General features: G+C 33.9%; 50 protein-coding genes, 5 pseudogenes and 1 riboswitch (2 of these 56 cut by a window edge). Of the genes and pseudogenes, 20 read left to right on the top strand and 35 right to left on the bottom strand.

Annotated elements, in window-relative coordinates:
* Positions 1 to 509: the 5' portion of an SDR family NAD(P)-dependent oxidoreductase gene (locus tag ACIQ4I_RS13765; protein WP_403096753.1), read on the bottom strand. It extends 256 nt beyond the left edge of the window; 509 of the gene's 765 nt are visible here — the first part of the coding sequence; the start codon lies at positions 507 to 509; its stop codon lies off the left edge, out of view.
* A gap of 116 nt (positions 510 to 625) precedes the next feature.
* On the opposite strand from ACIQ4I_RS13765, the gene ACIQ4I_RS13760 reads away from it, so the two are divergent.
* Positions 626 to 988: a MerR family transcriptional regulator gene (locus ACIQ4I_RS13760; RefSeq protein WP_403096751.1), complete on the top strand. Its 363-nt coding sequence runs from the start codon at positions 626 to 628 to the stop codon at positions 986 to 988.
* Positions 989 to 1,254: 266 nt separating this feature from the next.
* Here the strand turns inward: ACIQ4I_RS13760 and ACIQ4I_RS13755 are convergent, their stop codons facing one another.
* The 6 genes from ACIQ4I_RS13755 to ACIQ4I_RS13730 form a co-directional block, all read right to left on the bottom strand.
* On the bottom strand, positions 1,255 to 2,442 hold the full coding sequence (locus tag ACIQ4I_RS13755; protein WP_403096749.1) for an epoxide hydrolase family protein: 1,188 nt from the start codon (positions 2,440 to 2,442) through the stop codon (positions 1,255 to 1,257).
* Between the two features lie 695 nt (positions 2,443 to 3,137).
* Complete coding sequence (locus ACIQ4I_RS13750) at positions 3,138 to 4,628, bottom strand: Lsa family ABC-F type ribosomal protection protein (RefSeq protein WP_403096746.1); 1,491 nt, start codon at positions 4,626 to 4,628, stop codon at positions 3,138 to 3,140.
* Between the two features lie 957 nt (positions 4,629 to 5,585).
* Positions 5,586 to 8,198, bottom strand: coding sequence for a phosphoenolpyruvate synthase (ppsA, locus tag ACIQ4I_RS13745; RefSeq protein ID WP_403096744.1), 2,613 nt, complete (start codon positions 8,196 to 8,198; stop codon positions 5,586 to 5,588).
* 592 nt (positions 8,199 to 8,790) lie between these two features.
* The gene (locus ACIQ4I_RS13740) at positions 8,791 to 9,402 is read right to left on the bottom strand and encodes an FMN-binding negative transcriptional regulator (protein WP_403096741.1); all 612 of its coding nucleotides are present in this window, start codon (positions 9,400 to 9,402) and stop codon (positions 8,791 to 8,793) included.
* Positions 9,403 to 9,488: 86 nt separating this feature from the next.
* Positions 9,489 to 9,878 carry a VOC family protein gene (locus tag ACIQ4I_RS13735; protein ID WP_403096738.1) on the bottom strand — a complete coding sequence of 130 codons (390 nt, stop codon included), beginning with the start codon at positions 9,876 to 9,878 and terminating at the stop codon, positions 9,489 to 9,491.
* Between the two features lie 151 nt (positions 9,879 to 10,029).
* Complete coding sequence (locus ACIQ4I_RS13730; protein ID WP_403096735.1) at positions 10,030 to 10,323, bottom strand: 3-isopropylmalate dehydrogenase; 294 nt, start codon at positions 10,321 to 10,323, stop codon at positions 10,030 to 10,032.
* Between the two features lie 222 nt (positions 10,324 to 10,545).
* Here ACIQ4I_RS13730 and ACIQ4I_RS13725 point away from each other — a divergent pair, with 222 nt between their 5' ends.
* Positions 10,546 to 11,190, top strand: coding sequence for a hypothetical protein (locus ACIQ4I_RS13725; RefSeq protein ID WP_403096732.1), 645 nt, complete (start codon positions 10,546 to 10,548; stop codon positions 11,188 to 11,190).
* Between the two features lie 303 nt (positions 11,191 to 11,493).
* Here the strand turns inward: ACIQ4I_RS13725 and ACIQ4I_RS13720 are convergent, their stop codons facing one another.
* Positions 11,494 to 11,577: a putative holin-like toxin gene (locus tag ACIQ4I_RS13720; protein ID WP_369973814.1), complete on the bottom strand. Its 84-nt coding sequence runs from the start codon at positions 11,575 to 11,577 to the stop codon at positions 11,494 to 11,496.
* Between the two features lie 268 nt (positions 11,578 to 11,845).
* Between ACIQ4I_RS13720 and ACIQ4I_RS13715 the strand changes: the two are divergent.
* Positions 11,846 to 11,992 (top strand): annotated as a pseudogene (locus tag ACIQ4I_RS13715) (transposase domain-containing protein); the annotation flags it as partial.
* Between the two features lie 88 nt (positions 11,993 to 12,080).
* Here the strand turns inward: ACIQ4I_RS13715 and ACIQ4I_RS13710 are convergent.
* The 3 genes from ACIQ4I_RS13710 to ACIQ4I_RS13700 all read right to left on the bottom strand — a co-directional run bounded on the left by ACIQ4I_RS13710 (position 12,081) and on the right by ACIQ4I_RS13700 (position 15,911).
* Positions 12,081 to 12,860 (bottom strand): alpha/beta fold hydrolase, encoded by a 780-nt coding sequence (locus ACIQ4I_RS13710; protein WP_403096729.1) that lies wholly within the window; start codon positions 12,858 to 12,860, stop codon positions 12,081 to 12,083.
* 652 nt (positions 12,861 to 13,512) lie between these two features.
* Complete coding sequence (locus ACIQ4I_RS13705) at positions 13,513 to 14,151, bottom strand: transmembrane-type terpene cyclase (protein WP_403096726.1); 639 nt, start codon at positions 14,149 to 14,151, stop codon at positions 13,513 to 13,515.
* A gap of 584 nt (positions 14,152 to 14,735) precedes the next feature.
* On the bottom strand, positions 14,736 to 15,911 hold the full coding sequence (locus ACIQ4I_RS13700) for a YhgE/Pip domain-containing protein (protein WP_403096724.1): 1,176 nt from the start codon (positions 15,909 to 15,911) through the stop codon (positions 14,736 to 14,738).
* A 164-nt stretch (positions 15,912 to 16,075) separates the two neighbouring features.
* Between ACIQ4I_RS13700 and ACIQ4I_RS13695 the strand changes: the two genes are divergently transcribed.
* The gene (locus ACIQ4I_RS13695; RefSeq protein WP_403096721.1) at positions 16,076 to 16,687 is read left to right on the top strand and encodes a TetR/AcrR family transcriptional regulator; all 612 of its coding nucleotides are present in this window, start codon (positions 16,076 to 16,078) and stop codon (positions 16,685 to 16,687) included.
* Positions 16,688 to 16,920: 233 nt separating this feature from the next.
* On the opposite strand, the gene ACIQ4I_RS13690 is transcribed toward ACIQ4I_RS13695, so the two are convergent.
* Positions 16,921 to 17,562: a transmembrane-type terpene cyclase gene (locus ACIQ4I_RS13690; RefSeq protein ID WP_403096718.1), complete on the bottom strand. Its 642-nt coding sequence runs from the start codon at positions 17,560 to 17,562 to the stop codon at positions 16,921 to 16,923.
* A gap of 123 nt (positions 17,563 to 17,685) precedes the next feature.
* Between ACIQ4I_RS13690 and ACIQ4I_RS13685 the strand changes: the two are divergent.
* Positions 17,686 to 17,982 (top strand): annotated as a pseudogene (locus tag ACIQ4I_RS13685) (transposase); the annotation flags it as partial.
* 107 nt (positions 17,983 to 18,089) lie between these two features.
* Here the strand turns inward: ACIQ4I_RS13685 and ACIQ4I_RS13680 are convergent.
* The 6 genes from ACIQ4I_RS13680 to ACIQ4I_RS13655 all read right to left on the bottom strand — a co-directional run bounded on the left by ACIQ4I_RS13680 (position 18,090) and on the right by ACIQ4I_RS13655 (position 24,863).
* A complete protein-coding gene (locus ACIQ4I_RS13680; RefSeq protein ID WP_403096715.1) occupies positions 18,090 to 18,641 on the bottom strand; it encodes a GNAT family N-acetyltransferase in 552 nt (183 codons plus the stop codon).
* Between the two features lie 300 nt (positions 18,642 to 18,941).
* Positions 18,942 to 19,463 (bottom strand): GNAT family N-acetyltransferase, encoded by a 522-nt coding sequence (locus ACIQ4I_RS13675; RefSeq protein WP_403096712.1) that lies wholly within the window; start codon positions 19,461 to 19,463, stop codon positions 18,942 to 18,944.
* 295 nt (positions 19,464 to 19,758) lie between these two features.
* Entirely contained in the window at positions 19,759 to 20,676 is a 918-nt protein-coding gene (locus ACIQ4I_RS13670) for a serine hydrolase domain-containing protein (protein ID WP_403096709.1), read from the bottom strand.
* Positions 20,677 to 20,915: 239 nt separating this feature from the next.
* Complete coding sequence (locus ACIQ4I_RS13665) at positions 20,916 to 22,076, bottom strand: acyltransferase family protein (protein ID WP_403096706.1); 1,161 nt, start codon at positions 22,074 to 22,076, stop codon at positions 20,916 to 20,918.
* Positions 22,077 to 22,538: 462 nt separating this feature from the next.
* A complete protein-coding gene (locus tag ACIQ4I_RS13660) occupies positions 22,539 to 23,516 on the bottom strand; it encodes a DUF2268 domain-containing putative Zn-dependent protease (protein WP_403096703.1) in 978 nt (325 codons plus the stop codon).
* Positions 23,517 to 23,936: 420 nt separating this feature from the next.
* Positions 23,937 to 24,863 (bottom strand): DMT family transporter, encoded by a 927-nt coding sequence (locus tag ACIQ4I_RS13655; protein ID WP_403096700.1) that lies wholly within the window; start codon positions 24,861 to 24,863, stop codon positions 23,937 to 23,939.
* Between the two features lie 116 nt (positions 24,864 to 24,979).
* Here ACIQ4I_RS13655 and ACIQ4I_RS13650 point away from each other — a divergent pair, with 116 nt between their 5' ends.
* Positions 24,980 to 26,320 (top strand): aminotransferase-like domain-containing protein, encoded by a 1,341-nt coding sequence (locus tag ACIQ4I_RS13650; RefSeq protein WP_403096697.1) that lies wholly within the window; start codon positions 24,980 to 24,982, stop codon positions 26,318 to 26,320.
* A 456-nt stretch (positions 26,321 to 26,776) separates the two neighbouring features.
* On the opposite strand, the gene ACIQ4I_RS13645 is transcribed toward ACIQ4I_RS13650, so the two are convergent.
* Both ACIQ4I_RS13645 and ACIQ4I_RS13640 read right to left on the bottom strand, forming a co-directional pair.
* On the bottom strand, positions 26,777 to 26,980 hold the full coding sequence (locus ACIQ4I_RS13645; protein WP_403096694.1) for a hypothetical protein: 204 nt from the start codon (positions 26,978 to 26,980) through the stop codon (positions 26,777 to 26,779).
* A gap of 242 nt (positions 26,981 to 27,222) precedes the next feature.
* On the bottom strand, positions 27,223 to 27,837 hold the full coding sequence (locus tag ACIQ4I_RS13640) for a flavin reductase family protein (protein ID WP_403096691.1): 615 nt from the start codon (positions 27,835 to 27,837) through the stop codon (positions 27,223 to 27,225).
* A gap of 234 nt (positions 27,838 to 28,071) precedes the next feature.
* On the opposite strand from ACIQ4I_RS13640, the gene ACIQ4I_RS13635 reads away from it, so the two are divergent.
* Positions 28,072 to 28,485, top strand: a complete 414-nt coding sequence (locus tag ACIQ4I_RS13635) for a MerR family transcriptional regulator (RefSeq protein ID WP_403096688.1) — start codon at positions 28,072 to 28,074, stop codon at positions 28,483 to 28,485.
* Between the two features lie 636 nt (positions 28,486 to 29,121).
* On the opposite strand, the gene ACIQ4I_RS13630 is transcribed toward ACIQ4I_RS13635, so the two are convergent.
* Together ACIQ4I_RS13630 and ACIQ4I_RS13625 are read right to left on the bottom strand one after the other, a co-directional pair.
* Positions 29,122 to 29,955: a DUF4037 domain-containing protein gene (locus ACIQ4I_RS13630; protein ID WP_403096686.1), complete on the bottom strand. Its 834-nt coding sequence runs from the start codon at positions 29,953 to 29,955 to the stop codon at positions 29,122 to 29,124.
* Between the two features lie 447 nt (positions 29,956 to 30,402).
* Positions 30,403 to 30,966 carry a helix-turn-helix domain-containing protein gene (locus tag ACIQ4I_RS13625; protein WP_403096683.1) on the bottom strand — a complete coding sequence of 188 codons (564 nt, stop codon included), beginning with the start codon at positions 30,964 to 30,966 and terminating at the stop codon, positions 30,403 to 30,405.
* Positions 30,967 to 31,083: 117 nt separating this feature from the next.
* Between ACIQ4I_RS13625 and ACIQ4I_RS13620 the strand changes: the two genes are divergently transcribed.
* The 7 genes and pseudogenes from ACIQ4I_RS13620 to ACIQ4I_RS13590 all read left to right on the top strand — a co-directional run bounded on the left by ACIQ4I_RS13620 (position 31,084) and on the right by ACIQ4I_RS13590 (position 37,643).
* On the top strand, positions 31,084 to 32,259 hold the full coding sequence (locus ACIQ4I_RS13620; protein WP_403096681.1) for a CynX/NimT family MFS transporter: 1,176 nt from the start codon (positions 31,084 to 31,086) through the stop codon (positions 32,257 to 32,259).
* A 309-nt stretch (positions 32,260 to 32,568) separates the two neighbouring features.
* On the top strand, positions 32,569 to 33,165 hold the full coding sequence (locus tag ACIQ4I_RS13615) for a TetR/AcrR family transcriptional regulator (protein WP_403096678.1): 597 nt from the start codon (positions 32,569 to 32,571) through the stop codon (positions 33,163 to 33,165).
* Positions 33,166 to 33,227: 62 nt separating this feature from the next.
* Positions 33,228 to 34,370 (top strand): MFS transporter, encoded by a 1,143-nt coding sequence (locus ACIQ4I_RS13610; protein WP_403096676.1) that lies wholly within the window; start codon positions 33,228 to 33,230, stop codon positions 34,368 to 34,370.
* A 734-nt stretch (positions 34,371 to 35,104) separates the two neighbouring features.
* Complete coding sequence (locus ACIQ4I_RS13605; RefSeq protein ID WP_403096674.1) at positions 35,105 to 35,524, top strand: MarR family winged helix-turn-helix transcriptional regulator; 420 nt, start codon at positions 35,105 to 35,107, stop codon at positions 35,522 to 35,524.
* A gap of 91 nt (positions 35,525 to 35,615) precedes the next feature.
* Positions 35,616 to 35,711, top strand: a pseudogene (locus ACIQ4I_RS13600) (acyl carrier protein); the annotation flags it as partial.
* Between the two features lie 25 nt (positions 35,712 to 35,736).
* Complete coding sequence (locus ACIQ4I_RS13595) at positions 35,737 to 36,342, top strand: DedA family protein (protein ID WP_403096672.1); 606 nt, start codon at positions 35,737 to 35,739, stop codon at positions 36,340 to 36,342.
* Positions 36,343 to 36,440: 98 nt separating this feature from the next.
* Positions 36,441 to 37,643, top strand: coding sequence for an MFS transporter (locus tag ACIQ4I_RS13590; RefSeq protein ID WP_403096669.1), 1,203 nt, complete (start codon positions 36,441 to 36,443; stop codon positions 37,641 to 37,643).
* 241 nt (positions 37,644 to 37,884) lie between these two features.
* Here the strand turns inward: ACIQ4I_RS13590 and ACIQ4I_RS13585 are convergent, their stop codons facing one another.
* The 6 genes and pseudogenes from ACIQ4I_RS13585 to ACIQ4I_RS13560 all read right to left on the bottom strand — a co-directional run bounded on the left by ACIQ4I_RS13585 (position 37,885) and on the right by ACIQ4I_RS13560 (position 42,746).
* Positions 37,885 to 38,508 (bottom strand): cysteine hydrolase family protein, encoded by a 624-nt coding sequence (locus ACIQ4I_RS13585; RefSeq protein ID WP_403096666.1) that lies wholly within the window; start codon positions 38,506 to 38,508, stop codon positions 37,885 to 37,887.
* Positions 38,509 to 38,954: 446 nt separating this feature from the next.
* Complete coding sequence (locus ACIQ4I_RS13580) at positions 38,955 to 39,569, bottom strand: hypothetical protein (RefSeq protein WP_403096663.1); 615 nt, start codon at positions 39,567 to 39,569, stop codon at positions 38,955 to 38,957.
* Between the two features lie 657 nt (positions 39,570 to 40,226).
* Entirely contained in the window at positions 40,227 to 40,793 is a 567-nt protein-coding gene (locus tag ACIQ4I_RS13575) for a hypothetical protein (RefSeq protein ID WP_403096660.1), read from the bottom strand.
* 139 nt (positions 40,794 to 40,932) lie between these two features.
* The gene (locus ACIQ4I_RS13570) at positions 40,933 to 41,346 is read right to left on the bottom strand and encodes a PH domain-containing protein (RefSeq protein WP_403096658.1); all 414 of its coding nucleotides are present in this window, start codon (positions 41,344 to 41,346) and stop codon (positions 40,933 to 40,935) included.
* Between the two features lie 642 nt (positions 41,347 to 41,988).
* Positions 41,989 to 42,165, bottom strand: a pseudogene (locus tag ACIQ4I_RS13565) (response regulator); the annotation flags it as partial.
* 35 nt (positions 42,166 to 42,200) lie between these two features.
* On the bottom strand, positions 42,201 to 42,746 hold the full coding sequence (locus tag ACIQ4I_RS13560) for a hypothetical protein (protein WP_403096655.1): 546 nt from the start codon (positions 42,744 to 42,746) through the stop codon (positions 42,201 to 42,203).
* 818 nt (positions 42,747 to 43,564) lie between these two features.
* Here ACIQ4I_RS13560 and ACIQ4I_RS13555 point away from each other — a divergent pair.
* Entirely contained in the window at positions 43,565 to 44,974 is a 1,410-nt protein-coding gene (locus tag ACIQ4I_RS13555) for a C69 family dipeptidase (protein WP_403096652.1), read from the top strand.
* A gap of 478 nt (positions 44,975 to 45,452) precedes the next feature.
* On the opposite strand, the gene ACIQ4I_RS13550 is transcribed toward ACIQ4I_RS13555, so the two are convergent.
* Positions 45,453 to 49,643 carry an SEL1-like repeat protein gene (locus ACIQ4I_RS13550; RefSeq protein ID WP_403096650.1) on the bottom strand — a complete coding sequence of 1,397 codons (4,191 nt, stop codon included), beginning with the start codon at positions 49,641 to 49,643 and terminating at the stop codon, positions 45,453 to 45,455.
* Positions 49,644 to 50,052: 409 nt separating this feature from the next.
* On the opposite strand from ACIQ4I_RS13550, the pseudogene ACIQ4I_RS13545 reads away from it, so the two are divergent.
* Both ACIQ4I_RS13545 and ACIQ4I_RS13540 read left to right on the top strand, forming a co-directional pair.
* Positions 50,053 to 50,142: pseudogene (locus tag ACIQ4I_RS13545) on the top strand (IS3 family transposase); the annotation flags it as partial.
* 195 nt (positions 50,143 to 50,337) lie between these two features.
* On the top strand, positions 50,338 to 50,595 hold the full coding sequence (locus ACIQ4I_RS13540) for a hypothetical protein (protein WP_403096648.1): 258 nt from the start codon (positions 50,338 to 50,340) through the stop codon (positions 50,593 to 50,595).
* A 100-nt stretch (positions 50,596 to 50,695) separates the two neighbouring features.
* On the opposite strand, the gene ACIQ4I_RS13535 is transcribed toward ACIQ4I_RS13540, so the two are convergent.
* From ACIQ4I_RS13535 to ACIQ4I_RS13510, 6 genes are all read right to left on the bottom strand, one after another.
* Positions 50,696 to 51,637, bottom strand: a complete 942-nt coding sequence (locus ACIQ4I_RS13535; RefSeq protein ID WP_403096645.1) for a phosphotransferase enzyme family protein — start codon at positions 51,635 to 51,637, stop codon at positions 50,696 to 50,698.
* Between the two features lie 125 nt (positions 51,638 to 51,762).
* Positions 51,763 to 52,074, bottom strand: coding sequence for a hypothetical protein (locus tag ACIQ4I_RS13530; RefSeq protein WP_403096642.1), 312 nt, complete (start codon positions 52,072 to 52,074; stop codon positions 51,763 to 51,765).
* Between the two features lie 504 nt (positions 52,075 to 52,578).
* Positions 52,579 to 53,061, bottom strand: a complete 483-nt coding sequence (locus ACIQ4I_RS13525; RefSeq protein WP_403096639.1) for a hypothetical protein — start codon at positions 53,059 to 53,061, stop codon at positions 52,579 to 52,581.
* A gap of 332 nt (positions 53,062 to 53,393) precedes the next feature.
* Positions 53,394 to 53,888, bottom strand: coding sequence for a hypothetical protein (locus ACIQ4I_RS13520; RefSeq protein ID WP_403096637.1), 495 nt, complete (start codon positions 53,886 to 53,888; stop codon positions 53,394 to 53,396).
* Positions 53,889 to 54,294: 406 nt separating this feature from the next.
* On the bottom strand, positions 54,295 to 54,495 hold the full coding sequence (locus ACIQ4I_RS13515) for a hypothetical protein (RefSeq protein ID WP_403096635.1): 201 nt from the start codon (positions 54,493 to 54,495) through the stop codon (positions 54,295 to 54,297).
* Positions 54,496 to 54,907: 412 nt separating this feature from the next.
* On the bottom strand, positions 54,908 to 55,060 hold the full coding sequence (locus tag ACIQ4I_RS13510; protein WP_403096633.1) for a hypothetical protein: 153 nt from the start codon (positions 55,058 to 55,060) through the stop codon (positions 54,908 to 54,910).
* 236 nt (positions 55,061 to 55,296) lie between these two features.
* On the opposite strand from ACIQ4I_RS13510, the gene ACIQ4I_RS13505 reads away from it, so the two are divergent.
* From ACIQ4I_RS13505 to ACIQ4I_RS13495, 3 genes are all read left to right on the top strand, one after another.
* A complete protein-coding gene (locus tag ACIQ4I_RS13505) occupies positions 55,297 to 55,470 on the top strand; it encodes a hypothetical protein (RefSeq protein WP_403096630.1) in 174 nt (57 codons plus the stop codon).
* A gap of 273 nt (positions 55,471 to 55,743) precedes the next feature.
* The gene (locus tag ACIQ4I_RS13500) at positions 55,744 to 56,226 is read left to right on the top strand and encodes a hypothetical protein (RefSeq protein WP_403096628.1); all 483 of its coding nucleotides are present in this window, start codon (positions 55,744 to 55,746) and stop codon (positions 56,224 to 56,226) included.
* Positions 56,227 to 57,180: 954 nt separating this feature from the next.
* Positions 57,181 to 57,264, top strand: a riboswitch (cyclic di-GMP riboswitch).
* Positions 57,265 to 57,508: 244 nt separating this feature from the next.
* On the top strand, positions 57,509 to 57,671 hold the start of the coding sequence (locus tag ACIQ4I_RS13495; protein WP_403096625.1) for an NPCBM/NEW2 domain-containing protein. The gene runs 2,870 nt beyond the window's last position; only the first 163 of its 3,033 coding nucleotides appear in the window; it begins with the start codon at positions 57,509 to 57,511; its stop codon lies off the right edge, out of view.

Raw genomic sequence — 57,671 nt, 5'->3', positions numbered from 1 at the left:
GCTTTTAGTTCATGTGAAAGCCCTTCTGTAAACGCACTTACATAAAACTTAGTTGAGCAATAGGTAACAGCATCTGCAACAATTCTATATCCTCCTCCTGATGAAACATTGATTAATTGAGTTCCTTCAATAGTCGAGTAATCTCGTACGAAAAGTGATGACAATATTGTTAGAGCTTCGATATTTAAGTGTAACATTGTCTCGATTTTATTTAAATTTTGTTCTCCGACAGATGCGAAATTTCCAAATCCTGCATTGTTTATCCAAGTCTCAATTTGATAATTTTTAAGCCCTTCATAAAGCTTATATACATTTTTACTAACTGATAAATCAGTTGTTCGAATAATAACGTCTAAATCTGAATTAATCTTCGCTATTTCTGATTTTAATTTCTCAAGCTCATCAGTTCTGCGAGCAACTAGGACTAAGTTTTTTCCACGTAATGCAAAAGCTAAAGCAGTTTCATAACCAATACCTGAACTTGCACCTGTAATAACTGTATATTTCACTTATATTCCTCCTAAATGATATTCTTAATTTGTACAGTAGTTATTATATTACTTAGAGTTAACTCTAAGTCAAATCCTTTTTGACCCTTAGTATTTCTATAAAAGAGGAGGCAAATATGTACACGATCGGTGAAATAGCTCAAATATTAAGTGTTAGTACACACACATTACGATATTACGAAAAAGAGAGTATCATTCTCCCAGATCGAAATGAAAATGGAGAAAGACGATATACTGATTCTCATCTAAAATGGTTAACCTTTGTTCTTAAATTAAAAGAAACTCAAATGCCCATAACACAAATTAAAGAATATACTCGTTTATTTAAAAAAGGGGAACAAACTACTGTAGCAAGGTTAAAACTTTTAGAAGATCATAAAAGTTCTATTGAAGTCCAATTAAAAACATTACAAGAAACAAATAAGATGCTAGAGAAAAAAATATCAGCATATAGAGAATTTATTCAAAATGGAAAATAGTTTCCACGACAACAAAAGTATAATTAAGGCAGTGATGGAAAACGCAAAACTCTTCATTGATGCTGGGTAGCACGGCGAGCTCCGGCATATCTGAGCATGAAGTCGGCCGGAAGAGGAAACGCGAGAACGTCGAGAAAAAAGAAAGCAATCAGTAGCTCGTAGCCGTACCGATTGCCCGTTATCCCCCTCATATCCGCAAGCCTGCTCTAAGAAAACTAAGAAAAGCAAAAAGCCCGAACCGGGTTCGGGTTTCTTCTAAATCCTCTTTAACGAAATGGTCGGAACGCCATGCGGAGCTCCTCGGAGAACAGCATCGGCACTTGCCACGCGGCGAAGTGTCCCCCCCTATCAGCCCGGTTGAAATAGAACAACTTCGGATACGCTTCCTTTGCCCAACTAAGAGGAGCCTGATAGAGTTCGTCGGGAAAAACGCTGATGGCGACCGGGATATTATTGACGCCTTTGACCGAGAAGAACGGGAGCTTGTTTTCCCAATAGAGGCGTGCCGCAGAGACAGGCGTGTTCGTCAGCCAATAGAGCGTGATATTATCGAGAAAATCGTCTCGCGAAATACCCCCAGGGTGCCCGAAGAAAGCTCCCGAAATGAGATCCAGGCTTTTCGCGTCATGGTCGAGATTGAATGCCGCGAGACCCGTCGGCGAATCCGCCAGCCCGGTCAGCGTTTGCGGGCGCCTCCCCATGATCTGGGAGTAACCGACATGCTGATAGAAGGAATCCAGCTGCATCCAGGCGTTCTTCTGCTCTTGCGTTAAATCGGGGGGCATCGGATCCCCGTTAATGATCGCCGTTTCGTAGGCGGGAGGAACCGTGCCCGGCATGTTGCTGTGAATTGCGAACAACCCCGGAACCTGTTGCACCCCCATCATGTCCGAGACGAGCGCGCCCCAATCGCCCCCTTGGGCCACGTATTTCGTATAGCCTAACCGGTTCATCAGCACTGCCCAGGCCCGGGCGATTCGAGGAATATCCCAACCGGGCTTGGTCGGTTTGCCGGAGAATCCGTAACTCGGTAGCGAAGGGATTACGACGTGGAATGCGTCCGTGGCCGACGCTCCGTACGCAGTCGGCCGGGTCAGCGGATCGATGATTTTCAGCAGTTCGACGATCGAGCCCGACCATCCGTGCGTCAGAATCATTGGGATTGCTCCCTCGTGACTCGACCGAACGTGAATGAATTGAATGTCCAAGCCGTCTATTTCCGTCACGAATTGCGGGATGGCGTTCAACCATGCTTCGAATTTGCGCCAATCGTATTCGGTTGCCCAATAGCGCGCGATGGTTTGAATTGTCTCAAGGGGCACGCCTTGCGACTGACCCGGGGCGGTTTCCTTGTCGGGCCATCTCGTCGTGGCGACTCGCCAGCGCAGGTCCATAAGCGCCGACTCCGGAGCGACTCCGGGTCGAAACGGTCGAACGGCGGTATTGTCTCTCATCAGCAATCTCCTTTTTTCCAATGGTAGCCTTTCCCCTATTGATATGATGGTAAAACCCGTATTATTCTCGATATCCGGTTATAAGTCGATTAAGAAGTCTACGAGTTCGCCATTGTCGTTTATGATGATGTTTTAAAATCGGGTATAGGTTTGCCGGGATAAACACTCTACGAGCTCTGAGTACGGTCCTGGGAGCATCATTTACTGTTGACCACCTTCCAGTGGAGAATAAATAAACTCACCAGCACTCTCACTCACATAGTGTATTCACCTCAACTGGAAATAGCGAAAACTATGCAGTTTATTGAAATGGTCTTTTATAATTAAAAATCTGTGTGAAAAATTGATTCTAATTGATTTTCTTGAATTTTTGACGGCAACATTCTCATGTTAAATTTCACTCTTCTCTGTAACCTCAAATAACCTCACCTTCATTATAACTATCGAAAGTTAAATGAAAGTGAGGTCATCTTTAAGTTCTGTTTAAATTTATCGAGATACACATTTCTAGAAAAATTTGGCCACAATTATTAGTAGGAAAACATTGGTCTTATATCACATTCCCATTTATGAATGCATTCGGTTAATATGTATCCTACTTTTTATATTAAAAAGCCTAATTTCTCAATTGATTGTAGAGAAATAAGGCTTTTTTCATAGCTCCATTAAAGTGCCTTACTGTTTAATGACTTCATTTACTGATTAGATCTTATAGATATACTTTTCGTTGCAACTGTTTGTTGAAATGCCTTATCATGCTCAACAATAACCATTGTAGGATTAAATTGTTGAATAAGCTCTTCAATCTGCATACGCGAATAAATATCAATAAAATTTAATGGTTCATCCCATATATATAAATGAGCTTTTTCACATAAACTTTTAGCGATAAGCAGCTTTTTCTTTTGTCCACCAGAATAGTTAGATATATCTTTCTCAAATTGAATTCGTTCAAAATCCATCTTACGTAGAATGGATTTAAATAACGTCTCATCAATCTCATGCTCTTCAATAAAATCCGATAACGATCCCTTCAAATGAGAAGTATCTTGTTGGACATAGGAAATGATGAGCCCTGAACCTAAATTAACGGTGCCTGTATGCTGTATTTGATTTCCTAGAATTAGTTTTAGGATACTACTTTTCCCGCTTCCATTCTTTCCATCAAGTATAATTCGGTCCCCTTGTTTAACTATGAAGCTAATTGGTTCATTTACTATTTGGTCATCATACTTAACAGACGCATCAGTCAAAACAACCAATTCATTTGACTGAAATTTTAATGGTTCTAATTTTAACGACTCCGTTTTCTCCACATTTTTTAGTAATTTTGACTTTTCTTCAATTGCTTTTTGTTGCCTTGCTTCAAGGTTTTTCGCTCTCTTCATCATCTTGGAAGCTTTATGTCCTACAAAACCCTTATCTAACTTAGATCCTGAATTTGTTGTTCCATTTTTGGAAGCTTCCACTTGATGAGACCAACCTGCTGACGACTTTGCAGACTGTTGTAATCTCCCTATGTCTTTTTGTAGACGCTCGTTTGTAGCCTCTTCGTGTTCCTGCTGTCTATCAAAATTTAACTTCCAAGAAGAAAAGTTACCACTTTGAACTTCAATATTTGCCCTATTTATAGATAAGATATGGTCAACGCATCCATCTAAAAAGATTCTGTCATGTGAAATCAAAATAAACCCTTTTTTCTTCCTTAGATAATCAGAGACCAGCTTTCGTGTATCAGTATCTAGATGATTTGTTGGCTCATCAATTAATAGAAATTGACCCTCATTCAAAAACAGTGCAGCAAGCAACACCTTTGTTTGTTCTCCATTTGATAATGTTTTAAATGGTCGATACATAGCCTCGGCATCAACATTTAAATAGGATATTTCACGCAGAAATTCCCAATCTTCTGCTTGAGGACAAATTTCTTCAAGGATTTCATGAGTGAACTTGTTCTTATCCGAAACTAGGTAAGGGAAATAATTAAATTCTACCGAAGAAGTGATTTTCCCATTATACTCATAGTTACTTAATAATAAATTAAAGAATGTCGTTTTACCTCGTCCGTTTCTACCTATAAACCCTAGTTTCCAATCCGTATCTATTTGAAAGTTTACACCTTCAAAAATATTATCAAAGCTACTTGGGTATGAAAAAGTTAAGTCTTGAACATTTATCATTGACATAATAATTCCTCCTTTATATATCAAAACATTTCATATAAAGTCGGAATATCCATCATTTTTTAATTCCTCTATATAAGTTTGATGGATATTAACGACTTATATAGAGCATTACATGTGTAACAATAGTGTCTGAATCGCTCATTTTTCCCTCTCCTTTATCTGTTAGTTACGGTTACGGTTACGGTTACGGTTTGATCAATAAGTATTAACTTACCTATAGGAGAATAAAAAAATCCTCCCAATTTGTAATCGGAAGGATTAGTATTTCACACTTAATAAGTTCTTATTAATCATTGGAATCATGACAAATAAAGTATGAACTGATTTATAAAAATGGATAGACTAACCCTATATTTTGTATTTTGAAGTTATTAATTTCAAATTTTTAAATACAGATTAGTTAATCATTATTCATCCATCAGTCCTCTCATTATTCTATTTTTAGAGTAACATTCTTTTTTATGGAATGCAATTTCCACAATCATCTTTACTTCAAATTACTGCTAACAACTTCTTTAGAATCAACAAACTACTCAATAATTCAGATAACATTTCATTTCCAGTTTTCACTTGCACATCGCTCCAGATGGCGCTTTCCGCGGGCGAGCGATGAGCCTCCTCGGAAGCCCGTACCGTGCTTCACTGCGGGGTCTCACCTGTCTCGCTTTCCCGCAGGAGGCGCCATCTTCCGCTTGATAGACAATGCTCTAATATATGGCATATAACAATTAATAATCCTATCCAATTTTTCTGTGACAGGGGGCATTGTTGTAGAAGAAATGGGTTATTTTCACATTTTATTTCAGATTTTAACTGGACTTTAGAATTTTCGATCGGTTTCTGTCTTTTTTAGGATATGCACCACCGATAAAGTTGGCTTCAACTTTTTGCCTCAATGGAAAGATTGTAAGACACCGCTCTAGTATCAACTGGAGCGGTACTGGACATATTCAGCAATTACAATATTTCGATATATCCTTCTGTTCCATGCACGCGAATTCGTTGCCCATCTTTTATCAGTTTGGTAGCATTCTCCACTCCGACAACTGCTGGTAATCCATATTCACGTGCGATAACTGCTCCATGGGTCATCAGTCCACCAACTTCGGTGACTAGGCCTTTTATGGATACAAACAATGGTGTCCAGCTAGGGTCAGTAAAGGAGGTGACTAATATATCTCCATCTTCTAAATTAGCATCTTCTATGTTTAAGATGACACGTGCTCTACCCTCTATAACTCCGGCAGAAACAGGTAGACCTACAATCGCTTCGGCTGGGAGATTTTCTCGTTTGTACTCCCCTACAGTGATTTCACCATCAGATGTGATAACACGTGGTGGAGTTAGTTTTTCATATAATTTATACTCGTCTTTTCGTTTGCTGATCATCTGGAAATCTAGTTTATTTGTGCGTACGACTTCGTGAAGTTCTTCAAAAGTGAGATAGTATATATCTTCTTTATCTTGAATAACACCCGCTTGTACGAGTTGTTCGGCTTCTTTCAGTAAAGCCTGCTTATAAACGAAGTAGCGATTTATCATGCCGTATTTTGGATATTCACGATACCCGATGAAATTCCGGATTAGATCGATCATTCGTTTTGTTTCTTTGGCTTTTCGTTCACCATCCGGTAATTGCTTCAATCGATTTAATAACTCTTGTTCTTTTTTCAAAGCAACACGTAGACCTTGCTCAAATTTCCGATTGCTAGCATTCGGCTCAAAGTTTTTGATATTACCCAGAATCATGGGGACAAGTGTAGTTGGTTTTTCGCTCCAACGAGTTCTGGTAATATCGATTTCTCCGGCACATCGCATTCCGTATTTGTTGAGATAAGCTATTATTGCGTCTCGGGTAACGTGCCCGCCATCAAACTTAATCAGTTCATCCAAAAAGTTATCATCTTTTACTTGTTGTAAATAATCAATTACTTCTGGATAAGGACGAATCACATCTGCGACATCCAATAGCTGCAGACCCATTTCCGAAGTAATATTGTTTGGAACAGACTGAGAAAGCGTATCTGCTACGTTTTTCTCACCTAACCAATTATTCATTTTTTCATTGATCCATGATGAAGCATCCATAGCAGACATAAATACAGCTGTACTTTGTGGGTCAAATAAAATCTTCTTTAATTCCTGAATATCTTCTAGAATAAATTCAAATAAATCTGATCCTGATTTCGTTTGGATGTTTTGTTTTAACTCTTCAATGGATGTTTGATTACACTTAATCAATTCAGAAACGATTGATGGATTTTTTTCGATTTGTGCCCCCGAATCCGCATGTAACACACCTTTATTGCTTTTACGGGGACTCTGTTCTTGCTTATCAGTTGGTAACAATTTAATAAAATCTCGCTCTATTATGGTCATGAGTGCGTCTTTCATGAGCGGATCGTGTTGTCCCATGTTATTTAATAACCCTTTTCTGCTATCAGAAGAAGCCAACATATGTGTGACATCAACAAACAACCTTCCACCAGCTTTACGCATAGGTGCAGGAGTCGTTAACAGGAAAAAAGACAATCCTAGTGGTTTCATGGGATCTGTCATCATTTGTTGGTGACCAACAGATACATAGACGTGATTTTCTTGATCATTCGCTTCAGGGATGGGGTATAAAGTAGTGATTGGCCGACTTTGAACAATATAAAATGTATCATCAACCAAACACCATTCGATGTCTTGTGGGCTACCAAAATAAGCTTCGATCTGTCTTCCGATGCGTGCTAGTTGTAAAATCTGTTGTTCAGTAAGTGTTTGAGTTTTTTGCTGATCAGGATCGATCGACACGGTCTCTGTTCCGCCTTCTTTTAGTGCATAGATAGCCAATTTTTTGATCGCTATCATCTTATCGATGATTTTATCTTCCTGTACTTTATAACAATCGGCAGAGACCAATCCAGAAACCAGTGCTTCTCCGAGTCCAAAACTGGCATTGATTGATAGCAGCTTTCGGTTAGAAGTAATCGGATCAGCGGTAAATAAAATCCCTGATGCCTTTGGGAAGACCATCCGTTGTATGATAACGGATAAATACACTTGACTGTGGCCAAATCCATTTTGCATACGGTAGATTACCGCGCGATCCGTAAATAGTGAAGCCCAACATTTGCGAATATGCTGCAAGATGGCTTCTTTTCCGATGATATTTAAATAGGTGTCTTGTTGACCAGCAAAAGAGGCATGTGGCAAATCTTCAGCGGTCGCACTAGAACGCACTGCATAAGCATGTTCATCGCCAAATCGGGAGAGATAGTCAGCAACTGCGCACGCTACATCGGAAGGAATTTCTACTTCCATAATGATTTCTCGAATCTTCTTGCTGATTTCACCAATTTGATCTCGATCTTCTACTTTTAGCGTTGATAGTTGATCCAACAATATTTGAAACGTTTCGTTTTGTTCGATGGCTTTTTGATAACCCACTGTTGTAACACAAAATCCTTCTGGTACTTGTATTCCTTCAATTTTTGATAATTCCCCTAAATTTAATCCTTTTCCCCCAACGAGCAAAAGCTGTGTTTTTTCTATCTCCTGAAAATCGATAACCAAAGAACTCATCTACATCTCTCCTAACCATAAGTGTGTTATTGATTTTAGCAGTAGTAAATGGGAATAAACAGTCTATATTAACTTTTTTTAAAATGATATAATTAAATTAGGGAGGGTACAAAAAACTAAGCCTTACCCTACAGTAGTAAACTGATGCCTCGGTTCATCCACTCAAAAGTGGGAAAGAAGCAAGAGCGTGTAAATCATTCGCACGTGTCAACTCCTTAATGCTCCTTCGCTTAACATATTTGTAAACAAAATATTGCACAAAAAATAAGTATTATTATTTTTTCTTTAAGAAGTAAATAAGCATTTTATTTTCCAAGTATGTTCCCTCCATTATGGTACATATACACTTAGGTATGTCATATCGAATGATAGGAAAGTATAATCAGTTATTATGTATTATTTTCAAATTAAAAAGAAGTGCCCTAGAGGCACCAATAAATTACCAAATCATTCATCTAGTATTTGAATATACTTGTTGTATTTGTTGCTTTAAAATAAAGTTAATAATTTATAACAAAGTCTAATCGTTTATAAAAAAGTTTGATAAAAAAGCCTATTAGCTGTTAGCTCAAAAAGACAAATTTGAAAATCTTTAATTTTGAAGATTTTTCCTCATAAGGGATGCTACTTGTATATTTTCTTGATTAGAAGTCTTTTCTAATTGTTCGATAATTAACTTCTGTCTTTCCAGAGGATGATTCTGGCTTAATTTAGCTTTTGCTTCAATTTTTGTAATAATAATTTTGAATGCTACAATCCCCTTATTCATTCCCTCAATAAAACTAGGTTCAATTGCGCCCAAATTGTATGGACTACCAGGATTTTCATATTTATTTACTAAGTCGTTTAAAGAATCAAATATCGCTTTGTCATCTTCGAGTATCTCCATCTTTCCATATAAATGTACAGCTACATAATTCCAAGTAGGTACGGCTTTAGCTGTTTCGTACCAAGAAGGTGAAATATAACAGTGTGGACCTTGAAAAACCACAAGAACTTGTTGGTCTTCTGCATCCTTCCATTGTCCGTTCGTTCTTGCAAAATGACCATATAAAGCACTTTCATCTTTATTTAATATCATTGGAAGATGAGTAGCGTAGGGTTCTCCTTTATGCTGAGAAAATAAAGTCGCGAAGCTGAACCTTTCAATAAAGTCATAAATAATATCTTTATTTTTGATTTCAAAATGTTTAGGTATAAACATAGTTACGCTACCTCGTTTCAATTTAATTTGAAGAGGGGTTCATCCTAAATATAAATGAACCTGTTAGTACAGCAAGCAAAAAATAATTAAACTCCCAAAATTGTTTTTATACGGTCATTTTCTTCTTTCTTATCCAAATACTCAAATAGTCCAAGTCGATTCCCCCAAGGGTCAGTGAAAGTTCCCCATTTTGCAGAAACTTCTTCACGGGAGTATATCTCAAATTCGTGAATTCCCAACTCTTTAACTAGTCTATCTCTTTCAGCTATTATATCAGTTACCCCTAAACGTAAAGGGCCACTTTCTTCTGATTGTGTTCCTTCAGCAACTTGCAACCAGCAACCAGGAATTATTTCCCATTCAGCGAATCCGTCATGTGGTATGAAATCAGCTTTTTTGCTTAGTAGTGCTTCATACCACTTAAGTCCTTCTTTAAAATCAGTTACACGAACTTGATTGGTTATTTCAAAAATCATTTATTTACCTCCTAAGATAGTACATATTATATGTATTCTATAAAGTATGAAGCTATCCTTCTTATTAAACTAACCTGGCCATTTAATAAAAAAATGAGCGCATATCATTGTTTTTCAATGATAGCGCCCGTTAGTTGAATATAATCATAAATTAAACATTTCCGTTGTTATATTTTTTTATTACAGTTACCAAAATTGCAATAATAAAAACGATTACACTATTTGCTATTAAATACTGTCCCAGTTGCATGCCATAAAACATTGCAAAAGGATCACGAATAATAAAAATTGCTAGTGTACCACCAATTCCACCAAATAAAACTGCCAATAGTAATATTGTAAATGCAGCGAAATATAGATTTTTCTTTTTTTTGTAGGATATAAATCCAATAATATTTGCAATAACGATAAAGAAGCCCATGAGTATTAAGAAAAAATTAGTCATTTAACACCCTCTTTTCAAATCCATCTTTAACCATTATATAATAAATATAATCTAGTTGTTAATTTATGTATATATACCGGTAAACCTTACAATATCCACTTTGCTTTTAAATTGTTATTAAACTGGTTTAAAAGGTAAATGGAAATTTTATGTTAAAATAACTATATAGATAAAGTATGCGAATACTTGTAATTTCACTACATAACACGAAGGAGAGTTTGAATGACGGTAGGAGCACATAACAAAGAAATCCAAATTCATTTTAAATCTTACCTACTATATGTTGGATTTGGATTGGTTGCGGGCATTATAACTAGATTATCGGATTTTTTCCCAAATGATGACTTATGGAGTTTTAGTTCAATAGCCACTTTATTTGGCTTTTGGATGTTAACAGTGACATTAATTATATATTATAGTTCTTCAAATAAAAATGCTGCTATTAACGTTCTATTATACCTATTCGTTATGAGTTTTAGTTTTTACTTTTTGAAATATGTACTCGGCTTTTTTATTCCTAGGTTTTACACTGAGGGATTTCAATGGTATCTATTTATACTGTATAGTATTTTTGCCTTAGTATGTAGTGCTATTAGTTATGTACTTTACTTTTGGAACAAAGAGAACAAACTGAGCAACTTTTTGTATGCATTGCCAGTAAGCGGATTAGCTGCGGAAACAATTGGTGTAAGTATCTATTTATATAACAACCATACTTTTTTGTTTCAATTCATTTTTGATTCCCTAAGTTTAATATTATTAGGCTGTTGGTTCTATCAAAAAGTAAATAATAAGCTGATTTATATAGCGACCATAGTCACTACCACTTTAATAGGTTATTTTCTGATTTACCGTCCTTTTCTCTAACTGTAGGTGCCTATCCCTAAAACAAATGCAGTCTTTTTCAACTATTTTCATCAAGCAATTTTTTATTTGATAAATTTCTATAATATTATAATTGAAAGACATTAATTGAATGAGGGACTAGCAACCTCTCTATGATTACCTTGAAAAAATAACAATCTCCACGTATACTAAAGTTATTAAAAGCATAAATTAAAAAGACCGCCGATGTTGTCGCATCGAACGGTCAATTAGATAGTTGATTCCCTTAAGGGGATTGGCTAAAATGTGCAGATAACCCATTCGAGCCTTTAACTCAAGGATGGGTTATTTTTTATGGTTAAATGACAGGATTGTGATCACTAACGTTGCAAACGCTATAGCAAACATTAATGCCTCGAATACTGACATGGCATCACCTCCGGGCCCACACGATGTGGGTCATGCAGACGTTACCACAGGATGTGGTGCTTTTAGTCTGCGTTCCTTGATCAGAGAGTGCCAACCACCCTTGAGTACAAACTATCTTAAATACATTATAACAAACGTACGTTCTGTTTTACCATAAAAATTAGGTAAGCTCATTAGTTTAACAAAGTATTGATAGAAATCGATGCCATTCGCTTTTGCGGTTTCAGCCAGACTAAAGCAGATTGCATTCGCTTTAGCACCACGAGGCGTGATTGAAACAGCGAAAGAAAACGGATTGAATCCATTCAAATATCTCCAATATCTTTTCGAAAAGATGTCAAAGCCATCCGATCCGAAAGATCCGGAAAAACTGGATCGGTTACTGCCGTTGACCTGCCGCGTATTTTATTCATAAATCAGCATAAATTAGCCCTCACCTATTTAAGGTGGGGGGCTATTTGAACTTAGGAATTAATTGGCGACGGTGTTGCTATTCCGAGTCGTTATGCAAAAGAAGATAATAATTGGTTGAATCTATCGCGCTCCTCTAAAAAAGCGCAATGGCCGCTGTAATGGAACGGAACTAGCTTCGAATTTTTGATCAGCTTATTTGTTTCCTCAGCTTGGGTAAATGGAACGACTTTATCATGAATTCCGTGAATAATTAATGTGGGTACATCGATCTGACCGAGATCGTTGTAAACATTTTCATCTCTAAGCGTGACCATAATGGCGGAAGTCGCCCAATTCGCCGCTTGTAATCCCATTAATACGAACCAATCGGATTTCGGTTCGGAAATATACTGAAAGAAAAAAATCCTCGTTTGGTCTTGCAGCATTTGCGGTCGGTCATGATTTGTATCTTCGATGATTTTATTTGTAAATTCTTTTGGAACGCTAGATGGAGAGGCAGCGTCGATCAGGACGAGTTTAGATACCCCATACCCTTTGTAACGAGCCATATAACGAATCGCGATCGCGCCTCCTGTAGAGTGTCCTGCCAGTGTGATGTTACTTAACTGTAATGCCTCGATGACCATGCGGACATCATCTGCTAATCTATCGAAACTGTACCCGCTAAAAGGTTTATCCGAATTACCATATCCCCTCCAGTCCATTCCGATACAACGATATCCAAGCGTTGGAAGGTAGTTGAACTGATATTCGAACTGGTTATGGTTTAGCGGCCATCCATGAATAAAAAGTATCGTTTTATTTCCCTTTGGATTGATGTCCTCTATAAATACGTTGACGCCTGTTTCGACAGTTACAAAGTATCCCAAGTGTATCACCCCAATTATTTAAAAGTAATTTCCCATTAAGATATTCAACCAAGGCATTGTGTATGCCTAATTTCGGCGTTAAACTTTGTTGAAATAGTGCTGCCCCTCCAGTGGTTTGATTTTGACTGCCTGCCTTTCAATTACTTCGGACGGAGTAATTTCCTGTTTCAATGGTCTGCCCGAACCCGTTTTCCTTGAATCTGTCAGACCGATTAACCCATTCTTTTCATAAGCTTTCTTCCACCTATAAGCGGATTGTTCAATTCGCTTTATTCCTATAACATCCTCGTCGAAGCCGTTTTCTATAAAAATTTGTCAAGGGAGTTTACCCACTAAATATTCAACCATAAATCTATTTTTATAGGAGTCCGTATATGTAATAGCTCGCTCACTAACCCGTTGTACATTTGGATTCTTTTGAAGTGTCGATCTCTTTGATTGAAAATGTTATCTCCTAAACCTCATATCTTGAAATTCAAGTATATAAAAAATACCTGTAGATAAAACACTCTTTTTCAAGTGTCCTAACTACAGGTACCATATTATTTACAGTCCTTTTCATTATTCATTAACCTTTACACGAATTTTCCCTGTAAAGAGTAGTTGCATTCAACCTTTTTAAGTACAAACTATCCAAATATCAAACTTTCGCTTATAAATTAATCTTAAATCTATTTCTTATATAAAACTTTCGCAAAAGAATGATATAAATCAAGTCATATATGAAAGTAGCGATTGAAAGTATCGTAATCAGATCTGTTCGGAAATAAATAAAGAATGCAATACCAGCAAATAAGCTTCCTAGCATTTTAAAAATCGCGATGTTGCTAGATTGGCCGCTTGTGTTACCTCTACTTAATAATAGAGAAATAAATAGCCCGGACATCATTAAATTTTGTGAAAAAGCAGCATATTTCCCTTCAACATCATTAAACTCATATGTCATAGCTACTATGATGAGAAAACTGAGTGCGAGAGTTATGAAAAATGACAAGTAAAAATACTCTACAGAAGTACCCTTCTTGATTTCTTTTAGTCCATAAATTAGATATTGAAATAGAATTATAATATCCAGTAAAAACCATATGAATGTAATGATTATTTGTGGCCCTTGGTTAGGGAAAATGAAAGTAAAAATAAATTCCCATGATATATTTGCACAAATGGCTACCATCGGCATTCCATAATTTTTATCTTGAAATCCACGTTTTATTATTAGAATATAAGCAAAAATCCAAAATAGACCAGTGCCTAATTGTAAAATAGAAAGAAGGTCTCCCTGATTGAGCAAACACATCCCCCTCTATAAACAATCTTGATAATAAAAAATTTATTCATTATCTAGATACTTTATGAGTAGAAATCTGTTTTATGTTCAAACACATTATCGATACTTCTCCTATCTGATACTTACGAGGGACTGGCACCAATTCATTAGCTTGATGAATTCTTTAAATCCTTCTATGTTCAGATAAAACTGTAGTACGTTGTAGAAGGAAAATGCGAAGTAGTTGTTATGAAAAAAAGCCCCTTTTATTGACGGAGCTCATTTTTCTTTATGATTTCTATAATTCTAATTAACAAAGTAATTACTATTGACAACATTAAAAGTAGAACGAAACTTAGTGTCAGGATAAAAGTTTCATCTTGAATGCTATATAGAGTTAAGAATAAAAGAATAATACTACCAAAAAATATTAATAAAGTCATTGAAAAGTATCTCATAAAAGCCTCCCTCTTTACACAATCTTATTATAGATGGGAGTGTAATGGTAGTATGTTTAATATTTCATACGTCACAGTTCGTAGAAAATGTGACTCTTAACCCTCTTGTTCAGATAAATGTCCAGCTTCTTTCCAATTTTTTAATCTTTCTCAATCCACAATCACCGATGATTCTTCAACCACAACTTCCTGTTTCTTCGGTTTCCACACAGATAATACACTCAAGATTAAACTCACACCTGCAATCCACGCCAATACTATAGTAGATGTATTCCAACGTATTGCATCATCAAAGAAGAACAGTTCACGTAATCCTTCTGTCATAAAGCGCATTGGCAGCCAAGGATAGATCAAATCCTTATAAAAGGCTGGCATTACTTCTGGTGTCATTTGTAATAAAGGGATACCGAAGAACAAAAGCAATACAAAAATCGGAATACCCGCAAATCCAATCCAGCTTAAAACAGCGAAAATCATTAATGTGAAGCTCCAGCTTGTTAAAGTTAAGAATAGTGCTGTATCTATAAAACTTGGAAAATCGTAATCAAGTATAGATGTGGCAAACCAACTTAGTCCGAAGCCTGCTACAACCCCAATGATGAGGCTAACGAAGAGCTGAAGTAAACGTGTCATCAGTTCTTCCCTTTGATTGTTGAAGATTCGTTTTCTTACAGAAAGGAAGATCAAGACAGCGCCTATTAGGCTACCAAACCATAATGGTTGGAATAAAGATAATGGTGCATTACCTAATGTACCCGTTGGATGAATCATTACGGTATTTTTCGTAATCGGTGCTGTTAAAATTTTAGCCTGTTCTACCGATAGCTTCACATTCTTGGCTTGTAAAGCACCTAATATTTCTCCGCTCATTTTCCCGTTGAGTTGGTCAACGATACCGTTTAGAGCTTGATTTACTATATTTGCAATATTAGCGTTTTTCCCTTGATTGACTACTAGTTTCATTTCTGGAGAAACAGGTGATGGTGATTGTAAAGACATGTACTTTTTACTAAAATCAGCTGGAATGACAATGGCTCCATAATAGCTTTGATCATCCATTCCCTTTTGCATTTCATCTTGATTTTTTAGGTTCACCCATTTAATCATTGGTTCATCATTCGTTTTTTGCTTTTCAGAAGCCTGTTGAATCCCCTTCGAAATGGTTTCGCCCATATTATTCTTTCCTACTCCTTGATCTTCGTTGACAAGAGCTATTTTCAAGTTTTTAGGTGCCTGATGAGCAGTTGGAATTTGCGTGCAACTAAAGATAAATATCAAAACCAAAGCAACAATCGGCGCAAGTATTAAAAATTTATAGTTCTTCATAAAATCTCTCCTTTTCAGATAATGAACACGTTGTTCATTTTTAATCACATTGTTTATTATATTCAATATAGTGTAAGATACAATAAACAATAAAAATCACCTTGTTGATTTTTAAACACTTATTTAATATATGTTCATTATCTTTTGATTTAGGAGATGTATTTATGACTCAATCCAAACAAGATCGTCGAATACTGAAAACAAAAAGTGAAATTAAACAAGCATTAACTGAGCTAATGGAGGAGAAGCGTTTTGAAGCAATAACCGTTCGAGATTTAACGGAAAGAGCTAACATTAACCGAGGTACGTTTTACTTACACTATCTAGACAAATATGACTTATTAGAAAAATGTGAAGACGAAGTCATAAAAAACATTTTGGCGAATGTACGTGATGTGCAGGTATACGATTTAGAAGTATTAATCGCAAACGAAAAACCTTTTCCTTTTATCGTTACAATTTTAGAATATATGCGAGAAAATGCTGACTTTTTACGAGCTATTCTTGGGCCAAATGGGGACCCCTCATTTCAGGAAAAATTAAAAGAAGTCATGATTCAAAACTTCTTCTTTAAAAAATTAAATAATCCTTCAACAACTGTACCTATTGAAATCTTAACAACTTATATTTCATCCGCTCATTTAGGAGTGATCCAACAATGGCTAAATACCGGGATGAAGCAATCACCAGAAGAAATGGCCTCGATTCTTTATAGAATTATTACGAAAGGACCCATTGAAGTAATCGGTCTTGGTAATCATGTACATGAAAAGTAAATGTTATATTTCTTATATAGTGGATATTAGGAAATATGTATGGTTTCAAATGGCTTGGGATTGAAATAAGTTTCCAACTTAAATTGACTTTATCAATGCAATTACAAATCCTTTATCTAAAGACCCTGTTTCATAACCCAAAAGGCTATCCTTGTAGGATGCCTTTTTTCTCATCCTTCGTGAGTGCACCTGCCACCCTGGAATACAAATTCATCTATATAGCATACTTTCACTCATAAATTGACCTTAAATCTATTTTTTCTATAAAACTTTTGTAATAGGAAGATATAAATCCAGTCATAGATGAAAGTCGCAATTGAAAGAATCGTAATCAGATGAGTTCTGAAATAGATAAAAAATGCAAGAGCAGCAAATAAGGTTCCTAGCATTTTAAAAATCGCGATAGGTATAGATTGACCACTTAAATTGCCTCTACTTAATAATAGAGAAATAAATAGCCCAGACATCATTAAATTTTGTGAAAAAGCAGCATATTTCCCTAAGATATCATTAAACTCAATTGTCATCGCCATTATAATGAGAAAACTGAATGCAAGAGTTATGAAAAATGATAAGTAAAAATAATCTACTGAAGTACCCTTCTTGATTTCCTTTCGACCATACTTTAAATATTGCACCAAAATTATTATATCAAGTAAAAACCAAATGAATGTAATGATTTTTTGTATTTCAAAGTTAGGGAAAATGAATGTAAAAATAAATTCCCACGATATATTTGCACAAATCGCTACCATGGGCATTCCATAATTTTTATCTAGATACCCTCGTATAATTATTAAAATATAAGTAACAATCCAAAATAGACCAGAACCTAAAAGTAAAATATAAAGAAGTAAGTTTTCCTGATTAAACAAATACATCCCCCTATTTAAACAATCTTGATAATAAAAAGTTATTCATTATCTAGATACTATATGAGAAGAAATCTTGTTTAAGTTGGAACAATTGTAATAGCGTTAGTAATCGCTGCTTCAAACATTCATTCGGATCAAGGTTGGCATTACCAAATGAAACAATACTCTCATGCATTAAAACAAAATGGTATTACCCAAAGTATATCTCGTAAAGGTAACTGTTTAGATAATGCAGTAATTGAAAATTTTTTTGGTCTATTAAAATCTGAATTATTATTTATACAAGAATTTGAGAATATGGTTCACTTTAAGCGTGAGCTTGAACTGTATATCGATTACTACAACCACAAACGTATTAAAGGGAAATTAAAAGGATTGAGTCCGGTACAATACCGAATTCAATCCTCTATAGCTGCTTAACTTAATATAATGTCTAACTTTTTGGGGTCACTTCATGTTACAGAATAGCGCCCCTTTTTTGAATAATCATTTAACTTATATTAACTGGTATTAGTTGAATAAATTCCTTAGATAAGGTTGAGGTCTCCTTTTAAGATTGAGAACATATATAAATCATCAAATTTACCACAAGTATATTCATAATGTCTTAGCAACCCCTCTCTTGTAAACCCTTGCTTTTCTACTAATTTTTGTGACGGTAGATTCGCAGGCTCTATTAAAGCCTCAATTCTTTCTAACAGATAGTGATGGTACCCAAATTTAATAACGGCTCCTAATGCTTCGCTAGCAATTCCTTTCCCCCAGTAATCTTTGCTTAATTCAAATCCAACTTCAGCTCGATGATGTTTGGTAACCATATTAAGAAAGCCACAACTGCCAATAATATTTCCAAAATCTTTTAATGTAATTCCCCATCTAATGCCAGTGCCTTCTTCGATAATAGAGTTATACCAATTAATTTCATCCCCGATATCTTTAACTGTTTGGAAAGGTGCTAAACCCATATGCTTCACAACATCTTTATCAGATAAATATTTAAACATATCATTAGCATCCTCTGTTGTAACTTCTCTTAAAATTAATCTTTCAGTTTCAATTATCGGAAATTCTTTTTTCATTTATTTTCCTACTCTCTATTAAGATTAGATTATTTTATATACTCTGTTTATTCCATTAAACTGAACCCCTTAACTTAATAACAATTATTTCAATATTCCATGATCTAAGCAATCACTTTATTCTAGAATATGGCCCTTAAATAGAAATAAGCGCAATCCTTATTCAAGAATTGCGCCCGATTGCAGTATAAATATTATATTTTTGCTAAGACAGAGTTAACAAAATCGGTTTTTTCTTCTTTATATTTGTGTTTATTATGGGTCGAGACGTTGATAGCTTACATTTCTTTACGAGAGATCCTATTCTACTAAGGATTCTGTTATTTTCCCATCTAGATTTTTAATCGCCAACATCGAATTATCCTGAATGATTCCTGTATCTACGAAACCAAATGAAGCGTATAATGTTTTAGCTATGACATTACTTGTTCGATAAAAGAGGGTTACATATTCTGCTTCCCCATATGGCATATTTTCAATATCCATCAACATTTTTTCAAAGGCAAGTTTGCCATATCCTTTCCCCTGATAACTCTTTTCAATCATAATATGCCATATAAAATAGCTCTTCTTCCCGTAAAAAACTTCATTTTCAAATGATTCATGATCCAACGTATCATAAATATACATCAAAAATCCAACAGCAACTCCATCGGCATAAATGGCAATGGGAGTCGCTGGTATCCCGTCTGCGTTCAACATATGAGCGTCTGCAAAGCTTCTGAGGTTAGTAGTTTGTATAAAGTCTTTCTGGTTTTCTCCAACTTCAAGTGCTATTACTTCATCTATGTTATCCCCGGTTATCTTTCGTAATTCAATCATTTTTTTATCTCCTCTCCTAAAACAAGCCACTTCCACACATGGCCTAAAACATTCCAAATATCATTTCCATAATTCTCAAAATAGGGTACACAAAATATTCATCAATGCTAACTCTTTTTCCCCTGTGATTTCTAATCCTTGTTCCGCAAAATGGCCCTTTAACTAAAGAAGGAACAATTCTTTTTCAAGAAAAACGCCCGATTGTTGAATATCAAGATAGTGATTTCTCCTTTTTACAATATACTTTTATGATTTCGGAAGAGGAGAAAAACCCCTTTTCATTTGTTTAAATGTCTCATTCATCCTTCCAACTACGTAAAAGTTCTTCGAAAAAGAGTTTCGGCGCAGAGGACTGGTCATCTTGTAGATAGCTTTTTGCCACAGCCATAATATTTAGCTTCGGAACAATAAATATATATTGCCCGTATAAGCCATTCGCATAGTAATATTCAATTTTCTTGTTACTATTAGCAATTTCACAAGTCCATAGCTGATAACCATAACCAAATGTCCTGTCCTCTTCTGGTTCAAATTGTTTATATGGTTTTCTTGCCTCGTGGATCCAGTTAGATGAAACGACTTGTTTTGATTTAAATTGCCCTTCGTTTAATAATAAAAACCCAAACTTCACCATGTCCTCTAAATTTAATGAAAGACTAAAGCCACCCTCGTAAACACCTTGAGGGTCTTTTACCCAGATGTATTTTTTTATCCCTAATGGATGGAATAAAAATTCTTCTGCAAATGAGGCGGTAGAACGTCCAGAAATTTTTTGAATGATCGCGCTTAGTAAATGAGAGTTTCCGCTATTATATTCTAAGGTTGAACCTGGTTTATGTATAACTGGTTGTTCTAGTATGAATTTAACCCAGTTTTTTGAACTTTGGTATCTACCTACCTGTAACCCCGAAGTCATCGTTAGCAAATGAAATAGTGTAATTTCCTCCTTCATTGGGTCATTGAACTCTAATATTTCTGGGAAGTAGCGATGAAGAGGTTCATGAATATTTTTTATTAGCCCTTTATCGACCATAATTCCAATTAATATAGAAATAATACTCTTTGTAATCGAATAAACCTTAGTCGGATTTTGTACGACTTTTTTATTCTTTAAATATTCAAAGATCTGTGTATTTCCTTTATAAATGACAAAACCTTCAATTTTAATCTTCTTCACTTTCTTCTCTAACTTATTAAAAGATATTTCACTCATACATATAATCCCTCCTCCACTATATTGAGTCATTAGTTTATGTACATCAGTTTATAATTTAACCTAAATTTTAACCTAAATTCATTAATTTAACCAAAGGCGTTATTCAATTAAAGCACCCGTTAGTTGAACAAGTATCATAAATTTTATGACACATCATTATCCTACTAAGACAAAAGGCAGCAATAATGCTGGCATTTTCATTTTTCACATTTCATTTATTTAAATATTATTTCCTTTCACATCATTTTTTTGAGGTATGGAATCTTTCGCCATACAAAATGACTTAGCAAAAAGCTTAGAATGATTCCTAAAAATGCCGTTATAAGGAATTTAATCCAGACTGATATTGGTAGGTCATTTAATGTATATTGAAGGAAGACAACTACTGGGACATGGATGAAATAAACAACAAATACATTGTTCGATAACATTTTAGACCAACGATTAGTGCCGTTAAATTTTTCTCTAAATAATATTAGAAGACCGATTACAAGCGAAATACACAGTAACGTCTCAATTAATGATCGAGTCAACGAACCAAAGTTTTGTCCACCCTTTAAAAGAAAAGAATCTACCGTATTCCCTCCAAAATACAAAATAGTTACTATTAATACGCCAATAATAAGCCAGATGTATCCTACTCTCGCACTCAAATTTAAAAACCATTTCCGATGATAAGTCATAATGCCTAAACAAAAGAAACTCACATACTGTGGTACATGTGCAAATTCTGTTTGAATAAATCCTACGAAAGCTGTCCAATGATCAATAGGAAACCATATCCTTGTAATGAAAGTCACTAAGCTAACGATCAACCACAGGGAGAGAATCTGATAAACCTTAATGTTTCCATCTAATTTTTTTGTGGATTTCTTGGATGTAAAGAAGGTCCAGATTGAAAACAGAACCGCATACACAAGTAAATGCTCTAAAAACCATAAATGGCCAAATTGCATATCAGGCCATGATGGTCCAGACCAATTCGTGGGTTCACTACCAAGTCCAAAAAATATATTAACATAGTAAGAAAAAAATGAGATAGGTTCATAATCTCTGAAATTAATGTAATATAAATACATCAGAATAGGAATTATCACGAGAAATCCCAGTAGTAATGGAATACCAATTCTAATAAGCCGATCTTTTAAAAACCGTTTCGGCCCTTTTCTCGCGATTGATTGAGGGAGAAAATAGGCTGATAAAAAGAAAAACAGACTCATAAAAAATGCTGCATTTACAGAGAAAAACCGGCCTAACCAGTTGATAGATTCATCATCTAAAAAATACCACCAACCACCTGGCCCATAGGCTTGTCCAGCATGGTGAGCTACTACAAGCATAATTAATGCTATTTTTATATTATCGATGAAATATAAATGATCACTCTCTTTTTTCACCTTTAAAACTCCTTTCCCATTAAAAGTTATACTTTAAATAATAGTAACGTATTTTCACTGTTACTTAAAAAATACATTTATGGTAAATAATACACTATTCTTGATCAATCATTTTTTTGCATTATCGACCTTCTGTGATATTGATAATAAGTTAATTCCTACTTCTACTAACCTGCCCCATTAGTTTAAGTACATTTCTTCACAATCTCACCTAAATATTAACATAAATATCCAGTTATTAAAAAAGGTGTTGTTCAATTATATGGCCCTTTAATGAAAACAGACGCATTTCTTAGAGAAACGCGCCCGATTGTTGAAGATCGTTATTTAACTAAAGCCCTCGTTAGTTAAATATGACAAATACTAAATGTTAATTAATAGCTTTGAGCATATTTATCCCCGCTATTTCAAATCCTAGTCCCTCTTTTCACATCATTGTTCCTTTAACACTCTGGTTTGTTTCTATTTATAGTTCTCAAAGTATTTTCCTTTTTCGATGATTTCTTGTGTACTTAGACCAGTCCACTCTTCTGGTGTTTTGCCGGGATTTAAATCAAGATAGGATTTAATCATCTTATATCCTTCACTGTAACCATAGGACCTCGGCAAATCTTTTCCGCCAACTAAAATTTCTAACGCACGATTCAAGTCCTTTTTGTTTAAATCAGGTTCAATTTTAGACCATAATTCTTTGTCGTAAGTTAAATACACTGGGGTGCTTTCAAGATTATTAGGATAAACGGTTTTCTCGAACATGACCGCTTTTCCTTCAAATATAAGATTATCTAAAACAGTTCCAGAAAAATTACTTAAATACTTTTCTTCCCAAACACTGTGAAGATATTCATGGGCAACACTGACCTTGATAAAATCATCCTTATAATATCCAGTATATGGGATAAAAATTTTCCCAGCCCCAACCGTAAGCATCGGCATATTTACACGGCTAATAGGAAATACACACACCGCTGTATCCTTTTGAGAGGGTAGTAGTGCTGCAGATTTCAAAAGTGATTCTTGAATGAGTTCATTCATTTCTAGATTACGAGTTTCTAGTTCTTCGTTTATTAATTCTAATTCTGCTATATTATCAGGGGCCGAGTGGAGAAGCTCTTCTACCATATAAAGGGATTCTCCATTTTCGAAACAATCCTTGTAAACAGGCTGAATGACTTCCTCTTTATACATTTCCAAGGCTGATTTGCTTGGATTCCTCTTAACTTCTTCAAAATACCGGTCAAATAGTTGACTGACTTGAATAATTTTAAACTTTTGTTTGGTTTGAGGGTCTTCGAATTTATACATAATTTCTGTGTAATCAGTATTTTGCTCTTTTTTATGAGGTAGTTCCTCACTTGTTTCAGTTCGCGTACAGGAAGTGAGCATTAAAAGTATTAGAAATAGAATTAAAGTTGCGCTTGTTTTTAGAGTGTATTTCAATTTTATCCCCCTAAATAAAGAAACTTTTTTAATTTTAATTACTTATATAAAAATACTACATTCAATTCTTTTTCTTACATTTTCTTTAACGAAATATTCCTAATATTTTCATAATTATAACTATATTTTACCATTAATATTAATTCATTTGTGTAGTATTACTCCACAATCTAGCCCTAAAACGGAAATGGGCGCAATCCTTATTCAAGAATTGCGCCAGATTGTTGAAGATTATTTCGAAGACCATATTAAGGTAAGTCATCCCTCAGTCAAAATCAGAAGGATATTTTTATCGGGCCAGACCCCAATAATTCATTCAAAAAACTGCTGTTTTTTCTTTAATTCCCCTCTGCGCCCAATTATTTTTATAATAGGAAATGCTATAAGCAATGCAGTATGCGGCTTATGATTAACAAGAGACTATATTTTTTCATTTGATTTGCCCCTTGCACCAAAATAGTTTGTACCAACAACACCGATAATAATGATAATAGATCCTACTATGTGATATAAATGAACTTCCTCTTTTAAAAAAATGACCCCTGCTAAAATGGTAATGAGCGTAGCAAAATTACTGAAAACACTCATTTTCGATGCATCTATTTTTGATAAAGCATAGTTGGAAAGATAGGACGTTCCTAAAGACGATAGGATACCTAAATATAATATGGCAAGAACAAATTTCCAGTGACCAAAAGGTTGCATAAATTGATGGACTGTTCCATTCATTACATGGTTTGTCAGTGCCAGTCCATTAAAAGCTATAAACCCAAACAAGGTCATGATATATGTGATAGTGAATAACGAATAACGTTGTGTTAACCTTCTAGCAAATACGTTATATAGTGAGGCAGTAAGTGCTGAAAGTAAAATTAAACCAGTCCCGATGAGACTTGTATTTGTGCCCCCTGCCCCGTTCATGTACATAATATACATCACACCGAGTACAGATAAACCAATCGCTATTTTTTGACTACGTGTAGATGTTTCCTTTAAGATGATACTTGCAAAAATTAACGTGAAAATTGGTATTGTTGCTTGAATAATACCAGCTTCCGATGAAGATGTATGCATTAACCCAAATACTTGAAAAGCAAAAAAGAGTGTCGGATATAAGATGGCTAACAAGGCAATCCGCAGTACATCTTTTTTTGTTACTTTGACTTTGATCGATTCCTTTTTCAACACGAACAACACTGTGGCAGCGATCCCTGCAATGGTAAACCGATGAGCCAATGTATCTAACGGTGTTGCAACCGTTAATGTAACTTTAACAAACATAAATGACAATCCGATAATGATTGCATAAATGGTTGCTGCGATATATGCATTTCTATTTTCAATCATTTCGATTTCCCCCTTATCTTGATCCGGCCGGTACCATTATCGTAAGAGATAATAATAACCTTTACGATATAAAAAATACACATCTGTACCGATACAGATGTGCAAGGAGGTTTATGATGCTTAAATATGAATCAATCTATCAATCACTTCTGATGCAAATTCAGTCCAGTAAATTTTCGACCGGTGGAAAATTACCATCCATTCGAAATTTAACACAACAATTTTCTTGTAGTAAAAGCACGGTATTGACTGCTTTAAAAAAATTGGAGGAGCAACATATTATTTATGCTCTACCGAAAAGTGGTTATTATGTTGTGGATAATCAGGTCTTCAAACCCCCATTGTCCACTGATATAATTGACTTTGCAAGCGCATCTCCTGCTTGGCATGCATTTCCTTATAAAGAATTTCAACACTGCATAAATAAAGCAATTGATACTTATCAAGAAGAATTATTTCTCTACGGAACGCCAAAAGGTTGGCCGCCACTCATAGCAGAAGCTAAAAAACTGTTAGAATCTTACCAAGTATTCACGCATAAAGAACAGATTTTCATCACTACAGGTGTTCAACAGGCTCTTTCTTTATTAAGTATTATACCCTTTCCAAATAATCGTTCCACCATTCTAGTTGAACAACCTAGCTATCATTTATATATGGATCTGCTGAAAAACCTACAGCTGCCAGCAATAGGAATTCAACGTACCGCGAAAGGTATTGATTTAGGTCGACTAGAACAAATATTTCAAGAAGAAGATATTAAATTTTTTTATACAATGCCACGCTTCCATAATCCTTTAGGATCTTCATACGGTAAAAAAGAAAAAGAGGCTATTTTACAATTAGCACACCAATATAATGTATACATTTTAGAAGATGATTATTTAGCAGATTTTGAATACAATCCGAAGAACGATCCTCTTTTTGCTGATGATTACCATGATAAAGTCATCTATTTAAAAAGTTTTTCAAAAATTATGTTTCCTGGGTTAAGAGTTGGATTGGCGGTTCTTCCTCCTTCAATTATTGACATTTTTCAAAAATACAAAATGACATCGGATATCGACAGCTCTATGATTTCACAAGCCGCATTATATCTCTATTTGAGAAATGGTATGTTTGAACATAATAAAACGAAAGTCAGTAACATCTATCATGCACGTGCGAAAATTCTGCATCAATCAATACTAGATCATTTACCTACCTACGAATCTACATCAGAAATTGTAATGCATAGTCATATTGTGTTGCCCAAGCGTGTGAATTTGAAATCATTTGATTATCATTTACAAGAAGAAGGCATATATCTGGATTCAGTTGAAAGAAATTATTTAGATGACTTTTACCACGAGCGGATTTTGAAGTTGAATGTTTCAAATATTGACGCCAATCGAATTGATGAAGGAATTAGGAAAATTGCAAGTGCATTAAAAAATCCTCAAAACCACTTTTTGTAATCTTTCAGTAAGTTAGAATTATCCTTGTTTCAAAAGTATAAAGGGGTGAGGGATATTAAACATGACTAATATCCTTCACCTCTTTACTCTTGTCTGATACATTCATCTTTATTTTTTGTCTCACGGCTCCTATAGTATTCCTTCTTCGAAATTAGATTAACTTTATCATCGTCTGATAGATTTTCACATTAAAAAATCCACTTACATTCGTATATTATTCTAATTTCTTATTTCATAAAATGGCCCTTTAGCTAAAGAAGCCACAATTCTTTTTCAAGTGTAGCTTTATAAAAAAGACTGATTAAAAAGTTCTTCTCAATCCCTATTTAATAACAAATACAAATAATCCATTTTGAAAAAAGATTGATCAAAATGGATTTTCTTTTAATAATTAGGTTCGATTTTTTATAGAAAAGTTTGATTATTTTAAAGCTCCTTGTTAAACAAACGCACCCGTTAGTTCAATAAGACAATGCCGTAGACTTTTTTTTGAAGGTTTTTTCTCATTAGAGATGCGATCTCGATATTATCTTGATTAGAAGTTTTTTCTAACTGCTCAATAATTAACTTTTGTCGTTCCATAGGGTGGCTTTGACTTAATTTAGCTTTTGCTTCAACTTTTGTGATTTTGACTTTGAACGCTACAATACCGTTAGTCATTCCCTCAATAAAACGGGGTTCTACTTCATTCAAACTGTATGGACTTTCAGGACTTTCATATTTGTTAACTGATTCATTTGGTTGTTTACGTCAGTGGTCAAAAACGGAGCTAGGCTGCCGATCCATGTCGGCAGCTTAGTCTTAATTGTTACCAGAACAACGCAAAGATACTATTGCTGATTTCTCGCCTGTTCCTGCTTCGCGGTAATAAATGATTGGTTTCCTTTTTTCTTAAGACCCCGTCAGAGTCGCTGGGGGCTATTTAATGTAAATAATTCCGACATTTTCGCATAATAGGGCCCCGAGAGACGACCTACCGGCTTAAGGTTGGCCAAATCTATTTTCCCATCCTTGTAGAGTGCATCTTCGATGTGTATTTTAACGACACGACCAATAACGAGGTTTGATGATCCGGCTCCTTCCCCAAATGTCAGCATGTTCTCCAACACACATTCCATTTGTATGGGACTTTCTTTAACTCGATACGGCATCACTTTCGAGCTGGGAATAGGTGTTAAGCCGGTCTCTTGAAACTCATCTATGTCAGGGGCAAATTCTATGGATGTTTCGTTCACTTTCGTTACAATGTCCTCTGTAACGATATTGACAACAAATTGTCCCGTCTCTTCAATGTTGAGTGTGGTATCTTTCTTCGTACCATCTTCGGGTCGAATCAGGGGGGCAAAAGCTACCATAAATGGCCAAGGACATACGCCGCAAAAATTACTGAAAGGCGCAAGATTGGGAATACCTCCCTTTGAGATAGTAGAGACCAAAGCAATCGGCCTAGGCAAAATAGAGCCTGTATATAATTTGTAACTGTCTTTCCACGTAAGGTTTTCAGGAATAATTTCCACGTTGATTTCATCCTTTCTTGATTAGCTCATATATAATATTGATTGATCAATGACCTATACATTCAGATATCATGGCAATTCCTCCTAGACTGTTATGACTGCAGTATACAAATTAGAGCCGGCTCGAAGTCAAGGGGGGATTTTATAAGAAATGGGATTCTAAATACTTGACTTCGAGTCGGCTCTAAGGTGTACGATAATCTCAAACCAAGATTACAAAGGAGGATGCATCCCTTGCTCACCATTAGCCAAGTGTCAGAAAGGACGGGTTTAACCCCTTATACATTGCGTTATTACGAAAAAATTGGAGTTCTGAAGAGCCCGAGTCGAAGAAAAGGAGGGGCACGGACCTACACCGAAAGCGAGGTTTCATATATTCAGTGTTTAAATCATTTAAAAAAGTTAGGTCTATCACTTGAGGAGATCACAGAGTTTACTCGCGACGGTTGTGTGATGGAAAAAGTACAGTTGGGGGAAGACCCTGCCAAGTTTACTCCCACATTAAATAAGCGAACCGAAATACTTTCGAAATATCTGTTGGATTTGGAAGCCAAGCAGCAGGAATTAGATCAGATGATTTTACTTACAAAAGAAAAGCTAGCCGTTTATCACGAGCTTTCCAAAGGAAGTTACGAAGCTCCAAAATAAATATGGCTTTGAGCTTAATGAATTGCTCTGCCTTGAAAACTTGCCGACACATAAGTTGCGACACACTCTGATGACTTGGCTCAGAAAGCGGGGCATCTAAGTGCACTCTGTTTTCTGTATATTGTTGTCAAGCCAAAGCTTTCGTTCGTGTTTTTTAAAGTCTTTCGAGGAAATATTAAATATTTCTACTTTATTAAATGTAATCCATATCGTTTGTGGTTCTCCATAGAAGTGTTATAGCTTTTTGCATATTATTGTTTATGTTTTTTTGAGACTTTTGCAGAGACAACTTTCTATTTTTAAAAGTTTATACAAGACTAAAGATTATTTCTTTGTCATAGAAACCCTACTTTATGTATACTTCTTTCTTCAATTACTTTAATGTTATTTGCTGATTCTAGTTTTTCCTTCTTCCACTATCCTGTCCCGATAGTTTAAGTGTATTTAATCACATTCTCTATCTGATTTTGTTAAAAAAACAAGCCTTAGAGAAATGATCTAAGGCAATACTATCGCATCTTTTTTACAAACGGTATGACTTTTTTTTAAACGGTACATCTTTTTTATATACGGTACGACTTTATTTCAAATCTATATCAAGAATTGCGCCCGTTAGTTGAACAAAGACCTTTCTATTCAGTTATTTTTTGGCCTTAAGAATAGTGATTTATCAATAACATTAGATAAATCAATAGTTGGGTACTCACTTTGTATTAATTGATAAATTTCCTGTGTAATTACTTCTAATTCTCTTACACTATTTTTAGGGTGTCCCAATAAAATCGACGTAAGACGGTTCGATAAATTTTTGGGAGCAATTTTCATATTCTTTAAAGAATGTTTTTGCCATTTGAAAGCTGGATGATGAACATATAATCGATTTATTCCAAAAAGAATTCCCATTATATTTGTCTGTACTGAAACAATTACCTTATAGAGCATTAGCCAATCTTCGCGTGCAAGCAGAGCCTCACGATTATTCCACCGGTTACCCAAATTGAAATGATTTCTTATCATTGCCTCACTCAATTCTCGTGGATAAACCACTACTTTTTCCTTTAGTTGACTAATAACTTTCTCGCCACCAAGCGATATACCATAGTAAATTGAAGCTACAAGACATTGTTTATCTAAATTAGTATCAAAAGCCAAAGTTACGTCATTAATAATTTTTTGGATAGTAGATGTTAAAAAGTTACTTATTTCTAATTTAACTCCTTGAGTTATATATGTTTCAGACCATTCCTCTTCCTCATAAGGATGAAAATCAATAATACTTCCATTAACTGTATTAATAGAAGCTTGTCTATCCTCTTCCGTTGGACTATCTTTCCAAAATATAAATAACTCTATATCAGAATATTCATCGTGCCAATTACGTGAAATAGCCCCCCCAAGTAGTACAGCCTCAACCTTAGAATTTTGCATATAAATTTTAGAAATTTCTGATGCCAATGACTTTAAATTCAAATTTATACCCCCTATATATCTTTGTATTTATAACAAACTCCAACAATTCTTTTATTCAACTAACCTGCCCCGTTAGTGTAAGTACATTTGTTCACAATCTCAATTCCATTATATTGGAATATGTTATTTTCCCTCAACAATATGACCCGATTGTGGAATAAGAAAAATCCTACATACACAGGATTTTATAAATGATCAGTGTTTAAACTACTTAATATAAAATGAACCATAAAATTTCCTAAAACAAAAGGAACCATAAAGTTTCCAAACGGAAATTTTATAATTCCTGTCACATGACGCTCATTGAAACCATATGATTTCGAAATATGGAGACGGTGAGAGTCTAACTCGTTTATCTATAAAATTGTTTATCTATAAAATACAGTATTAGCAGTTATTATTAGGGGGGTAACTACAGTTTCTGAATTCTTTAAGCCTTCGATTTCTTTATTCCATATTAGGCTGATAGTGTACAATAACTGTTAATGATATTTTCTGTTCAATAGTGTTTTTGTACGTATGAGGTCTATCACTTTTAAAGCGAATAGCTTGATGTTTTTTGACAACGTGCCATTCCCCATCAATTAACAGCTTTAGCTCTCCTTCATTTACTAGAATATATTCCTCTGATTGCTGATGATGTCCTTCTGAAAGAATTTCACTTTGTCCATCAAACTCCATCATAAACATTTCAAACCCTTTTTTCTCATCGAAAGGAAAATATGGATATATCTTTACTCGGTCATTTTCTGTATCAATTGCCTGTAAATCCGCTCGATCAATACAATTAACTTTTTCTTCATTTTCAGTTGTTAAAGCAGATAAAGGGATTCGTAGGCCCGAAGCAATCTTCCATAAAATTGTAATGGTTGGGTTCGAATCTGCTTTTTCAATTTGACTTAACATAGTTTTACTAACGCCTGTTAATTTAGACACTTTATCTAAACTTAATCCTTGATTTCCGCGATAGTTTGCTAAGTTTTGTGCTACTACTTCATGAATTGGTCTCAATTCTAAACAACCTCCTTTTCAATATAAAGAACATATTGTACAATATAAAGAACAAGTTCGCTATATTGTATTTTTAATGCATTATAACAAACTTTTATATTGAAAGGAGTCTTTTTTATGCCAACAAAGCATTTTAATTGGTTACTATTTATCACCATTTTATTAATAGCAGCAAATCTACGTGCACCTATTACATCAGTAGGTGTAGCATTGCCCTCAATCAAATCAACCTTACATCTTTCAACAAATGAAGTAAGTTTAATCACGATACTTCCATTGCTTGCTTTTTCAGTTATTTCATTTTATGTGGCAAAAGTAAGTACACGATTTGGAATTGAAAAAACACTTTTTACATCTTTGTTAATTCTTCTAACAGGGATTTTATTAAGAGCAATTTCTGATGTTTCATGGCTTTATATCGGTACATTATTCATAGGCATTGGCATTGCCTTTGGAAATGTCCTGGCGCCAAGTATGATTAAAACCTATTTTCCATCCAGGATTGGTATAGTGACAGGCTACTATACCGTGGTCATGAACGTCTTCGGTGGTCTTTCTTCATATACTACTGCCCTATTGACAACACACTATTCTTATATGGTTGCGTTGAGTTTAATAGGCGTAATCACAATCTTGACAATCATTATTTTTTCATTCCAATTGAGAAATAATCTAATCGTTTCTTCCTCTGTCAAAGAAAAAGCAATCAATGTATGGAAATCTCCTTTAGCATGGCAAATCACTTTATTAATGGGCGGGCAATCACTTATTTTTTATACGCTCATCAATTGGTTGCCTGAAATGCTTTTAGAAAAAGGAATTTCTACGAATAAGTCTGGATTTTATTTGTTACTATTACAACTAGCAATCCTACCATTTACTTTTATCGTCCCTATTATTGCTGCAAAAAGAGCTTCACAAGTCTCGATCATGATTATGACAGGTATACTGTTTGTCTTAGGTACATTGGGACTAATATGTCTCCCAGCAAAATATATTGTAATTTCTATTATTATTCTAGGAATTGCTAGTGGATTTGCGTTTGGGCTGGTCAATACGCTGTTCTCATTACGTACAGAAAGTGCACAAACAGCTACAAAATTAGCTGGTATGGCACAATCATTAGGCTACTTACTAGCTGCAGTTGGTCCGTTACTATTTGGTGTAGTACATGATGTAACACACAACTGGTCTGCTTCTCTCTTTATCTTACTAATCATGGCTTTTGTTATTTTATTTTTCGCTTCTGGTGCAGGGCGCAATCAAACTGTGGAGGAAACTTTACAAAAATAATAAAAGAAATTGTGAAGCGTATACACAATGTGGTGTTCAAGGTTAGCAAATTGACCATAAGGTTCATGTTTTAAAGATAGTCGAGCGTCTGGATTCGTTGGCTAATAAAAGTTTAATAATTCATAATAAAGATTGATAAAATTATTAATTCAAATAAGACTTGTGTTTGTATAAGGGGCTATTTTTAATTATTCGTAATCTAAAATAATCAAATTATATTTTAAAGTTACAATAAAACACTTTTATTGACCAATCGGTACAAAATGTGTATTCTACTATTGTTATCTTAAAAATGAAAGGAGAATAAGATTGAATAATCGAGGTAGGCCCAGAGAGTTTAATTATTCCTCAATTGTAGATGCTGCAATGAAAACTTTTTGGATAAGGGGATATGAGGGGTGTTCTACACAAGATTTATGCAGTGATACAGGCCTTGGAAAAGGAAGTTTATACAATACTTTCGGTAGTAAACATGAACTGTATAAACAAGTATTAGAACGCTACCATGAAATTGGAATCAGGGAACAAAAGAAAATGTTAGATACTCCAATTTCAGTTAAAGAACGATTAAGTAATTTTTTTGAATGGGCATTGAAAGAAGACTTTGAGAATATTGATCAAAAAGGATGTTTATTGATTAATGCCAGTGTAGAACGTGCTAAAAACGATTTAATGGTACAAGAAATTTTCTCAAAACATGTTGAGCTTCTTAAACAAGCTATTGAAACAGTGATGGAGGAAGGATTGCAAACAGGTGAAATTTCAAAGAAGCAATCAGCTGAGGAATTAGCTAGTCTGCTTTTAAGCAGTTATTACGGATTCCGTGTTCTTAATGTATCGATGCAAAATCGGATGTTAGCTGAACAGGTTATCAAAGGAACAATGGAGTCTATTTTTGGCGCTTAGTGCGCTCTTTTTTCGCACTATTTTTGTACCAATCGTTACAATAATGTATTAGGAGTGTTTTTATGCCATCGATTATTTATTTATTAGCTTTAGCTATCTTTTGTATGACTACATCAGAATTTATGGTTGCAGGTATGATGAACGAACTTGCTCTTGCATTCCAGGTTTCTGTATCATCTATTGGGTATTTAATTACAGCTTATGCAGGAGCAATGGTGGTAGGCGGCCCTATTTTAACTGCAATTCTCTTACGAATGCGCAGCAAACAAGCCTTATTGTTTTTAATGTTTGTATTTTTAATTGGTCAATCGCTCGGAGCAATTGCTTGGAACTATAATATTATGATGATTTCACGTATTATAACTGGTATTGCTTCAGCTTCAGCTTTTGGAGTTGCGATTTCCTTTTCTGCAACATTGGTTCACTCTGATTTAAGGGGAAAAGCTGCATCAATTGTACTCGCAGGTTTAATGATTGCAACTGTCTTAGGATTACCTATAACAACCTTTATTTCGCAATATTATGGCTGGCGTATTAGCTTTGGGGCTGTTTCTGTTCTTGTTCTAGTATCAGGAATTATGATCCAATGGCTGTTACCATCATCTTCAAATAAAGAGCAAGTAAATTGGCAAGACGAACTTTTGCGATTTAAGAATATTCATCTTTGGGCAGCGTACGTAACAAGTATGTTTATTATTGGAGGTACGTTTGCAGCATTTAGTTATTTCACTCCTATCTTTACAAATGTTACAGGCTTTTCAAGCGCAAGTATTCCATATTTACTTGCTCTCTATGGTAGTGCGACGGTAATTGGAAATATAATAATTGGCAAGTTCGCTGATAAATTTACAATGAAAATACTTATGGGTGGATTAATTATTTTAATCGTATCGTTGTCTTTATTTGCTTTAGGTGCAGAGAATAAATACATTGCGGTTATTTCTACGATTTTTATTGGTTTAACTGGTGTAGCATTGAATCCGGCCATGGTTGCGAGGGTAATGAAAACAGCTGGTAATGGAACAATGATAAATACCGTTCATAGTTCTTTTATTACTCTGGGTATTGTTATTGGTTCGTCACTAGGTGGTCTTGGAATCAGTAAAGGATATGGTTATGTATCTCCGCTGTGGATTGGATCTTGTTTAGCTATCCTTGGGGTAATTTCATTACTACCATATTTACATAAGAGAAAGACGGATTAAGTGGTTTAAAGTTTCTTTACATCTTTATTCCCTTTTCGCTAAATTTACTTTTTGATTATGCATTGATAATGATAGTTTTTTGCTAGGTATCTAGTCGATAATCCGGTAGCTATATTATTCTTATAAAGAAAGCATCTTAGCTTAGATTACAAAAAAGATGTAGTGTTTATAAAAAATTGTAAAACAAACTTTGTATTAAAAATGAATTATATAGAAAAACGTAGTCCTCTTATTTTGATCAATCTTTTTTCAAAATAAAAGGGCTTATTCTATTACAAAATCAACGTTCGTGACACTTTCTTAATCAAACTTTGTTTTAAACAAGCATATGCGAAATATTAACGAACTCAAATAAGTTCTCACTTAAATACGCCTTATAATATTCAAACGTTTAAATGACTTGTCAATACTAGATCCTAAAATAATTCTGTGAGTGCCTAGAACCTTCTTCTAAGCTCACATATATCCTCTTATAGTTCCACTGTTTTTTCCGGTCCTTCCCTTCCCTGCTTGGAAATGCATCAGATAATACAAAAGATTTTTATCGCTACCTTCCGCTTCAATTATTACTACATGGGTAACATTAGGTTCATATCTTCTGCAATCAACCTTTTTACAGTATTTCAGTAGTATTTTCATAACATTTGACAATGAAATTTATTTGATTTAACATAAACTTAAAATATTTTAATTAAATTTTTTTAACTTTATTACAGAAAGGAGAAAATAATGTGTTGGATGAACTCTTTGAAGATTTGTATATGAAAATTACTATGAATTTTTATAAAAAAACCGCTCATGGCCAAGTTGAGATTGAAAATTTAAGCGCTGTAGAAATGGCATGCCTTGAAGTTGTATATTTCTTAAAAAAACCTACCTATAGCGAGCTTGCAGAGTTTTTTAATATATCACAGCCGAATGCAACATATAGAATCAACAAATTGATTAAAAAAGGGTATCTTACAAAATTCAATGACGAAAAAGATAAACGTGTATATTACCTCCAAGTAACAGATAAATTTATGGAGTATTACTCTCTTAATGATAATTTTATTAATAAAATTATTACAAATTTGAAAAACAGATGTACCGCAGAGGAAATAGAACAATTTGAAAAAATGTTAAAAATACTAACAAAAGAAGCTATTGAATAATTACAAATGGAATTAAAATTTGCAAAATAGAATGAACTATATTTAAACAGTGGTGCAGTTCTAGAAAATAAACCTTTACCATGTGACTTGCAAACGTTTAGATATTGAAGTATCTATTTCAGATTTCGATCGTGATGAATGGGAAACACCAAATACGATTGTTAAGAAATTGGAAGTTCTACGATAAAAAAAGGAACCTTTGGAGTGATAACATGGAATGGATTTATGAACTATTTCAACAGCATGGATATTTTATTGTATTAGTTGGATTGATGTTAGAATATATCGCTCTTCCATTTCCAGGGGAGCCAACATTAGTTTATGCAGGGTATTTAGTACATACAGGAGACTTAAACTTACTGTTATTAATTCTACTATCGTGTATTGGGACATGTGTTGGAATGACTATTCAGTACTTTCTAGGTAATAAACTTGGTATGCCGTTTATACAAAAGTATGGAAAGTATGTGTTTTTAACACAGAGAAAAATCGATTTAACGAAAATGTGGTTTGATAAATATGGATATTTCCTCCTTTTTATTGCATTCTTCATACCAGGCGTAAGGCATTTTACGGGATATTTTGTAGGAATAATCAATTTATCATTTCGCCGTTTTGCAATAATAATTTTTTCAGGGGCTCTGTTTTGGGTATCGTTCTTCTTAATTGGTGGTTACTGGTTAGGTGATAAAATGCAGTATGTCTTTAGTATGATTGGACAACACATCGGGAAGATTGTTTTTGGCGGTATCATAATTGTAGCTATTATCCGATTCCGTAAACAATTGAAACGTTTATTTGTACAAAGCTCAAATTAATTTGGAACCCATTCTATGTAAAAAATTAGAAGCCTCTTTGACAGTATTTTGGAGAGGTATTTCACATCAATTATTCTAATAGAAAGAGATGTTAATACATGAAAAAAACAATAAAAGAACAAAAGTCGATATTAATTATTCTTCTAAGCAATATATTCATTGCATTTCTCGGAGTTGGTCTCATCATTCCAGTTATGCCATCATTTATGAATATCATGCATTTATCAGGAAAAACGATGGGTAATCTTGTCGCCGTATTTGCGGTGGCACAACTACTTATGTCACCACTCGCAGGTCGTTGGGTTGACCGTTATGGCAGGAAGAAAATCATCACAATTGGTTTATTCCTTTTTGGTATTTCAGAACTTATCTTTGGTTTAGGCACGCATGTATCGGTGCTTTATCTATCAAGAATGTTAGGGGGAATTAGTGCCGCCTTTATTATGCCAGGTGTTACTGCATATGTTGCAGATATTACATCAGTTCAGGAACGACCAAAAGCGATGGGTTATATTTCTGCCGCCATTAGTACTGGCTTTATTATAGGACCTGGCTTTGGTGGCTTTATTGCTGAATACGGTATACGCATGCCCTTCTTCTTTGCGGCTGCCATTGCCTTTTTAGCATGCATTTCATCAATATTCATTTTAAAAGAGCCGCTAACGAAGGAACAGCTTGCAGAGATTTCTGCTAAAACCAAGCAAACAAGCTTTATAAACGATTTAAAAAAATCACTTAATCCACTTTATTTCATTCCATTTATCATTGTATTTGTACTCGCCTTCGGTTTATCTGCATATGAAACTGTTTTCAGCCTATTTTCTGATCATAAATTCGGCTTCACGCCGAAGGACATTGCAGCCATTATTACAATAAGCTCAATCTTCGGTGTTATTGTACAAATATTTATGTTTGGAAAAATGGTCGATAAACTCGGTGAAAAGAAATTGATCCAATTATGTTTAATTGCAGGTGCAATATTAGCGGTTACGTCCACCGTAATCTCTGGCTTTTGGGCAGTGTTGGTGGTAACTTGCTTTATCTTCCTCGCATTTGACTTGCTTCGTCCGGCATTGACGACATTTTTATCAAAAACTGCCGGTAACGAACAAGGATTTATTGCTGGAATGAACTCAACCTATACGAGCTTAGGAAATATCATCGGACCAATGTTAGGCGGAATACTATTTGACGTAAACATCCACTACCCTTACCTTTTCGCAGCTGTTATTATGGTCATTGGCCTCGGTATTACATTCGTGTGGAAAGAAAAACAATTGACAGAAAACTTAGTAGAATAATTTGAAAAGTGCGGGAAGCCTTTGGAACAATAAAAACCCAAATTATTCCTTTGGTCATTCAAAGTAGCTCTCTTTGTGGACCTAGACAAACCCATATTTCACGATAAATTTGAAAAATCCCTTTTGAAAAAAGATTGATCAAAAGGGATTCTTATTCAACAGATTTAAGTTTGATATTCATAAAAAAGTTTGATTATTTTCTATCTTTAGGAAATATTTATAAATTGATTGTGAAATAGGATCACTGATAAGGACAACCGAATTGTATCCAATCACTTTTGGTTAAAACGGCATTGTTCCGGGTCCCCGGACTATTCAACATATGCCAAGATGTATACTGTTCGGCATAAGGATTAAATGCTGAAATTCCGTCAACAGGAACAATGACATGATATCCCCGAAAAGCAGCGCTTGTCGCTGTATGCAGGACTGCACCATTTGCGGCATAACCGGTAACGATTACGGTTTTTATGCCGTTCTCTTTTAGGATTTGATCGAGATCGGTTTCATAAAATTTATCAACGTTTGATTTCACAACAGGTTCATTGGGCAAGGGAGAAAGCTGAGGAACAATATCTGAGGCATTTCCATTATGTGTAAGACTATAGACAACTAACATGCCCCGTTCACGGCTTTTCGTCAGTAACGGTTTGATATTTGAGATGGATGCAATACAGCGAGGATTATTACATATCGTCGCTTCCATATCTAAAACGAGCAGTGCGCTTGTTTTCGGGTCAACAGTGACAAATTGCAGCTTAGGCGGAGGCGGAGCAAGAACGCAATTCCATTCATCAATGATCGTCGTGTTATTTCTTGTTGCATAGTCGATCAATTGAATACAGTAAGGACAATAATAAATCATCTTCATCCACCCCTAAGCTCTTATATGTTACCTAATTTATTCAGTCAAATTGAAAAGGTGAGGATAGGTAAATGATAAACTTAAAAAGTATTCCTGATTAAACAATCACATCCCCTTGGTCGAATTTTTAAATAACAATCTCTCTAAACAAGATAGACAGCATTATAAAATTGCTATTACAATAGTTCCTCCAGATATGGTTGAATCCCCTAAAGATAAAGAATAGAAAGAGAAAGTTTGAAAAAGAGTTAACGAAAAACTTATCTTTTCGTTAACTCTTCTATCCATTAAAACTTATAACAATAATAATTTTACTGATACTTATTTAATCTGCTTTGCAAAAAATCTTAGAAAGTCTTCAGAATGATCACATGCACGGCTTTTTCTTCATTAGTTAAAGACATGCCTCTATAGTTCCTGGCACTATCCTCAAACAATCGCCTGACTTAAAAATAGCTGATAGTTTCTAGTACATACTTTCCATTTGATAATTGGTTAAATTTCAAATAAACATAGATTCTGTTCATTGGGCTATAGTTTTTTGGTTGGAAAGAAAACTCAAAAGTTGCAAATCCAGTACCAACATAAGAATCTTCATTTCTTATTTGAGATGTTGTGACTTTTTTTACAGCCTTTGAATAGTTTGCAATTTCTGCTTTTGAATTCGCTTTACGAGTCCCTTTTACTTTAGATTTGTACTTATCCAACGAATAACCATATCCAAGCATATAGTTAGTATGTGTTTTGGCTACTAAGTGTTTTTTCGCATATGCTTTAAAATTATCTGTGTTTCCGTCACCTAAAGAAGTACCGTAAATTTTGATTAGTTTTGCAGCTTCTGGTTTTAATTCGCTCTTAACTGTTTTTGTACTAAATTTCTTAGGTAAAGTGATTACTCCTTTTTTTGAAACTACCGGTGTAGTACTTGCTGTTTTAACCGCTTTACTTGTGGATGTAGCGTTACTTGCCGCTGAAGCTCCTACTGTCCCATATACTAAGGTACATGCAAGGACCATTGACATAACGATACTTTTTGTGAATTTCTTACTTCGTTGTTTCATAAACTTTTTATCATCCTTTTCTCATCAATATTATCCAATATTTATCATTGAGATTTTATATTACCATAATAAACCCAACAAGTTACTTAACATCACTAAAACAGGAAAAATTTACTGAATACGGATTATAAAATAGAAATATCCTCCTATTCACTTTTAAATCCGAAATTTAAATTTAGTTTTTTCGTATTATATATTAACTAAAAAATCCTGCTAAATCCCTAATTAGCATTGTAGGAATTTGGTTAGCTCATTAATCAAGTGAAGATTGGAAACTTCTCCCCTTCATTTTCATACTGTGACACATACCCTTCACAGTTCTCAGTTTAGGATATGTTTCTTTAAATTAGGTAAATTGTTGTAGTATTTATACATAAAAAAATAAGGCCTAAATATACAGTGTTGGCGTATACTTAGACCTTATCAATTATAAATTTCTTAAAACTATTTTTACTTCATTAATTTGATCTTCCTTGTATATAAATAAACCATGGAAAATATAAAATTGTAGTTAGTGCAACTTGTATGTCTGATAAAAAAGACGCTATCTAAATCAAAAATCATTTAGACAGCATCGTCTACACCAATTACCCTTCCCACGCAACAGTAAATCATGTACCAATAAGAATATAAATTAAGTTCATTACATACAAGAATTTACTCTGGAAATTCTTGGCGTAATGCATCCAAGAATATCTCGGCTATTCCATTAGGGTTTCCATTTTTCGTTGTTTCTTCTGATAACCAAGAATATTCCAAATCGTGAATAATTATGGGCAGTTCTCTATTAAAAGTATTAATTATAACTTTATTGTCGTGTAATTTTTTCGCTACATTAGAAACTACCTGTAATAGCTCATAATAACCGTTTGGTCCTTTTCCTATGTAATTTTGATCCTCATCATACATTAATGATTCGTCCTCGTACCCAATATCCTTTATGCCATTTTCCTTAAACCATTGTAATAAAATGTTTGTTGATTCTTCATCACCAATAATCTCATTTTCATCTTGTCTCCAAAAGGCGTAATTCCATCTCTCCTCACTGAGCTGTGAACTATACTCACAATCTTCCTCAGTATTATAACTGATTGCAAAAGTAGGGATATTATCTGAAACTTCATTTGTATATACAAAAAAAGATAATGCATATATTCCTTCCTCATTCCAACTTTCAATAATCGGTTTTATCTTTTCGTACAGATATTCTGTTAAGTTTACCATAGTAGTCCTCCTACAAAAGTAGTTAATCTATTATCCATTTTATTAAATAATTGTTCATTTGTCTTACTAATGGGCTATTTTAAATAATTGTTGTTAATTGGGCTAAAAATAGAGTGATTTTCCGAAATCACTCTAACACTCATTGATTTATATTGTTATTAACCTCAATTTGTGGATTAATACTTTTTAGCAAAGATGCAAATTTTTGTTTATCCTTTGGAGAAACGAGTGCCATTCCAAAATCAGAGCCATAAGTTATTTCAAGCCTATCAATCGAAAGTGCGGAAGATGCTAACGGATTTTGTGTTTTTGTAATTTTTTTAATATCTTTTATTGGAATTTTCTTTTTTATCGGGCCATTTCGGATAATTAGTAATTCGTTATTAACTTTATATCCTGTTGTAAACCAACTCCAAACTAACAGGATTGCAAAAGGTATAGTGAAAAAAAGTGCTCCATAGTCTCTTCCTATAAAAAATGGAGTAAAGCAAGCAATTATACAACCCCAATTGATAGGATATATCCATAAATCTTTTTTTGATGGAAAATACATTCCAATCCCCTTCCTTTCTCTAATAATTGTACGTTCTTAATGACCTATAAGTTTCATTAATTGGCAATAACTAACTTTCTATAATCGTTTTAGTTATAGATACATTGTCACTTCGATGTTTCACAACTTGATGTATCGGATGATGGTTTTGCACGTCTCAATAATATATTGAAGACTAAATATTATAAATTTGTTGATAAAAAGTTTTTTTTACTATTAACCATTAGCCGGGAACATGATCAGTTGCTGTATTGTATTGGATAACTTCCCCTTTACCAGAGACAATTGTTTAAATGTCGCCAGATTCTATAAACATTGAATCGAGGAATATACAAAAATAAAACTGAATTCCTGGATCAGAAAAATTAAATAAAAAGAGTACTATTAATCCTTATTCTCAAAAGCATAAAGGTGCCAGATACTCAAACAGATAAATGACGTAAATTCTGTGAGTGCCTGGCACCATACTTTTTAATTATTTAGGAGTGTTTTTTATTAAAATCTTGAAAACTATCAAAAATATTACTAATCCTACAAAAGAGTCAATAATAGAAGTTAATAATTCTCTTTGTAAAACAATATAAAATCCCAAAAATGAAATAACTAGATATTTTCACAATTAGTCTAGTATTATAAACAAGATTCCATGTCAGACATAGTAATATCCATTGTTACTAAGTCGGATTTTACCTTTTTGTAGTTTTCGACTGCTTCCTTTCCATTCGAAGCTTCAGATACTACTGTATGACCTGCTTTTGTTAAGTCTTTTAACAGTATACGCATGAATAAAGCATCATCTACAATGATTATACTAGCCATTGTCTTATCTTCTTTCTTTGTTCTAGGTAAACGATTTAAAAGTATGTTTCTTGTACTCTTAGTACTCTACCGTTGTAAAAATCCAGGGATATATCTTTGTTATGCACAGACTTATGATTCATTGAACCAGTAAGTTTCTTACCGTTTAAGTATGTTACCCCACCTTTTACAACAATGCTGTTACTTACTAACTTATCCTCGAAAAACACTTTATTTGTATTTTTCATAACCTTGCTGACTTTCTTAGTCTGACCTGGGGTTACAAAGTAACCATCTTTAACTGATACCTTTACCCCTTGTAGAGTTACTGTTTGGTTCTTTTTCAAAACAACATAACCTGAACCATAAATACGTTTATTACTAGCATAAAAACGTTTTTCATACTTTGAATCGGATGAAATTCTTGCAGATGTGTAATTCTTTTGCGCCTTCATTTCTCTTATGATGTAATCAGATGTTGTTTTATGCTTATACTCGAAGTCAAGATTCTTTGCTTGTACTTCTGAAGATTGTACTGTTGCTAGAGTCATGGTTGCTAGAAAGGCAGTTAAAGCAAAAATTAAGAATTTTTTCAATTTCATGATTAGTTACCCCTTTTCGTTTAATATCTTGCTAGATACGAAAGTATTGATTAGTAATACATTTCTTTCACTTAAATACCCTTTTCTTCATAAACTACAAAAGATCAATTGGTATGTGCTTTAAATTTATGTGTGATAGACCCTGTTAGTTTCTTATTTTTATAATAGATTAAACCATAACTCACTTTGGAATTATTACCTAAATCTTGCGTTACTTTCTGCTGAAACTCCTACTGTCCGATATACTAAGCTACATGCAAGAATCATTGACATAGCGATACTTTTTTTAATTTCTTACTTAGTTGTTTCATTAAAGTTTCCCCATCCTTTTTCTTGTAATATTTTATCCAGCATTTATCATTTATTATTTATTTTACCATAAAAAAACCAACAAATTACTTAACATCGCTAAAACAGGATAAATTCACTAAATATGGATTATCAAATAGAAACATCCTCCTATCCACAGTTTTTTCGTATTATATATTAACTAAAAAATCCCGCTGAATCCCCAAGTAGCATTGTAGGTATTTGGTTAGCTCAATAATCAATTGAAGATTGGCAACTTCGCCATTTCATTTTCATACTGTGACACATACCCTTCTCATTTCTCTGTTTAGGTTAAGTTTCTTTAAATAAGGTAAGTTGTTGTAGTATTTAAACATAAATAAAAGGCAATCCACGGCTTTAAGTGTTAACGGAATGGGCCATTCAAATATAGCCCTTATAAGAAGCTGTTAAAAGTTATAGTTCCCACTTCGTGATATAATTTTAAATATAATAGATAACTTATAGTAAAAAAATGGGGGAATTATATAATGAAAAAACAAAAGACAGGTTCTTGTACAACACTTTTAGTCGGAAAAAAGGCATCGATTGACGGCTCTACCATGATTGCGCGAAACGAAGATAGTAGTAGTGCTGCATCTAATCCACAACGATTTGTAGTAATGAATCCAGAAGATCAACCGAAAATTTATAAATCTGTTCAAAGTACGTTTGAAATCGAGCTCCCTGAAAATCCTTTGCGCTATACGTCAACACCAGATGCAAGTGATGAAGGTGGAATCTGGGGAGAATCAGGCATCAATAGTGAAAATGTGGCGATGACGGCAACCGAAACGATTACCACAAATTCACGTATTTTAGGTGTTGACCCACTCATTAAAAGTGGGATTGGCGAAGAAGATATGTTAACGATTGTTCTACCTTACATTCGTTCTGCAAAAGAAGGTGTACTTCGTTTAGGTGAAATTTTAGAAAAGTACGGTACATACGAATCAAATGGTGTAGCGTTCTCAGATAAAGACGAAATCTGGTATTTCGAAACAATTGGTGGTCATCACTGGGCAGCGATTCGTATTCCAGATGATGCATATGTCATTGCACCGAACCGCTTCAACATCGATTATTTTGATTTTGAGTCTCCTGATACACTTTACTCAGAGGATCTACCAGAGTTAATCGAAAAATACCACTTAAATCCAGATACAGATCAAGTGAACTTACGCCACATCTTCGGCAGTGCATCTGTAAAAGATACACGTTATAACAACCCACGCGCATGGTATGTTCAAAAATTCTTTAATCCAGAAATTGAACAACAACCGATGGATCATGATCTGCCATTTATATGTCGTGCAAATCGCAAAATCACTGTAGAAGATGTGAAATGGGCATTAAGCTCACACTTCCAAAACACACCTTTTGACCCTTACGGTGAAGGTGATGAAAAATCGAAGAGCATCTATCGCACAATCGGCATTAACCGCAACCAAGAGTCGCATATTTTACAAATTCGTAACGATGTACCTTCTGAAATTGCAGGTGTGCATTGGTTAGCATTCGGACCAAATACATTTAACTCTGTTGTGCCATTTTATGCGAATGTAACGGATACTCCTGCATGCTACCGCGATACGACAACGACGTTCGATATTAGCAAAATCCATTGGTTAAGCCACACTATCGCTTTACTTGGCGATACGGATTTCAATCTTTATAGCGATTTCCAACGTGCATTTGAACAAAATACCGTTGCAAGTTGCCGCAACGTTCAAATGAATGCAGATAAAGAAGCCATAGGACAAGATAATATTCAATCTTATTTAGAACAAGTGAATGAACAATTCGCGGATATTTGTTTTAAAAACACGAATAAGCTGTTAGGCGACATGGTTGGTGTTGGTACGAAGAAAATGAAACTAAACTTTTCATTAAATGATTAACAGATGAAAAAGCTGTGCAAAATTGCACAGCTTTTTTTCGTATATTTTTATTTAGGCGAGTGTTTTCCAGAAGATGTCACTAAAAGTTCTTCTTTTGGGTGGTCAGATGGCCATACACTTATGCCACTTAATTTTACTTTACCAAGTTCAAAGAATAAATAAATCAATGTAATTCAAGTACCTTTATCATAGGGAATATCCACTTCCTTTTAGATCAATTAGAGCCAGAGGCACTGAGAGAATGCTTCGCAGTTAACTTAAAATAATAGGATTTAGCCCGGAGGAGACTACTGGAAAAACCAAATACATACGAGACCCCCGAACAAAGCAAATCGAAAGAGGTGGCTCTACTCGGCCGTAGAATTTGAATACCTAAGCACTAAATTCTATTAGAAAATTTTTTAGTTAGAGAATTTATTAGAACTACAGTTTTTCAATGCCCTCCTTCAGACTTTACGATGTACATGAGGGTTCTGTTTTAACGTTGTTTTTGAATCCAGTGTGGAATATTATACACGGTAATTGCTTGTTTAAAGCAGTGCTCTAGCGTCCAATTATTTGGTAGTGAAATCTTTTGATGACGATTTAATAACCCCAGTACGAGGTAACCTTCCATATCTTCCTTCATTGCTAAGTCTGTCCACCATTTCTTGACATTATCTAACTCATCTAGTTTCGTAAACATGGCATCCACTTCACGCCATGTTTGATCATTTGTGCTTAATGAAAGTAAATAGAGCGCGTAATTCACACGTGCAAGGGGCATATCTGAATTTTTCACCATGTCTAGTAATTGATTAAAGTCGAATTGTCCGTCGATAGAAGCCTTGTCATGACGAACCAAGTAGAATAAGTCACTTGACGCTCCTTTATACCCACGCTTTATGAGCTCGAGATAACATTCAACAGTCTTTTGAATATTATGCTCGTTTTTATAATAATGTGTAGCTAATATTCCATAGGCTTCATACTCTTCTGCCTCAAGCAGTTTATCGAGAAGTAGCAATCCTTTTTCGAAATCTTTCGGTAATGTATCCATCACCATTAACGACGCGGCATAAGATAAATATGCCGCCGTATACTCTAGTGAGCACGCATTTTCAAACAAACTAATGGCAGTATCAATATCTTGCGGTAAATATTTTCCTTCTTCCAAATATTCAGCGAGAATCAACATTGCTTCTGGCACACCTTTTTCAATTTCACGCAAAAGAAGTGCATGTATATCTTCAGCTGTTTCATCAAATGCATTTTCTATTACTGAATATTGACATCTTAGCGGTAATGCATTTTCAAATCTGACTTCTATTAATTCCTCAAAAAGCTGCTTTGATTCCTCTACCCTTTTCTTAATTTTATCCCCATTGACTAGTTCGATGGCTAAATTAATTTTTGCGACATTACAGCCCTTTTCTATACCTTGTCGTAAAATTTTCTCCCCTTCAATCCGTTTTCTAGAAGAACCATTACCGTCTAAATAAGCCATTCCAAGCCTACTATAAGCAATTACAAACTCATTTTCCACTGCCATTTGCAAGTAGTTGATACCTAAATTATAATTTCGTTTAAAGCCTGTACCATATACTAGTGCCTCCCCCAACAACAAGCAAGCTTCACTTGAACCTTCTTCAATTGCCATTTGTAACCACTTCAACGCTTCATCATTGTCTTGGGGAAATCCCCCCAAGTGATATAAATATGCTCTACCTAATGAAAACATTGCTGAAATCGAACGCATTTTAACGGCCTCTAACAGCCATAGCTTTCCTTGTTCAAAATCTACCTCTACATGTTCACCTTTTAGATAGTATTCAGCTAACAGCAAACAAGAATCTTCATGCTCCAAATCAATCGCTTTTTCAAGCCATTCAATGCCTTCATCTATATGTTGCGGTAGATATTTACCTTCGATTAATTCCATGCCTAAAAAGTGCATCGCTTGCACAAATTCTTTTTCAGCTGCCCGTCTTAACCATCGCTCGCCTTCTTGTACGTTCTTCGTTAGTCTCTTACCAACGATGAGATTTACTCCTAACATAAACATTGCTGAGATATTTCCTCTTTCTTCAGCTAGCATGATCAATAATTGATAAGCTTTTTCAGGATTCGCTTCTGGCTGATCCGTCTTCAATAAAAAATAAACCAATCTGAGGATACCCTTTTCATGCCCCTCTTCCACAAGACCCTCCAGTAATTCATAGCCCTCATTTTTATTAACAGCTAAACCCTTTCCTTCAATCAAACGACTACCTAACATCATCTTCCCAGGCTGGTATCCTTGTTCAATTGCTTGACGTAGGTATTGCTCGCCTTCTTGTCGTAGCTGTTCCTCTTTTTTATGATCAATCAAAAAATTCCCTAAAAAACACAATATTTCGGGTTCAGCATTGTCAGCAGACTTGCGAAGCCACTCTTCAGCTTCCCTTTTTTCCTGCTCTTTGCTACTTTTCCCCATCAATATTAATTTTGCGTAATTCACAACTGCCTTGGGTTTGCCTAGTGATGCCAACTCTCGCATGCAATATTTATAACCTAGGGGAATCTTCTTAACGGATGTAATCATATGAAAAGCTAATTCTTCCACTTTCTCGAGCTCTTCGTCTACAATTAACTCATCGATGATTTTTTTGACAATCTCAATTTCTTTTCGAGACCCCTCGCTCATCCAATAATTCACAAAGTCAGCAACTAGTTTCGACTCTATGTCTTCATCGTCTTTCATCCACTCAGTATAGTCCTCTAAATGTCTTTTTAAATCGCGTTTGCCAATGCCTTTTTTCACATTATCCGCATACGCCTTAATGCCTAGCTTAATATTTTTCTTGGCTGTTTCAAGACCTTGAATCTGATAAGAGACTGGCTTCAGTAAATCAATAATTTTATCTAAATTAAGCCGTTCGTCAAATTTCCCTTCTAGATAGCCTTGTACATCATCTAAGCTAATTGCCGAAATCGGCTCGAAAATCGCGAGTAAATGTAGCACTTCTTTTAAATATTCACTGCGGTCATCCTCATACGCGCGCAGCCATTCATCCTTTTGACGGTCAAAATATTTCCCAAGCTCATCTTCCACATCGACTTGTGTGAAATCGCCGTTGACGTCCTTTAGTTTACGAGCAATTGCGGCAATTTGTAAGGACCACCCTTTACTATTGCGATAAATCTGATCATTGAACTTTTTCTCCTCTTTTCCGGCGAAATCGTCAATACCTGTAAAGAGCGGAATTTCACTGCGTTCGATATAGCCGACTTGATCCAGATAAACCAATGCGCTACTATAATTTGTCAGCCATTTTTCAATTCCAATATTCGGACGGACCGTCAATAGTGCGGATACGCCTGGCGGTAATTGACGTGGTAAAAATTCTAAATTATCAGCAAAGGTAGTGATTTCATCAAGCGCATCAATAATTATGACGACAGGACCGTATTGCTTCGTAAGCTTTCGGAGAGCACGACTGAGTATGGCTTTGTGTATTTCGAGCTCACTCTTATCTTTTGTAGAGTGGTTCATCACATTTGTATTAAACGGTAGTGATACAACATTCTCCAGATTGGATGAATTAGAATAATTATTCGCTGGTGAAAATATTTGTTTGGAATAATTGCCAAAGTGTTCACCTGAGACCGCCTTTTTCATTTGCGACTGGCTATTAAAAAAACTCATTTTGTCTAATTCTTGTAAGGCATGCTTATTATTCGGTAAATCTTCTGGCTCGAGTAACATCGTATTCGCTTGTGCAATAAGCGAGCGTAAAATACGAACAGGGTCAGATTCCCACTTACCAAAATGTATAAGTTGACCAGGCAACCACGGTGCAGCCTGTTTGATGTTGACGTCTGGCTCAATCAAGCTATTTTGCTTCGCGATTAATTGCTCAGATACCTTTGCACAAAGCGCCGTCTTCCCAATACCTTCGATCCCTGTTAGTAAATAATAGCCACCACTTTCTCGTAGCTCTCCTGTTAGCTTACAAACGATTTTCTCCACTAAATCATGTCTTGCTTTAAAACCTTTGATTTCTTCCTTACGCGATACACGGATTGAAGCCATTAGATCCTCTACTTCTGCATCAATCTGACGACATAACAGCCCCTCTAAATTGGATCTGATGAGGTCATAATTTCGGTATAAAGGAACTAAAATAATTGTCATAGCACAGCGTAAATAGTTCAATCGCAGTTCACTAGATGAAAGTGCAGTATTATGCGTTTCGTAGTTTCTTGAATTAATCGCAATCCACATATACTTTTTCCCGACATCTTCGATGGCATCGGGCGTCTCTGCTTCCATCTCTTGTTGGTTTAAAAGCTGTAACTGTGTAACAGTGGGCTTTAAGGTGAAGTGATGTTTCTTTTGATTGAGCTTATCCCACTTTTCCCTATCGCTAAAATACAACACAGGTTTAATCCATTTCTCAACATTCAGCAATACCTGTGAGGCTTGGTCCGCATCATTTGGATCGGTAAATGCTCTATCAATATTTTTTAAAAAAGAGGATATATTCGTAAAATACGGATGATTTTGACAAGAAATTGCGAGTCGGTCAGCTAAAGTTACAAGTTTCTCTAGATCATCAAACATACCACAATATGTACTTTTCGATAAATCATTTTTGAGCAGATCTTCGATATCATTTATATAATTTGAAAAAAACAGTTGTGACACTTCTACCCCTCCATTTTTTGATATGAATCAATTGTACCATTTTTATATTTTAATAATATAGGCATAAAAAATGAAAATATGGATATAAAGTAATGATAAAGTAGAAATATATAGGCTGGTCGTAATGGTTATCGTCCGATTCCCAAAGAACTGAAAAAATACAGCTTACATCATGATCCTAAAACGATTAACCGTTTCATGAATACCGTTGGCGTAAAATGTAAATTCTTTATAAAGAAATATCGTTCGTATAAAGGAAACACCAAGGAAATTATCCCAAATATATTACAACGTGATTTTACTTCGGAAAAAATAAACGAGAAATGGGGACAGAATTCCATCTTTAGCTTATTAAAATCGAACTCCTATACTACAAGAATTTAAATCAATGGAACATTTTTAACAAGAACTTAAAGACTATATTAACTATTACAATCACAAACGAATGAAGGCAAAATTAAAAGACCTAAGCCCGGTGTCGCGGGGAAGAAACTATTGAATATTTTATTGATTCACCTTTACCGTTTCAACTTGCAGACCCCAATATAGCCTTCAGCTATGGAACTGAAGGATTATTTGTAATAACTTCCGACAATAAAAGAATACTGTATAAAAATATGATTACTAATGCTTCATCAAAAGAAGTGTATGTACAATTAATGGAGATAAATATGATTTACGGATAACCAATCTTTTGAAATACCCTATTGGGCGTTGGCCTTTACAAAAATCATTAATTGAAGAAAAAAAGCCTTTTGTAAAACCCTTAGTAATTGAACTTTTCAAACAAGGAGAAGTAGATGGAATTAGGTGGAGAATTTCTATAGATGCCTTTACCAAAGATACCTACATACTTTACAATTTATCAAATGGAAAAGAATATCGACTTCCCAAAAGCTTTAATGATGAAGAAATTCATGATATAACTCTTAAGTTAACTAGAACCCCCTAATATTAAATAAAAAACCCCTTACTAAATGACAGATAGCATAGAATCCCCATACTACCTTCTTGAAGTATGGCACCCTTTAATGCAACAGCAAATCATAGTGTTATATATTAAGCAGGGAATGATCGAGTTCAATCCTCATCCTAAAATGGTTCATTATTCTTAACTGTTCTTCTGTTAACTTTTCTTTATTCCAGTACATATGCATTAAGCTGTATTCAAATATTTCTTTTAATTTAATAAATAGGGGAAGTTTATCTAACATTTCCGGGGATAGTTCATTTTCCTCTTGGTATCCTTCGATAATTGCTTTTGTAATACCCCGTTCATATTCTACAATGTTACCTCCACCCACAAACGAATATTCCAACGCACTATATATTGGAACTACTAAATCATAAATATAAAAATGTTTCTCACAATCTTGAAAATCAACCATTGCTAAATTCAAATCATTATCAACTAATACATTTTCTAACCATAAATCGCCATATAACAATCCATAATTCGAATGATTTTTTGGCAATTTTTTAATTGTTGATAAAACCTTTTGTGCAGTATCTCTAATTGTATATTCATCTTTAGGAATATATTTGAGGAAAGCGTATTCCTCATTATCATGCCAATCGTTAATATATTTTATTGGATGTATCTCTTCAAATTTTTTTGAAAAACGATGTAATCTACCTATTTGCCGACCTAATTCTTTTAATATATTGGCATTCCATTGGTTTCTTGGTAAGTGTACACCAGATGCTGATTTATAAAGAACGGTTAATACTTCATTGTTGTTAAGAGTAATCTTTTCGACAACTTCCCCATTTAATGAGGAAATTGTTGGTGATACTCCTAATCCTTCGTTATATAAGAAGTTTGTATAATTTACTTCCTCTAACTGTTCATCATAATTTTTATAGTTGGTAATTCTAGCAAAGTAATCACCATCTTTCGCAGTACACCGAAACATCTCATCTGTTACTGATTCAACTTTAATGAAATCCAATGGATATATCTCGTTAAGTAATTCAAGAATCTTTTGTTCCATAACTCCCCTCCCCCTTCGTATTGAAAAGACATCAATTGAATGAGGGACTGGCACCCTCCCGTTTTAAATTTTGAAACATTATTACAAAGGAGCAATGCTACATTACTCAACTTCTCTATTAGACATCACTGAACTAATTCTACAGTAAGTGTAGTAATACCAATTGGTGCTGTATCTCGCATCGTGCCATCATAACCGACTTTTACTTTATCACCAACATGAAATGTTTCGTCGGGATTCTTCGCAAGATTTACAGCAATTATTCCTGTAACTACATTATTTTCATCTTCTTCTTCAGTTACATAAACTATGGCAGTCTGTCCATCTATCTCTTCGATTACTCCTGTAAAAGTTGCTTTTACTTTACTCTCTGTAAAAATAAAAAATAAACCGCAGCATAGTAGAAATGTAAATATCAAAACAAACTTCTTTTTCAAAATAAAGTCATCCTTTAATATAAGACTTAGCAATAATCCCTTTAATAACAATTTTTAGGGAGTAGAGATAATGCTACCATTTCTGTTTGATATATTATTCCTGCAATTGATAAATGGTCCCTTTTTTAAATTTCTTACTTCGTTGTTTCATAAAGTTTCCCCATCCTTATTTGCATTTATAAAATATCCAATATTTATCATATCTATTTTATTTTACCACAATAAAACCCAATAATTGTTTTATCTAATTAAAACAGTATTAAATTACTAAAAATGGGTTATTGATTGGAAACATCTTCCTATTAATATTTTAAATAATCTCTTACTACTTTTTACATATTTTCACCTTAAGCATTACCCTATTGAAGTATCTCCCCTTTAATAGTTAGAAAAGCTACACAATCAATTGAATATATTAACTCCTCTTAATAACCAAAAAAAGGCTGTCCTTAGACGCCTTTTTTCTTCGCTTATCGTTGACACTTTCCCAAACTAATTAATATTTCAACCGATATATTTTATTAATTTCTTTATACTCTTTTTTAAATAATCATCATATTTACTATCTGTAATAAAATTTCTTAATTCAATAAATTCATTACCTGCTTTATAAAATTCTTTTAAAAAAATATCTATATCACACACTAAAATTTGATCTTCTAAAGATAAAATTAATTCCTTCTTTGATTTCTTTTCTAACTTAATTTCCAATGGCAAATCGGGATAATAAACCTGTCCGTATCCTTCATCTAAAAATTCAAAAAGAGCATTCGAATAATAATGCCAAAGGGTATTAATATCGTCCAAATTTTCGAAATCTGCTATACTATCATTTTTGTGTTTAAAGGTAATCGTTCCATCTAATGCCAATAAATCCTCTACAATTAAACCCTCTTTACTATCTGCAAAACGCTTTATTTCATCTTGTTCAACCAAAGGAACACAAATATCTTTATCTTCTAGTAAAATATATGTTTCTATTTTCATTTATTCATCCCCCTTATTCTATTTAGTTCTGGGATATAATTGATGCAAATGTCCTTTATTAATTCCTAAAACATAAGTTACGCCATCATAGTGGTTAGAACAAAGATAAAGGCGCATTACTTAATGTATCCGTTGGATGAACGATTATCATTTTTTTCGTAATCGGTGTTGTTATAATTTTAGCCTCTTCAACTGATAATTTTAAATTTCCCTTATGGGATTTAACAAAAGAGCAAAATCTTGAACGTTAAATCGTTCAAGATTTTGCTTAAGAATACTTTATAGACTTTTTCAGTGGACACTCTTATAAAACACCTTTTTTCTTCGCTTATCTATATTAGATTTTCATTCCAATTTTTTATTACTGCTAATTCTTCTTTTAAATCATCATAATACTGCCCTTCACTTATATAATCAGTGAATTCAATGAATTTGATCGCAGCATTATAAAATTCTTCTAGAAATTCTTTTTGATCACAAATTAAAATTTGATTTTCTAAGGATAACATTAACTCATTTTTTGATTTTTTTTCAAATTTTATTTCTAATGGTGCATTTGGATAATAAACTTCCCCATATCCTTCATTTAAATAATCTATTAAAGCATTTTTATAATAATGCCAGAGAGGTGAAATTTCATCTGATTCATCAAAATCGATAATCTCTCCCTTTTCCCCATTTTTAAATGTTATAGTTCCGTCTAAATTTAAAAATCCATCTTCCATAAAGTCTTCTTTTCGACTAACAAAACCTTTAATTTTCTCTTTTTCACTCAAACTAACATATTTGTCCTCATTTTCTAAATAAATATAAGTTTCTATTTTCATAGAATTCTCCTTCTTAATCAACCTCTATCTCTATAGTCTTACGCTTTCCCAGGTATTCTGTAAATAGTTGGGGAAATTAAAGAACCTAACCATGTATATAAGCTGATTATAGAGAGCCCGACTTCAGATTATATTTAGAAATTACAGCTACCAAACCTCAATGATGATTAATGAAAGAACTTATTAACTAATAAATCTCCATTTGTAAATGAAATGAATTGTTAAGTCAATTTCAAATACAAATGGGGATTTTGTAATTACGGGCATAAGGGTTTTAGGTAATACAGGCGACTGGGGAAAGGGGGAGATTTTCAGCGTTCCTTAGCTGAAAATACAGAAATCATCTTTTTCTATTTCTTACAATACAGTTTCATTGATAAGGCGTATCCCCCTTGATTTCCTTCTTTTATTTATTTTTTTCTTTCTCTTTCTTTTTAAATATTACATTTTCAAAAAGGAAACTCAAACCAGTCCCTAATAACAAAAAGTAGAATCCTTGAGCATTGTGTTTCATAATAATATAATATAATCCAATTGGATATAATAAACTAATTATTATCCAAACTATTATTGAATTACCTAAAAATTTTTTTGATAAAAAGTTCATAAATTGTACCCCTTTCAACTTTTTTAACGGATTTATTTTTGTTGTACAAGAGTGATTCCATTTGTACATCATCGTCACTAATATAATCTTCATAAAACTCAATACTGAAGCCTGTGTTGAACAATCCACATCAAGCTCTGCACCTATTTTATGTGTATACCCTAACTCACTAATCGATTAATAAACGGTAACTCCACCGTTCAAATTTATACTGTGACAAGTTGCCATCTCATTTCATAAATTCATTCTCTTTATGATACAAAATATTAGAAATAATGGAAAGAACTGAAATTACAACCATTTTCATTATTCATCGGATTTTTACTACAAAAGTTATATTTATCCAATTCTAATCCGAATAAGTTCAATTGGCTTTGACAACACTTAGTACCTATTACAACTTTTGTTTTACTTATAAAACAAAAGATAGAATTGGAACACTATTGGTTCCATCTAATGCCAATAAATCTTCTACAATAAAATCCTCTTTGCTATCTGTAAAACGCTTTATTTCATCTTTTTCATCCAAAGGAACACAAATATCAATATATGTTTCTATTTTCATTTATACATTCTTCTATCAGCTTTCTCCATTATTAATAAAAAGAATTCTCACATTTCTTATGGTGCTATTTGATACGTTATTATTTATTATGTGTTTATATTTTTATAATTTTGGATAATGATATTTTCTCCTACCAATTACATGCTATGATAGAAACATCAATCTTTTTTAAATTTTATTTATATTGAATTTATACAGAGCGTTTAATTACGCCCTAATTAGAAAGGATTTGATTGATGATGAAAAATATTAATGAAACATTCGAAGAAATTGGAAAAGAAATTAACAAATTAGAACCTGAAGCAAGGTGTATTCTTTTGAATAGAATATCAATTGAATATTTCGGCATTGATAGACGTTCTAAAGCAGAAAAATTAAGAGAAGAACAATATCTAAAAAATCATATGTAATTCTTAAAGGGTAGCTTATTAGCTGCCTTTTTAAGTACTTGTATAGATATAATCTTGTCGATTTTTGTCGGATAACACCTTCTAAATATTTACAGTATTTAGAAGGTAATAAATATAAAGTTTTCTTTTTCTAAAATATGTTTACATCATATTCCCTTTTAGATAGGCTTTTATAAAAAATAAAAGCCGATGCTCGGATAGCATTAGGGTAGTAAAACTTTTAAAAAAGTACTAAAAGATAAAGTAGTGAAAACATTAAAGGGGAACTATTAAATGAAAATCAAAACTTTTATATATTTTCGAGAAGAAGATAAGTTTATAAATATTAAGAAAAAAGAAGAAATAAAAGAAATTATTGCTATAAAAAAAGATGTTTTTGAAGATGGGCTATTCAATTTAGATGGTGTTATTGTATTTGAAAACGGTGTTCATGGAAAAATTGAAGATTTTGAAGCATATGATGATATTGATTCTTTATGGTATTTTTATAAAAATGCATTAGAAAATTTCTTAGAAAATGGAGAAGGTGAAATTTATTTCCCTAATACACCTATCGAAATTAAGTTTGAAAAGAAAAATAAAAGTAATTTACTCTTATCAGTAGATGAACAGCTATTAGTTAGCGATACTAAAGAATTTATTGAATCATTTTATGAAAAAGGAAATGAGTTTGCGGATTTTCTAGATTATATTTCAGATTACACTTATAAAAGTGATTTTAGAAAAGATTTAGAAAAGCTAAAAAAATATAGATAGTATTGTAAGAAGAGAACGCTCATTAATTTGAGTGTTTTTTTCTTCTAAAATTCTGGGGAAATTAAAGAGCCTAACCCAGTATATAAGTTGACTATAGAAAGCACTACTTCAGATCATATCTTTTAAACTTGAGCTTAAAGAGTAGCTTATCTCACAATTTGATAAAAAAATGGCAACCCTGTAGCTCCCCATCTCATTTCATAAATATGTAATCTCCTTATGATACAAAATATTGGAAATAATAAAAAGCCCTATTTTTATTTAAATATTCTCTTACTACTTTTTACATATTTTCACCTTAAGCATTACCCTATATGTATTCTCATTTCATTAACAACCTGTGAAAGACACTTATACAGCCATCGCTCAGTAGGTCCTTGTGCTAGTCCTTTTACATTAAATTTATTATAAGATTCATTTTTATGGGGCGATTCTAAAATAACTAAAATAGAGCTATTTTTTTCACACTTTTCATAGATATATCTTCATAATTGTAGTTAGGTGAAAATACACACGAATTCTCTTCCAATGTAATTTTATTTACTTAAATAATTAATGTGTATCTATAGACATTCGATACTTTATGCTTATCACTAAAATATTTTTTATCAACCACTATTTCTTGATTATTATATTTAATCCTTTCTAAAAATACCTTTGACTCCTTCATCTGGACTTCAAGGCAAGCAAAAATATCATTAGTTATTTTTATAGGATATTTGTTATTGATAAATTCAATTGTAAATAAATAGTAAATACTCCGTATATTTTTACCCACCCTCCCTATCCCCGTCTATTATTAATTGTCTAAACCAAAAGATCTAACTTCTTTTTTCAGTTTCATCTAAGTTAAATAGGTCCATAACAAATTCATTTATTTGATCTTTTAATGGAAAATATAGTATAAATTGTTCTTTGGTAATTATTTTCACTATGCTATTCTTTATTGTATAAAAATTGAATAGGCAAACCTAAAGAAATTTAGGGACGCAAAGCTATAGGGACTAAGGTTTATAACTATGTCAGCCAGTTGCCAAAGAGTACATAATACTTTTTGTTTAATAAGGTCGTAAAAAATATTGCATTTATCTGCAATCCACCGAAAAATGATTTTTTAATATAATTTCTAAAAGACGAATTTTTCATCTTTTAGCGTTTTTCAGTGCTCTCATTTTTTATGTGGGATTTTTTTATGATTTCCTTATTTGAAATTAAGCTACTCTTCTTTGAGTAGCTTTTTTATGTGCTCCTTAGGAAAAAAATTCATTAGGAGGAATTATGTATGAAAGTAGTAAAAATTGTAACAGTGTCTGCCTTGGCATTGAATTTAGTCGGCGGTCCATTGAATGTTTTAGCAAGTGAAAATCCGAATGGAAGCATTGTCAAAACTTCAGCTGAAGCTAGTACTAATCCTACGATCGCTTCGGTGAAAATATTTGATTTGT

Origin of the sequence: Rummeliibacillus sp. NPDC094406, assembly GCF_044763875.1 — a bacterium.
Lineage (GTDB): Bacteria > Bacillota > Bacilli > Bacillales_A > Planococcaceae > Rummeliibacillus.
The sequence above is the reverse complement of the archived record's forward strand: the minus strand, read 5'-3'. Positions and strand labels throughout refer to the sequence as shown.

Bases quoted from the DNA above. Each gene is read 5' to 3' on its own strand.
- ACIQ4I_RS13760 (WP_403096751.1), top strand. From the start codon at position 626: ATGTACACGATCGGTGAAATAGCTCAAATATTAAGTGTTAGTACACAC.
- ACIQ4I_RS13755 (WP_403096749.1), bottom strand. From the start codon at position 2,442: ATGAGAGACAATACCGCCGTTCGACCGTTTCGACCCGGAGTCGCTCCG.
- ACIQ4I_RS13750 (WP_403096746.1), bottom strand. From the start codon at position 4,628: ATGTCAATGATAAATGTTCAAGACTTAACTTTTTCATACCCAAGTAGC.
- ppsA (WP_403096744.1), bottom strand. From the start codon at position 8,198: ATGAGTTCTTTGGTTATCGATTTTCAGGAGATAGAAAAAACACAGCTT.
- ACIQ4I_RS13740 (WP_403096741.1), bottom strand. From the start codon at position 9,402: ATGTTTATACCTAAACATTTTGAAATCAAAAATAAAGATATTATTTAT.
- ACIQ4I_RS13735 (WP_403096738.1), bottom strand. From the start codon at position 9,878: ATGATTTTTGAAATAACCAATCAAGTTCGTGTAACTGATTTTAAAGAA.
- ACIQ4I_RS13730 (WP_403096735.1), bottom strand. From the start codon at position 10,323: ATGACTAATTTTTTCTTAATACTCATGGGCTTCTTTATCGTTATTGCA.
- ACIQ4I_RS13725 (WP_403096732.1), top strand. From the start codon at position 10,546: ATGACGGTAGGAGCACATAACAAAGAAATCCAAATTCATTTTAAATCT.
- ACIQ4I_RS13720 (WP_369973814.1), bottom strand. From the start codon at position 11,577: ATGTCAGTATTCGAGGCATTAATGTTTGCTATAGCGTTTGCAACGTTA.
- ACIQ4I_RS13700 (WP_403096724.1), bottom strand. From the start codon at position 15,911: ATGAAGAACTATAAATTTTTAATACTTGCGCCGATTGTTGCTTTGGTT.
- ACIQ4I_RS13695 (WP_403096721.1), top strand. From the start codon at position 16,076: ATGACTCAATCCAAACAAGATCGTCGAATACTGAAAACAAAAAGTGAA.
- ACIQ4I_RS13680 (WP_403096715.1), bottom strand. From the start codon at position 18,641: ATGAAAAAAGAATTTCCGATAATTGAAACTGAAAGATTAATTTTAAGA.
- ACIQ4I_RS13675 (WP_403096712.1), bottom strand. From the start codon at position 19,463: ATGATTGAATTACGAAAGATAACCGGGGATAACATAGATGAAGTAATA.
- ACIQ4I_RS13670 (WP_403096709.1), bottom strand. From the start codon at position 20,676: ATGAGTGAAATATCTTTTAATAAGTTAGAGAAGAAAGTGAAGAAGATT.
- ACIQ4I_RS13655 (WP_403096700.1), bottom strand. From the start codon at position 24,863: ATGATTGAAAATAGAAATGCATATATCGCAGCAACCATTTATGCAATC.
- ACIQ4I_RS13650 (WP_403096697.1), top strand. From the start codon at position 24,980: ATGCTTAAATATGAATCAATCTATCAATCACTTCTGATGCAAATTCAG.
- ACIQ4I_RS13645 (WP_403096694.1), bottom strand. From the start codon at position 26,980: ATGACTAACGGTATTGTAGCGTTCAAAGTCAAAATCACAAAAGTTGAA.
- ACIQ4I_RS13620 (WP_403096681.1), top strand. From the start codon at position 31,084: ATGCCAACAAAGCATTTTAATTGGTTACTATTTATCACCATTTTATTA.
- ACIQ4I_RS13610 (WP_403096676.1), top strand. From the start codon at position 33,228: ATGCCATCGATTATTTATTTATTAGCTTTAGCTATCTTTTGTATGACT.
- ACIQ4I_RS13595 (WP_403096672.1), top strand. From the start codon at position 35,737: ATGGAATGGATTTATGAACTATTTCAACAGCATGGATATTTTATTGTA.
- ACIQ4I_RS13590 (WP_403096669.1), top strand. From the start codon at position 36,441: ATGAAAAAAACAATAAAAGAACAAAAGTCGATATTAATTATTCTTCTA.
- ACIQ4I_RS13585 (WP_403096666.1), bottom strand. From the start codon at position 38,508: ATGATTTATTATTGTCCTTACTGTATTCAATTGATCGACTATGCAACA.
- ACIQ4I_RS13580 (WP_403096663.1), bottom strand. From the start codon at position 39,569: ATGAAACAACGAAGTAAGAAATTCACAAAAAGTATCGTTATGTCAATG.
- ACIQ4I_RS13575 (WP_403096660.1), bottom strand. From the start codon at position 40,793: ATGGTAAACTTAACAGAATATCTGTACGAAAAGATAAAACCGATTATT.
- ACIQ4I_RS13570 (WP_403096658.1), bottom strand. From the start codon at position 41,346: ATGTATTTTCCATCAAAAAAAGATTTATGGATATATCCTATCAATTGG.
- ACIQ4I_RS13560 (WP_403096655.1), bottom strand. From the start codon at position 42,746: ATGAAATTGAAAAAATTCTTAATTTTTGCTTTAACTGCCTTTCTAGCA.
- ACIQ4I_RS13555 (WP_403096652.1), top strand. From the start codon at position 43,565: ATGAAAAAACAAAAGACAGGTTCTTGTACAACACTTTTAGTCGGAAAA.
- ACIQ4I_RS13535 (WP_403096645.1), bottom strand. From the start codon at position 51,637: ATGGAACAAAAGATTCTTGAATTACTTAACGAGATATATCCATTGGAT.
- ACIQ4I_RS13525 (WP_403096639.1), bottom strand. From the start codon at position 53,061: ATGAAAATAGAAACATATATTTTACTAGAAGATAAAGATATTTGTGTT.
- ACIQ4I_RS13520 (WP_403096637.1), bottom strand. From the start codon at position 53,888: ATGAAAATAGAAACTTATATTTATTTAGAAAATGAGGACAAATATGTT.
- ACIQ4I_RS13515 (WP_403096635.1), bottom strand. From the start codon at position 54,495: ATGAACTTTTTATCAAAAAAATTTTTAGGTAATTCAATAATAGTTTGG.
- ACIQ4I_RS13510 (WP_403096633.1), bottom strand. From the start codon at position 55,060: ATGAAAATAGAAACATATATTGATATTTGTGTTCCTTTGGATGAAAAA.
- ACIQ4I_RS13505 (WP_403096630.1), top strand. From the start codon at position 55,297: ATGATGAAAAATATTAATGAAACATTCGAAGAAATTGGAAAAGAAATT.
- ACIQ4I_RS13500 (WP_403096628.1), top strand. From the start codon at position 55,744: ATGAAAATCAAAACTTTTATATATTTTCGAGAAGAAGATAAGTTTATA.